This window comes from Streptomyces sp. NPDC021224, assembly GCF_044332905.1.
Classification (GTDB): Bacteria; Actinomycetota; Actinomycetes; order Streptomycetales; family Streptomycetaceae; genus Actinacidiphila.
Genome location: NZ_JBIRPW010000004.1, coordinates 472,046 through 528,869, shown reverse-complemented (window position 1 = coordinate 528,869; position 56,824 = coordinate 472,046). Strand labels below are relative to the sequence as shown.

Sequence of the window (56,824 nt, the reverse complement as noted above, 5' to 3'; positions counted from 1 at the left end):
GCCGCCGCGACCACCAGGCCGCTCGCGGTGCCCGCCGTCCACAGCGTCCAGTCCGCCGCGACCGCCGCCCGCTCGCCCACCACGCGCGGCCCCAGCGCCAGCGCGCCCGCCCCCACGGCGAGCAGCGCCATCGGCAGGCAGCCGTAGAAGGGCGCGATCGCGGGGTCCGCGAGGTGGCGCCGCGCCTCGTCGCGGTGCCGGACCCAGTGCGTGGCGCGTGCCGCTAGCAAGGTGACGAGGGCGGTGGCCGCGAGCAGCCACACCACGGTGCACGCGTCCCGCAGCGCCGCCGGGCTGCCCGGCAGGCCCGCGCCCGCGTTGCCGACGATGGCGGTGCCCATCACCCCGGCGTACCAGTTCGGCCCGACATGCCGGACTCCTCTCCGCGTGAGCGGAGGGGCTGAGGGACGGGGGAGGGTTGCGGTGACCATGTGTCTACGGTGCCCCGGGCTGGGGTGGGCGGGTAGCGCCCGCGGGGCTATCGGGGCATAAGCGGGGCTTATGGGGGCGGTCGTGTCTGGCTCGCGCGGTCGGCCCTCCGGGGTGGGGGGTGCGGTTGTCGCGGGACCGTCCCGCGGTGGATGGCTGGGCGCGCAGTTTCCGCCCGGGCTCCGCCTGGGAGGGGCCCCACGCGCCCCTTGTGGGTTGCCCTGCGTGGTGTGGGTGAGCTTGCTCGGTGGGCCCTCAGGGGTGGCGGCGCGGGGCGCGGGGGTGGGTGGGTGAGCGCATACGCTGGGGGGATGGGTGGCGGTGAGGGATCCGTGGAGCGCGGGGCGCTGGCGCGGCGGGTGCCGGATCTGGGGGCCATGGAGCTGCTGGTCGCCGTCGCGCGGCTGGGGAGTCTGGGGCGAGCGGCCCGTGAGCTGGGGATCACGCAGCCCGCCGCGAGTGCGCGGATGCGGGCGCTGGAGCGGCAGGTGGGGGTGGGACTGGTCCGGCGGTCGGCGGGCGGGTCGCGGCTCACCGAGCAGGGCGCCGTCGTCACCGAGTGGGCGCGGCGGGTGCTGGAGGCCGCCGAGGACTTCGACGCGGGAGCCCGGGCGCTGCGCGGGCGGCGCGACTCGCGGCTGCGGGTCGCCGCCAGCCTGACCGTCGCCGAGTACCTGCTGCCCGGGTGGCTGACCGCGCTGCACGTACGGCACCCGGGCACCGCCGTGTCGCTCGCCGCGGGGAACTCCGTGGCTGTCGCCCGGCAGGTGACCGCGGGCGAGGCGGACCTCGGGTTCGTCGAGGGACTGGACGTGCCCGCGGGGCTGGACGCCGCGGTCGTCGGGCACGACCGGCTGCTCGTCGTCGTCGCGCCCGGCCACCGCTGGGCCGCGCGCCGCCGCCCGCTGCCCGCCGCCGAACTGGCCGCGACGGCGCTGCTGCTGCGTGAGGAGGGCTCGGGCACCCGGCAGGTGCTGGACGCGGCCCTCGCCGGGCACGGCGGACCCGCCGCCGCCCTGCTCGAACTCGCCTCGACCACCGCCGTGAAGTCCGCTGCCGTGGGCGGCGCGGGCCCCGCCGTGCTGAGCGAGCTGGCCGTCGCCGACGAACTGGCCGCGCACCGGCTGGCGGCCGTACCCGTCGCCGGGCTCGATCTGCGCCGGGCGCTGCGCGCGGTGTGGCCCGCGGGTCACCGTCCCGCCGGGCCCGCCCGCGACCTGCTCTCCCTGACCCGTACGGCTGCCCCGCGGCGGTAGGACGCCCGTGCGCCGCGGGGACGCGCTCTGGCGTGCGGGGCGGGCGGCGCGGTATGCAAGGAGCGACCACTTACGGGATTCTCATGCTCGGGCCATAAGGTGACCGCCGTGACGACCTCGACCCCGCCCGGCTGGTATCCAGAACCCGGGCACACAGGCAACAGCCCGGCGATGGAACGCTGGTGGGACGGCTCGGTGTGGACCGAGTACACCAGGACCGCCCCGGTCCCGCCCACCGCGCCGCCGGTCTACCCCGGCTCCCCCCAGGCCGGCTACGGCTACGGCGCCCCCGCTCCCGACGCCGGCAAGCGCACCGGGACGGTGGTGATCGCCCTGGTCGCCGCCCTCGTCCTGATAGGCGCCGTCGTCGCCGGCATCCTGGTGCTCGGCAAGGGCGACAACGGCAAGGACGACGCCAAGAGCTCGCCGACGCCCCGCCACTCCACGGGCAAGCTGCCCTACCCGCTGCCGTCCGACCGCGGCAGCGACGGCGGCGGCAGTGACGGCGGCGGGACCGGCGGGAGCGACGGCGGCACCGGTAACAGCGACCCGACCAAGGCCATCGACGGCGCCGACGCGATCAGCCTGCCCGTCCTGGACGGCTGGCAGGGCCAGTCCGGCGCGGGCGGCGCCCAGGCGACCGTAGGCGAGTACACCTGCCCCGGCACCCAGGGCGGCTCCTGCTCGCTCGGCGGCGTCTCCGCGCAGCCCGCCCAGATCGCCGGGATCACCGCCACGACCCCGAAGGCCGCGGCCGAGCAGGACATCGCCGCGAACGCCGCCGCCTCCTACGGCCAGGACACCTACGGCGCGACCACCTCGCACCAGCAGCTCAAGGCCGGCGCGGTGACCGTCGCCGGGCAGCAGGGCTACCTGGTGCGGTGGAAGATCGTCACGCAGTCCGGCACCCAGGGCTACGTCGAGTCGGTGGTCTTTGCATCGCCGACCACCAAGCAGCTGGTCGTCGTCCGCTTCGGCTTCGACGTCACGGCCAAGGCGCCGACGCTCGCCGACATGGACAAGATCGTCCAGGGCATCAAGACCGACACCACCCGTGTCGGCGGCTCCTCCGGCGGTACGGGTACGGGCGTCTGACGCGCCCCTCGCCGTACGCCCACGGGCCCGCTCCCGCACCGGGGGCGGGCCCGTCGCACGCCCGGGGCGGGCCCGCCGCACGCGCTCAGAGGAACGTCTTGCCCTCACCGCGGTAGGTCGGCACCACCGTCGACACCTCGTCGCCCTCCAGCAGGTGCAGCTCCGCGAAACGCTCGCACAGCTCGCCCGCCTTCGCGTGCCGGAACCACACCTTGTCGCCGATCAGCAGATCGTCCGCGGGCGAGCCCAGCAGCGGCGTCTGCACCTCGCCCGCGCCCTCCTGGGGGTCGTAGCGCAGGCCCGCCGGGAGGTACGGCTCCGGGAGCCGGTCGCGCCCCGCCGCGCCCGACGCCGGGTAACCGCCGCCCAGGACCGTCACCACGCCCACGCCCGGACGGCGCACCACCGGCTGCGCGAAGAGCGCCGCCGGACGGCCCCGGAAAGACGTGTAGTTGTCGAACAGCCGCGGCACGTACAGGCCCGACCCCGCCGCGATCTCCGTCACCGCCGCCTCCGCCGCGGTGTGCTGCACACTGCCCGTGCCGCCACCGTTGACGAACTCCAGGCCCGGCTCGACCGCGCGCACCGCCCGTACCGCCTCCGCGCGCCGCGCCGCCAGCTCCTTGCGGGCGGTGGCCTGCATCAGCCGTATCGCCAGCGACCGGGCCGGCCGCCCGCGCAGCGTGTCGCCCACACCCGCGATGTGTCCCTCGTACGCCATCAGGCCCACCAGCCGGAAGCCCGGCCGGGCGGCGACCGCGCGGGCCAGCTCCGCGAGCGGTTCCGGGTCGTGCAGGGACGAGCGCAGCGCGCCTATCCGCAGCCGCCCGCCCAGCTTGCGCAGGCTGGTGTCCAGCTCCAGGCACACCCGGACGGTCTCGCTCCCGGCGCCCCGGGCGGCGTCGATCAGGTCGAGCTGCGCGACGTCGTCGACCATCACCGTCACCGCGGCGGCGAGCTTCGGATCGGCGGCCAGCTCCGCGTAACCGGCGCGGTCCGCCGACGGGTAGGCCAGCAGCACATCGGTGAAGCCCGCGCGGGCCAGCCACAGCGACTCCGCGAGCGTGAACGACATCAGGCCGCTGAAGCCGTCGTGCGCGAGCGCCCGCTCCAACAGGGCGCGGCAGCGCACCGACTTGGTGGCTATCCGGATCGGCTTGCCGCCCGCGCGACGCGCGAGGTCGGCCGCGTTGGCGTCGAAGGCCGCGAGATCGACCAGGGCGAGCGGGGCGTCGAGGTGGGCGGTGGCCCGGTCGTAACGGGCGCGGTCCGCGGCGGCGTGCTCTGACATGGCCGCAGCTTGCCAGAGCGGGGCTACCCAGCGGTAGGCCCCGGTCCGCGGACCGTGGGAGCCGAGGGCCCGCGCGACCCCGTAAAGTGACGCGCGCAAGCCGTGCACGCAGAGGTCACAAGGGGGCGCCGGGTGAGCACCGGAGTGGACAACGGAGAACCCCCGGCGTCTCCGTTCCCCACCCTCCACCCCCGCACCCCGCAACCGGCGACCCAGCGTCACCCCGCGGCGACGGACCGCCAGATCCCGGAAGCGGTTGCGGACACGACACCGGGAGATCGGGCCGACGGTCCTCGCCCGAACGCGGGCGAGGACCGTCCGAGTTCCCCTTCCGCGGGCCGCCCCGCGGCGGGCGCTCCGGAGCCGTCGCGCCCGGCGACCGGGCCACGACCCGTGCCGCCGCCGCCGGATTCCGCTACCCGCCTGCCGCGACCGCCCGACACGACGACGGCGGCCGCCGAGCCGGGACCACGCCCCGGGCGCCCCGTCCCACCCCCACCGAAGCCAGGCACCCGCCTCCCCGACGACCCCCAGGGCGCCCCCACGCCCCCACCCCGACCCCCAGTCCCGCCCCACGCCGCGGGCGGCGCGCGGCCGTCCGACCCGCAGGGTCCCGTGCCCGCTCCGGCCGTCCCGCCGCGGGGTCCGCAGAATTCTGCGGGCGTGCCGTCCGGTTCGGCGGTCCCGCCGCAGGGCGCGGATGGTGCGCCGCCGTCAGAGCCGCGTGTGCAGGCGCCGCCTGTGCAGGCGCCGCCTGTGCCGCCGCAAGGTCCGCCGGGTGCTCCGGCCGTCCCGCCGCGGGCTCCGCGGAGTCCTGCGGGCGTGCCGTCCGCGCCGCCGGTCCCGCCGCAGGGTGTGGGTGGTGCGCCGTCTTCCGGGACGCAAGGCGCGGGCATTGCGTCGCCGCGTCCGGCGCCGTCGTCGTCGGAGCCGCGTGTGCAGGCGCCGCCCGTGCCGCCGCAAGGTCCGCCGAGTGCTCCGGCCGTCCCGCCGCAGGGCCCGGGGGATGCGCGGCCGTCCGGGTCGCGTGTGCAGGCGCCGCAAGGTCCGCCGAGTGCTCCGGCCGTCCCGCCGCGGGGTCCGCAGAGTTCTGCGGGCGCGCCGTCCGGTTCGGCGGTCCCGCGGCAGGGTGCGGGTGGTGCGTCGTCGTCCGGGCCGCGGGTGCAGGTGCCGCCGCGGGCTCCGCAGCATCCCGCTCCCGCCGCACCGCCGCGGACCGTGCCGCCCGCTCCTGCCGTCCCGCCGCAGGCCCCGCAGGGGGCCGCGTCGTCGTGGGGGGCTCCGGGGCGCCCGGGTGGCGGTGTGCCGGAGCGGCCGGAGGTGCCGCCCGCACCCGTCGTGCCGCCGCAGGGCCCGCAGGGCGGGTTCGGGGCGGGTGGGCGGGTGCCCGTGCCGCCCGGGGGGACGTGGGGTGGGGGCGTGGCGCCCGTGCCGGCGTACGCGCCGCCGCCCGTGGGGGTGGGCGGTGCGGGGCGGTCCGCGGCGGGGGCGCGGCGGGCCGTGGGGATCGCCGTGTGCCTCGTGCTCGGGCTCGGGCTGATCGGCGGGGCCACCGCCGGGGCCGTGCTGGACCGGGGGCCCAAGGCGGCACCGCCCGCGGCGGCGGGCAGCGCCGCGCAGTTCGCGCAGGCGCGTCTGGTGTGGCGCGGCACGCCCGTCGACACGCTCTTCCCGCCCGTCGTGCACGGTACGGGCCCCGGCGGCGCCGACCGGACCTGGACGCGTATCGGCGTCGCCGCGCCCGGCGACTGCGCGGGCGCCTTCGACACGCTGCTGGACCGGGTGCTCGCGCCCACCGGCTGCGCGAAGCTGCTGCGCGCCACCTACGTGGACAGCACGTCCACGACCGTGACGACGGTCGGCATCCTGGTCACCGCCGGTGAGGCGCCCGGCATGAGCGCGCTCGCCAAGCGCTGGACCGGCGAGCACCTCGGTGCCCGCACCGACCTGCTGCCGCGTCCGGTGGCCTTCCCGGGTACGGCCGCCGCCCGCTTCGGCGCCGCCCAGCGCGGCAGCTGGGACGTGCGGGTGTCGGCGGCGCTGCCCTTCGTCGTCTACGCGGTCAGCGGTTTCGCGGACGGCCGCGCGGTCCCGCAGCCGCTGCCCGCGGACGAGGCCGTCGCGTCGGGCGCCACCAGCCCGCCCGCACAGGCGGGCCTCGGCTTCGACGCGTCGGGGCTGGCCAAATCCGTCGACGAGCAGCTCAAGGCCGCGGTGGACGCCGAACTGCACCCGAACGCCCACGCCACCACCACCCCGGCCACCCCCGCGGGAACGGAGCAGAGCCGATGAGCCGCCGCATTCCCCGCCGTCCGCGGCTCGCGGTGGCGACCGCCGCCGTCACGGCGGCCGCCGCGCTCGTCGCGCTCGGCACGACGCCCGCGGCGGCGGACGGCATCCGCGACCGGCAGTGGGCGCTGAGCGCCCTGCACGCCCAGCAGGCGTGGCGGACGACGAAGGGCGCGGGCGTGACCGTCGCCGTGCTCGACACCGGTGTCGACGCGACCCACCCCGACCTCACCGGCCAGGTGCTCACCGGCAAGGACCTCATCGGCTTCGGCGCCGCCCGCGGTGACAAGGCGTGGGCCAACCACGGCACCGGCATGGCCGCGATCATCGCCGGGCACGGCCACGGTCCGGGCAACGGCGCGGGTGTGCTCGGCATCGCCCCGGAGGCGAAGATCCTGCCCGTGCGGGTGATCCTGGAGGAGAAGGACCCGCAGCGCGACAAGGCGCGGTCCTCGCGCGGCAGCGCGCTTCCGGAGGGCATCCGGTGGGCCGTCGACCACGGCGCCGACGTCATCAACCTCTCGCTCGGCGACGACAGCGCCACCGCCTCGCCGGTCGCCGCCGAGGCGGACGCGATCCAGTACGCGCTCGCCAAGGGCGTCGTCGTGGTCTCCTCGGCGGGCAACAGCGGCGACAAGGCGGACCGCTCCTCGTACCCGGCGGCCTACCCCGGCGTCATCGCCGTGACCGCCGTCAACGACCTGGGCCGCCACCCGCAGTTCTCCACCCACCGCTGGTACTCGGCGGTGGCCGCGCCCGGCGACGACATCGTCATGGCGGACCCGGACCGCAAGTACTACGACGGCCTGGGGACGAGCGCCGCGTGCGCGTACGTCTCCGGTTCCGTCGCCCTGCTCAGGTCGGCCTACCCCAAGCTGAGCCCGCTGCAGATCAGGCAGGTCCTCCAGGACACGACCCGGCACAAGCCGGACACCGGGCGCAGCGACGAGCTGGGCACGGGCGAGATCGACCCGGCCGCCGCGCTCGCCGCCGCCGCGAAGCTCAAGCCCGCCCCGGTCGCCCTCGCCCCGGCGGCCTACCCGCAGCGCTACTTCGGCCCCGGTCCCACCCCGGCCCCGGCCCCGGCCGCCGGTTCGAGCGTGCTCGGCAACGGTGTGGCCGCCGCCTTCGCCGGGGCGGGCGCGGTGCTCGTCGCCGTCGCGGCCCTGCTCTGGTACCGCCCCCGCCGCCGCGCCGCGGCCAGTGCGGCAGCGGCCCAGGCGACGGCGACGACCACCTGGGCGGGGTAGCGGGGAACCGCTCCCCACGCCGCGGGCCCAGCCCCGCACGGCCCTCCCGGCGTCCGGACTGCCCGGCCCCCACAGGTCCTCCGGACCGCCTGCCGGACGGCACCGTGCCCTGCGTCCGGAGTGCCCCACCCCGCAGGTGCCCGGTCCGCCCCGCGGCCCCCGGCGGAAAGGCCGCCCCCGCACGGCCCTCCCGGCGTCCGGACTGCCCGGCCCGCGCAGGGCCGCCCGCACCCCGCCCCGTCCACCCCGCCGTCCCCGGCGGATAGGCTGCGCGGGTGGAGCTCAAGAACATCCCTGACCCCGGTTTTCCCGACGACGACGGCTCCGCCGCCCCCGTGCTGGCCGCGGCGCTCGCCGCGTGGGACGGCGAGCGTGGGCCGGACCGGGAGGACGCGGTGGTCGAGGCGCTCCAGGGCGCGCGGCTGCTCGTGCCGGTCGTGGCGGTGCTGGGCGAGGTGGAGACCGGCCCGGACGGGCTGCGCCGGGAGAAGACCAGCGACATGGCGGTGCCGACGATCGAGTCCGCCCGCACCGGGCGCCGCGCGATGCCCGCTTTCACCTCCACCGCCGCGCTCGCCGCGTGGCGCCCGGACGCCCGGCCCGTCGCCGTACGGCTGGGGCAGGCGCTCCAGGCGCTCGTGCAGGAGGGCGCGGACACGCTGCTGATCGACATCGCCGGGCCCGTCCCGTTCCCGCTGCACGGTGCCGCGCTGCGGGCCGCCGCCCGCGGGCCGGGCGGGACGGATCCGCTGGCGGACGCGGAGGTGCGCGAGGCGGTGCGGGCCGCGGTGGCCGCCGAGCCGGGCGTCGTCCGGGCGCATCTGACGCGGTCCGCCGACAGCGACGGCACCCTCGGCCTGGTGCTGGCCCCGGGCGCCGACGCCACCGCGACCGGGACCGCGCTCGCCGGTGCGCTCGCCGCCCACCCGGTGCTGCGCGCGGCGCTGCGGCGCGGCCTGGACATGGCGGTGCTGCCGCCGGACGCCACTCTTCCGGGGGAGCCGCTCTTCCTCCGCTGAGCGGCGTGGCGCCGCGCCCGCGGCCACGGCCGGTCGTCGTCCCGTTCCTCCGAGATGTGGCTTTCACCCGTAAAGCCGACAATACGAAGGCGGACATCGATCACCGTCGTCGTGGAGGCGCGGATGGACATCCGAACGATCACCGAGAACCGAACAGCCGACGACCAGCGGGCGTTCGCCTGCGAATTCCTCGGCACGCTGCTGCTGGTCTTCTTCGCGGTGGGCGCGGCGGTGCTCTCCGGCGAGTACATCGGCACCCTGGGCATCGCCCTGGCCTTCGGGCTGGTCCTGCTGGCCATCGCCTACGCGATCGGGCCGATCTCCGGCAGCCATGTCAACCCGGCGGTCACGCTGGGCATGCTCGTCGCCAAGCGCATCTCGCTGCGCACCGCCGTCGAGTACTGGGTCGCGCAGTTCCTGGGCGCGATCGTCGGCGCGGCGCTGCTGCTGCTCGTCGCCAAGCAGGTGCCGGGGCTCCAGACGCACGGTGCCTTCGGCACCAACGGCTACGGCTACCGGTCGGCGGTCGGCATCAACATCTTCGGTGCCTTCGTCGCCGAGCTGATCCTGACCTTCCTGCTGGTCTTCGTGGTGCTCGCGGTCACCCACCGGATCGCGGTGGTGGGCTTCGACGGGCTGCCCATCGGCATGGCGCTCGCCGTGATCCACCTGGTCGGCATCCCGCTGACCGGTACGAGCGTCAACCCCGCCCGGAGCCTGGGGCCCGCGCTGTTCGCGGGCAGCCCGGCGCTGAGCCAGGTGTGGCTGTTCATCGTCGCGCCGCCGATCGGCGCGGTCCTCGCGGCGCTGGTGCACGAGGTCACGCACCCGGCGTTCGCCGCGGTCAAGGCCGCGCGGGCGGCCGCCGCCGAGGAGGAGACGGCGGCTCGGGCCGAGGGGGAGGCGACCTGAGCGCCCGGCGGTGGTCAGCCGTAGACGGGCCCGGTGAACTTCTCGCCGGGCCCCTGGCCGGGCTCGTCCGGCACCACCGACGCCTCGCGGAAGGCGAGCTGGAGCGACTTCAGCCCGTCGCGCAGCGGGGCCGCGTGGAAGCTGCTGATCTCGCCCGCGCTCGCGGTGACCAGGCCGGCCAGCGCCTGGATGAGCTTGCGGGCCTCGTCCAGGTCCTTGTGCTGCGCGCCCTCCTCGGCCAGGCCCAGGTTCACGGCCGCGGCGCTCATCAGGTGCACGGCGACCGTGGTGATCACCTCGACGGCGGGCACGTCCGCGATGTCGCGCGCCAGCTGGTCGGCGGGATCGGACGGGCCGGACGGGCCGGGGACGGGGGCAGGTGCGTCGCTCATGCCGACACGATATGCCCCGTCCGGCCGATTACGGCCTTCGGTCCCGCGCTGGTATGCTGAGTGGACGACCGGTCGGGCGCACGCGTGCCCGACCACCAAGTGGAGGCTCCGATCTCCCACCTGGTCGGCCGCGAGGCCGACGGGTCCCGGTCAGACGGTGCGGTCCGGATCGTACGCGAGTTCGTCTCGTGCGTCCGGTGAGCACCGTCCGAATGCGCCCCGCGGAATAAACGCGGCGGTGCTCCCGGTTGTGAGGAGCCCCGCCTGTGTCCCGTACGGGGCGTTTTCCACGCCTGGGGTGCGGGTCGGTCCATACGAAGACAGACTCAAGCGCGGCTGTCGGCCAGTCAGCCGCGTGGTGCAACCGAGGAGGCCCCATCAGCGCCGAGCCCCGCATCAACGACCGGATTCGCGTTCCCGAGGTGCGACTTGTCGGTCCCAGCGGCGAGCAGGTCGGCATCGTGCCGCTTGCCAAGGCCCTGGAGCTTGCGCAGGAGTACGACCTCGACCTGGTCGAGGTGGCGGCGAACGCCCGTCCGCCCGTGTGCAAGCTCATGGACTACGGGAAGTTCAAGTACGAGTCGGCCATGAAGGCCCGTGAGGCGCGCAAGAACCAGGCGCACACGGTCATCAAGGAGATGAAGCTCCGGCCGAAGATCGACCCGCACGACTACGACACCAAGAAGGGTCATGTCGTCCGGTTCCTCAAGCAGGGCGACAAGGTCAAGATCACGATCATGTTCCGCGGGCGTGAGCAGTCCCGTCCGGAACTGGGCTACCGGCTGCTCCAGCGGCTCGCCGAGGACGTCCAGGACCTCGGGTTCGTCGAGTCGAACCCGAAGCAGGACGGCCGCAACATGATCATGGTCCTGGGTCCGCACAAGAAGAAGACCGAGGCCATGGCCGAGGCCCGCGAGGCGCAGGCCGCCCGCAAGGCCGGCCGCCAGGGTGACGCCGCGGCCGAGGCGGAGACGCCCGCCGAGGAGGAGTCCCCCGAGGTGGAGGCCGAGGCCCAGGCCCAGGACGCCGGCTGAGCGCCCTGGACGAAGAACATCCGGAGCATCGGCTCCGGGTCGGTTAATGCAGAACTGACGCTCTCCGTGTGCCCAGCGGGCGCACGGGAGGCCAGCGACGAGGAGACTACGGCGCCATGCCGAAGAACAAGACGCACAGCGGTGCGAGCAAGCGCTTCAAGATCAGCGGCTCCGGCAAGGTGCTGCGCGAGCGCGCCGGCAAGCGCCACCTGCTCGAGCACAAGCCGTCCAGCAAGACCCGCGCCCTGACCGGCACCGTCGAGGTCGCCGCCCCGGACGCCAAGAAGATCAAGAAGCTTCTCGGCAAGTGACGGCCGTGCCCCCGCCGGGGCGCAGCCGTCCCGGGTCGGGAGTCCATTCGCTTTCGGACCGCGTGAGGCATACCGCGGTCCCCTAGAAGGAGTTATCAAGTGGCACGCGTCAAGCGGGCAGTCAACGCCCAGAAGAAGCGCCGGGCGGTCCTCGAGCAGGCCAGCGGCTACCGCGGTCAGCGTTCGCGCCTGTACCGCAAGGCCAAGGAGCAGGTCACCCACTCCCTGGTCTACAACTACAACGACCGCAAGAAGCGCAAGGGCGACTTCCGCCAGCTGTGGATCCAGCGCATCAACGCCGCTGCCCGCGCGAACGGCATCACCTACAACCGCTTCATCCAGGGCCTGAAGGCCGCCAACGTCGAGGTCGACCGCAAGATCCTCGCCGAGCTGGCCGTCAACGACGCCAACGCCTTCGCGGCGCTGGTCGAGGTCGCCCAGAAGGCGCTTCCCGCGGACGTGAACGCCCCCAAGGCGGCGTGACCCGCGTCAGCGACATCGCGGCAGTACCCCGGGCCCGCGGGCGGCAACGCCCCCGCGGGCCCGTTGTGTGAACGGCACCACCCACCCCGTACCACCACTGGAGCAGCCACCCCGATGGGCACCACCCCCGAGCTGACCTCGCTGCGCTCCGCGCGGGTCACCGCCGCGCACCGGCTGGCCCGGCGCAGCTTCCGCGGCAAGGAGCGGCGGTTCCTGGCCGAGGGCCCGCAGGCCGTACGCGAGGCCATCGCCCACCCCGGGGGGCCCGCCGGGCGCACCCTGATCGAGCTGTACGCCACGCCCGAGGCCGCCGAGCGGCACACCGACCTCGTCGCCGCCGCCCGCGCGGCCGGTGCCCCGGTGCTCACCGCCACCCCCGAGGTGATGGCGGAGATCTCCGACACCGTCACCCCCCAGGGTGTCGTCGGAGTGTGCCGCTTCCTGGACACGCCCTTCACCGAGGTGCTGCGCGCCCGCCCGCGGCTGGTCGCCGTGCTCGCCCACGTGCGCGACCCCGGCAACGCCGGCACCGTGCTGCGCTGCGCCGACGCGGCCGGCGCCGACGCGGTCGTGCTCACCGACGCCTCCGTCGACCTGTACAACCCCAAGGCGGTACGCGCCTCCGCCGGAAGCCTCTTCCACCTGCCGGTCGCCGTCGGGGTGCCGGTCGCCGACGCCGTCGCCGGGCTGCGCGCCGCGGGCGTCCGGGTGCTGGCCGCGGACGGCGCGGGGGAGCGCGACCTGGACACGGAGCTGGACGAGGGCACGATGCGCGGGCCCAGTGCGTGGATCTTCGGCAACGAGGCGTGGGGCCTGCCGGAGGAGACCCGGGCGCTCGCCGACGAGGTCGTGCGCGTCCCCATCCACGGGCGCGCCGAGAGCCTCAACCTCGCCACCGCCGCCGCGGTGTGCCTCTACGCCTCCGCGAGGGAGCAGCGTGCGCCCGGAGGGTGCCGCAGCGTTACGTCCACCTAGTAGGGTGGCTCGCCCGGGGGACCCTGAAAGGGGGGTGGCGCGCATGGGTGTCACGGCGCGAGGCAACGGAACGCACACGCGCGAGGACGCTGCGCACAGCGCGGTGACGGTGCTGCCCGCCCAGGAACCGCCCGCGCCCGCCGGAGAACCGCGCCCGGAGGCCGTACCGGCGCCTGTACCGGCCGCCCCCGCGCCGCGTACCGGCGAGCCGCCCGCCGCCGCCCCCGCACCCGACCCGTGCCGCGTCGGCACCGACGGCTACGCCCCGCACCCCGACGACCTGCCCGACGGCCTGCTGGTCGCCGACGGCACCGGGCGGGTGGTGTGCTTCAACGCCGCCGCCGCCCGCATCACCGGACTGCGCCCGCAGGACGTCCTCGGCCGCCCGGTGGAGCAGGCGCTGCCGCTGGAGGACCTGGAGGGCCGCCGCTGGTGGTCGCTCACCGACCCGTACGGGGGCCTCGCGATCAGGACCGGGCAGCCCGAGCGCAACCTGCTGCTGCCCGGCGGCCGGGAGGTGCTGGTCGCCGCGCGGTACGTCCGCGAGCGGCCCCGCGGACCCGTGCTGCGGCTCGTGGTGGCGCTGCGCGGCACCGAGGCCCGGCGGCGTACCGAGCGCAGCCACGCCGAGCTGATCGCGACCGTCGCGCACGAACTGCGCTCGCCGCTCACCTCCGTCAAGGGCTTCACGGCGACGCTGCTGGCCAAGTGGGAGCGCTTCACCGACGACCAGAAGAAGCTCATGCTGGAGACCGTCGACGCCGACGCCAACCGGGTGACCCGGCTGATCGCCGAACTGCTGGATATCTCCCGGATCGACTCCGGCCGGCTGGAGGTGCGCCGCCAGCCGGTCGATCTCGCCGCCGCCGTGCAGCGGCACGTCGACGCGCACATCGCCGCAGGTCAGCCGCAGGACCGCTTCACCGTGCGGGTGGCCGGGCCGCTGCCCGACCTGTGGGCGGATCCGGACAAGGTCGACCAGGTGCTGGGCAACCTGCTGGAAAACGCGGTGCGCCACGGCGACGGAAGGGTCACCATCGACGTGGCGCCCGCGCATCCGGGCGACCTCACCGAGCGGCGGTGCGACGCCACCGCGGTGACGGTGAGCGACGAAGGCCCCGGCATCCCGGAGGAGTCCATGAGCCGCGTGTTCACCCGCTTCTGGCGGGGCAGCAAGCGCGGCGGCACGGGCCTGGGGCTCTACATCGTCAAGGGCATCGTCGAGGCCCACGGCGGCACCATCACCGTCGGCCGGGCCGCGGGCGGCGGCGCCGAGTTCCGATTTACCCTGCCCGTCGGGGCCCCCGCGTATCTGGCCTGAGCGGCCGGCGGGACGCCGCGACGGGCGCCACCACAGGCCGGGCCCGCACGGGCCCGGGCCGGCTCCGGCGGCCGAAAACAGCCGGTCCTCGCGGCGCAAGTAGACTCGTCCCCTGGCATGTGTCCGGTCGGGCAGAGCCTCCACCGCGACGCCACCGCAGCGCAGTGGCGCGCACGCCGCCCACCACCATCGTCCACTCCGGAACGGGAAGAGATGTCGGCACCGAACAAGTCGTACGACCCTGTCGAGGTCGAGGCGCTCCAGCCGGAAGCGATCGAGCGGATGCGCGACGACGCGCTCGCCGCCGTCGCCGCCGCGGGCGACCTCGAAGCCCTCACCCACGTCAAGACCGCGCATGCCGGCGGCGGCTCACCGCTCGCCCTCGCCAACCGGGAGATCGGCGCCCTCCCGCCGCAGGCCAAGGCCGAGGCGGGCAAGCGGGTGGGCCAGGCCCGCGGCGCGGTCAACAAGGCGCTCGCCGCGCGCCAGGCCGAGCTGGAGGCCGAGCGCGACGCCCGGGTGCTCGTCGAGGAGGCCGTCGACGTCACACTGCCGTACGACCGCCGACCGGCCGGTGCCCGGCACCCGCTCACGACGCTGTCGGAGCGCATCGAGGACATCTTCACGGCCATGGGCTACGAGGTGGCCGAGGGCCCCGAGGTCGAGTCCGACTGGTTCAACTTCGACGCGCTGAACTTCCCGCCCGACCACCCGGCCCGGGAGACGCAGGACACCTTCTTCGTCGCCGGTCCCGAGGGCAGCGGGGGCACCTCCGAGTCCGGAGGGTCTGGGGGAGCGTCCGGCGTCGTGCTGCGCACCCACACCTCGCCGGTGCAGATCCGCGCCCTGCTGGAGCGCGAGCTGCCGGTGTACGTGATCGCGCCCGGCCGCGTCTACCGCTCCGACGAGCTGGACGCGACCCACACCCCGGTCTTCTCGCAGGTCGAGCTGCTCGCCGTGGACGAGGGCCTGACGATGGCCGACCTCAAGGGCACCCTCGACCACATGGTCGTCTCGCTGTTCGGCGAGGGCATGACCACCCGGCTGCGCCCCAACCACTTCCCCTTCACCGAGCCGTCCGCCGAGATGGACATGCTCTGCTACGTCTGCCGCGGCGAGTCCGTCGGCAACCCCGACCGCCCCTGCCGCACCTGCTCCTCCGAGGGCTGGATCGAGCTGGGCGGCTGCGGCGTCGTCAACCCCAGGGTGCTGGTGGCGTGCGGTGTGGACCCGGAGAAGTACAGCGGCTTCGCCTTCGGCTTCGGCATCGAGCGGATGCTGATGTTCCGCCACAACGTCGAGGACATGCGAGACATCGTCGAGGGTGACGTGCGCTTCACCCTCCCGTTCGGGATGGAGATCTGATGCGGGTCCCGCTTTCTTGGCTGCGGGAGTACGTCGACCTGCCCGCCGGTGCCACCGGCCGCGACGTCCAGGCCAAGCTCATTTCCGCCGGCCTGGAGGTCGAGACCGTCGACCAGCTCGGCGCCGGCATCAAGGGCCCGCTGGTCGTCGGCCAGGTCCTGACGATCGAGGAGCTGGAGGGCTTCAAGAAGCCGATCCGCTTCTGCACCGTCGACGTCGGCGACGCCAACGGCACGGGTGAGCCGCAGGAGATCGTGTGCGGCGCCCGCAACTTCGCCGTCGGCGACCGCGTCGTCGTCATCCTGCCCGGCGGCGTGCTGCCCGGCGACTTCCAGATCGCCGCCCGCAAGACCTACGGCAAGGTCTCGCACGGCATGATCTGCTCCGCCCGCGAGCTGGGCATGGGCGACGACCACGACGGCATCATCGTGCTGCCGCCCGGCGCCCCCGCCCCCGGCACCGACGCGATCGAGCTGCTGGAGCTCGTCGACGAGGTGCTCGACATCGCCGTCACCCCCGACCGCGGCTACTGCCTGTCGATCCGCGGTGTCGCCCGTGAGGCCGCGATCGCCTACGGCGTGCCGCTGCGCGACCCCGCGCTCATCGACGTGCCCGCGCACAACGGCGACGGCTACCCCGTCGCGATCGCCGACCCCGAGGGCTGCGACCGCTTCACCGCCCGCACCGTCACCGGCATCGACCCCGAGGCGCTCTCGCCGATCTGGCTCCAGCGCCGGCTGCAGAAGGTCGGCATGCGCCCGATCTCGCTCACCGTGGACATCGCCAACTACGTGATGATCGAGCTGGGCCAGCCGCTGCACACCTACGACCGCGCGCGCGTGCGCGGCACGATCGGGGTCCGCCGCGCCGCCCCCGGCGAGAAGCTCACCACCCTCGACGGCGCCGAGCGCACGCTCGACGCCGAGGACCTCGTCATCACCGACGACTCCGGGCCCATCGGCCTGGCCGGTGTCATGGGCGGCGCCGACACCGAGATCGCCGACGGCGGCTCGGCCGACGTCGTCATCGAGGCAGCGCACTTCGCACCGATCCCGATCGCCCGCACCTCGCGCCGCCACAAGCTCGGCTCCGAGGCCTCCCGCCGCTTCGAGCGCGGCACCGACCCGCTCGCCACCTCGGCCGCCGCCCAGCGCACCGTGGATCTGCTGGTGCTGCTCGCGGGCGGCACCGCCGAGCCCGGCGTCACCGAGATCGCCGCGCCCGTGAGCCCGCGCACCATCACCATGCGCGCCGACCACCCCGACAAGGTCGCCGGCACCGACTACGGCCGCGAGACCGTCGTCCGGCGCCTCCAGGAGATCGGCTGCGACGTCACCGGCACCGACGACCTCGCGGTCACCGTGCCCTCCTGGCGGCCCGACCTCAACTACATCAACGACCTCGCCGAGGAGGTCATCCGCCTCGAAGGCTTCGAGAACCTCCCCGCCACCCTGCCGCAGCCGCCCGCCGGCCGCGGCCTCACGCCCGGCCAGCTGCTGCGCCGCCGCGTCGGCCGCGCACTCGCCGGCGCCGGGTACGTCGAGGCGCCCAGCTACCCGTTCCTCAGCTCCGACGTCCTCGACCAGCTCGGCCTCGACGCGGACGACGACCGGCGCCGTACGGTCCGGCTCGCCAACCCGCTCGACGACACCGAGCCGCTGCTGCGCACCACGCTGCTGCCCGGGCTGCTCGGCACCCTGCGCCGCAACCACGGGCGCGGCGCGCACGACCTCGCCCTCTTCGAGACCGGCCTGGTCTTCCTGCCCCGCCAGGAGCAGGTGCCGCCGCCGCGGCTGCCCGTCGACCGGCGGCCCACCGACGAGGAGATCGCCGCGCTCGTCGCCGCGCTGCCCGACCAGCCGCACCGCGTCGGCGTCGTCCTCGCGGGCGCCCGCGAGCAGGCCGGCTGGTGGGGCGAGGCCCAGCCCGCGACCTGGGCCGACGCGGTCGAGGCCGCCCGCACGGTCGCCCGCGAGGCGGGCGTGCGGCTCACCGCACGGGCCGGGCAGTACGCACCCTTCCACCCCGGGCGGTGCGCCGAACTGCTCGCCGGGGAACAGGTCGTCGGGCACGCGGGCGAACTCCACCCGCGCGTGACGAAGGCGTTCGGGGTACCCGAGCGGACCTGCGCGATGGAGATCGACCTCGACCTCGTCGTCGCGGCGGGCGGCGAGACCGCCACCGGGCCGCGCGTGTCGACCTTCCCGGTCGCCACGCAGGACGTCGCGCTCGTCGTCGACGCGGCTGTTCCGGCGGCGGAGGTGGAGGCGGCGCTGCGCGCCGGGGCGGGCGACCTGCTCGAATCGGTGCGGCTGTTCGACATCTTCACCGGGCCGCAGATCGGGGAGGGCCGCAAGTCCCTCGCGTACGCGCTGCGCTTCCGGGCGCCCGACCGCACCCTCACCGCGGAGGAGGCGTCCGCCGCGCGCGACGCCGCGGTCGCCTCGGCGGCGAGCCGTACGAACGCGACCCTGCGCGGGGCCTGACCCGCCCCGCCCCACGCAGGAGGGGGCTCGTCCTTCGGGGCGGGCCCCCTTTCCCCTGTGCGCTTGAGGGTGCCACTTGCGCCGGGTGCCGCGTCCGCCGGTGGTGGGTTGGTCGCGCGGTTCCTCGCGCCCCCAGGCAGGTGTCGCTTGCGGTGGGTGGTGCGGCTTTCGGCGGGTGGTGGGTTGGTCGCGCGGTTCCTCGCGCCCCCAGGCAGGTGCCGCTTGCGGTGGGTGGTGCGGCCTTCCGCCGGTGGTGGGTTGGTCGCGCGGTTTTCCGCGCCCCTGGGGTGCCGGCCTGCGTCGCAGACGCGAGCGCCTGCGGGGGAGGGTGAGCGTTTTTCAGGGGCGCGGGGAACTGCGCGACCAGCCACGGGAGAGGGACGGTCCCGCGAACACAGCAAGGGGCAGCCCGGAGGGCTGGAGGCCAACACCGCGGGGCTTCTCCCCGCGAGAGGTGAGCGCTATCATCGGACCTCTCGTGGGAGCGCTCCCACGCATCCGCGCTGCCCCGAGTCGTCCACCCCCCACACTCAAGGACGCCCCATGCTTCGCAGACCCCTCGCCGCGCTGGTCGCGGCTTTCTCCCTCATAGGCGGCGCCGTATCCGTCGCCGCGGCGACCGTCGCCGCCACCGGCTCACCGGCCGCGGCAGCGGCCCCCGCCGCGGTGTCGGACACGTACACCTGGAAGAACGCCCAGATCGAGGGCGGCGGCTTTGTCCCCGGCATCGTCTTCAACCAGTCCGAGAAGAATCTCGCCTACGCCCGTACCGACATCGGCGGCGCGTACCGGTGGAACGAGTCGACCAAGTCCTGGACCCCCCTGCTGGACTCGGTCGGCTGGACGGACTGGAACCGCAACGGCGTGGTCAGCCTCGCCACGGACGCGCTCGCACCGGACAAGGTGTACGCGGCGGTCGGGATGTACACCAACTCCTGGGACCCCAACAACGGCGCCATCATGCGCTCGTCGGACCGCGGGGCGACCTGGCAGTCGACGGCGCTGCCGTTCAAGCTCGGCGGCAACATGCCCGGCCGCGGCATGGGTGAGCGGCTGGCGATCGACCCCAACAAGGACAGCGTCCTGTACTTCGCCGCGCCCAGCGGCAACGGCCTGTGGCGCAGCACCGACTCGGGTGTGACGTGGGCGAAGGTCGCGTCCTTCCCCAACGCGGGCACCTACGTGGCCGACCCGTCGGACAGCACCGGCTACCAGAGCGACAACCAGGGCGACGTGTGGGTCACCTTCGATCCGCGTACCGGCACCAAGGGCAGCACCACGCAGACGATCTACGTGGGTGTGGCCGACAAGGACAACACGGTCTACCGCTCCACGGACGGCGGCGCCACCTGGTCCCGGCTCGCCGGGCAGCCCACCGGCTACATCGCGCACAAGGGCGTCCTGGACAGCGTCAACGGCTACCTCTACCTCGCCACCAGTGACACCGGCGGCCCGTACGACGGCGCCAAGGGCCAGGTGTGGCGGTACGCGACCGCGACCGGCACCTGGACGAACATCAGCCCGATGTCGGACGCGGACACGTACTTCGGCTACAGCGGCCTCAGCGTGGACCGGCAGCACCCGGGCACGCTCATGGTCACCGGCTACAGCTCCTGGTGGGCGGACACCCAGATCTTCCGCTCCACCGACAACGGCGCCACCTGGACCCGGGCCTGGGACACCCCCAGCTACCCGACCCGCGCCGACCGCTACACCATGGACATCTCGTCCTCCCCGTGGCTGAGCTGGGGCGGCAACCCCGCACCGCCCGAGGAGGCGCCCAAGCTCGGCTGGATGACGGAGTCGCTGGAGATCGACCCGTTCAACTCCAACCGCATGTGGTACGGCACCGGCGCCACGATCTACGGCACCGACAACCTCACCAACTGGGACACCGGCACCAAGTTCACCGTCAAGCCCAACGCCAAGGGCCTGGAGGAGACCTCGGTCCAGGACCTCATCAGCCCGCCCACCGGCGCCCCGCTCATCAGCGCGCTCGGTGACCTGGGCGGCTTCCGGCACACCAGTCTCGACACCGTGCCGGCGATGATGTTCACCCAGCCGAACTGGACCACGACGACGAGCCTGGACTACGCGGGCACCAACGCCAACATCGTCGCCAGGGTGGGCAACGCCGACACCGGCGCGCACGTCGCCTTCTCCACCGACAACGGCGCCAACTGGTTCGCCGGCACCGACCCCTCCGGTGCCGCGGGCGGCTCGATCGCGGCGGCCGCGGACGGCAGCGGCTTCGTCTGGAGCACCGCCGGTGTCGGCGTCCAGCACACCACCGGCTTCGGCAACTCCTGGCAGACCGTCAGCGGTCTGCCCACGGGCGCGGCGATCGGCTCCGACCGGGTCAACCCGAAGAAGTTCTACGGGATCTCGGGCGGCAAGTTCTACGTCAGCACCGACGGCGGCGCGACCTTCGCGGCGACCGCGGCCACCGGCCTGCCGACCGAGAGCGCCCACCTCAAGGCGCTGCCCGGCACCGAGGGCGACGTATGGGTGGTCGGGGGCGCCGGCAGCACGTACGGCCTGTGGCACTCGACGAACTCCGGGGCGTCGTTCACCAAGCTGGGAGGCGTCCAGGAGGCCGACACGATCGGCTTCGGCAAGGCCGCGCCCGGCGCCTCCTACCAGGCGCTCTACACCAGCGCGAAGATCGGCGGGGTGCGCGGCATCTTCCGCTCCACCGACGCCGGCGCGAGCTGGGTGCGCATCAACGACGACAAGCACCAGTGGGGTGTGACCAACACCGCGATCACCGGCGACCCGCGGGTCTACGGGCGCGTCTACATCGCGACCAACGGGCGCGGGATCATCTACGGCGACACGTCGGACACCTCGGGCGGCGGTACGACCCCGCCCACGACGCCTCCGACGACCGGGCAGACCACCCCGCCCACCACCCCGCCCACCACCCCGCCCACCACCCCGCCCACCACCCCGCCGACGACTCCGCCCACCACACCTCCCACCACACCTCCGACCACTGCGCCCGCGGGCTCGTGCACGGTGGCCTACACGGTCACCAACCAGTGGCCCGGCGGCTTCCAGGCCTCGGCCACGGTGACCAACACCGGCAGCACGGCCGTCGACCCGTGGAAGCTGAGCTGGTCCTTCACCGCGGGCGAGACGATCTCGTCGCTGTGGAGCGGTGACTACACGCAGAGCGGCGCGGCCGTGACGGTGACCGCGCCGAGCTGGGGCACGTCGATCCCGGCCGGTGGCAACACCGTGGTCGGCTTCACAGGCGTGGCGCCCGGCACCCCCGCGGTGCCGGCCTCGTTCACGCTCAACGGAAAGGCCTGCACCAAGGCCTGAACGAGCCCGCCGGGCCCGCGCGACTGCCGGCGCGCGGGCCCGGCGGCCGGGGGCCGCGGTGGGGACCGGGGCAGCACGCCGGTCCCAGCCGCGGCTTCGGGCACCGGCCCGGGTAACGTCTGTGCGGTAGGCGATGGAGCTGCACGGAGGGCTGGGTCGAGTGGGAGACATCGAGCGCGTCGGAGTGGTCGGCGCGGGCCAGATGGGGTCCGGTATCGCCGAGGTGTGCGCGAAGGCCGGGCTGGACGTCCGGATCGCGGAGACCACGGGCGAGGCCCTGGAGCTCGGCCGGGCACGGCTCACCGGCTCCCTCGGCAAGGCCGCGGAACGCGGCAAGATCACCGCGGAGCAGCGGGACGAGGCGCTCGGGCGGCTCACCTTCACCACCGACCTCGGCGAGTTCGCCGACCGCGACCTGGTGATCGAGGCCGTGGTGGAGGACGAGCGGGTCAAGACCGACATCTTCAAGGTGCTGGACCAGGTGGTGCAGCGCGAGGACGCGATCCTGGCGTCCAACACCTCGTCCATCCCGCTGGTCCGGCTCGCCGTGGCGACGTCCCGCCCGGACCGCGTCCTCGGCATCCACTTCTTCAACCCCGCGCCCGTCCAGGCCCTAGTCGAGCTGATCCCGGCGCTGACCACCGGCAGCGACACCCTCAAGCGCGCGGAGGACCTGGTCACCACCGTCCTCGGCAAGCACGCGATCCGCGCCCAGGACCGCTCCGGCTTCGTCGTCAACGCGCTGCTGGTCCCGTACCTGCTGTCGGCCATCCGGATGTACGAGTCGGGCATCGCGACCCGCGATGACATCGACAACGGCATGGAGATGGGCTGCGCCCACCCGATGGGCCCGCTGCGGCTGTCCGACCTCATCGGCCTCGACACGGTCGCCGCGATCGCCGACTCGATGTACGCCGAGTACAAGGAGCCGCTGTACGCGGCCCCGCCGCTGCTCCAGCGCATGGTCGACGCGGGACGGCTCGGCCGGAAGTCCGGCGCGGGCTTCTACCCGTACGGCTGAGCCGCGCCCGGCGGCAGGTTCCCCGGTCAGCCGGGGGGCTTGCCGTCGCTGTGCGCCTCGTAGGCGCTGACGACGGCCTCGGTGGGGCCGTCCATGAGCAGCTCGCCCCGCTCGATCCAGAGGGTGCGGGTGCAGGTGTCGCGGATGGCGGCGTTGCTGTGGCTCACCAGGAAGACGGTGCCGGCCTCCTTGCGCAGTTCGCGGATGCGCTGCTCGGAGCGCAGCTGGAACTGGCGGTCGCCGGTGGCCAGCGCCTCGTCGATCATCAGGACGTCGTGCCGCTTGGCCGCGGCGATGGAGAAGCGCAGCCGGGCGGACATGCCGGAGGAGTACGTGCGCATCGGCAGCGACACGAAGTCGTCCTTGTCGTTGATGCCCGAGAAGTCGACGATGCCCTGGTAGCGGGACCGGACCTCCTCCGGGCTCATGCCCATCGCGAGGCCGCCGAGGATGACGTTCTTCTCGCCGGTCAGGTCGTTCATGAGGGCCGCGTTGACACCGAGCAGCGAGGGCTGGCCGTCGGTGTAGACCCGGCCGCGCTCCGCCGGGAGGAGCCCCGCGATGGCCTTGAGCAGCGTGGACTTGCCCGAGCCGTTGGAGCCGATGATGCCGATGGCCTCACCGCGGTAGGCGGTGAAGGTCACGCCCCGGACGGCGTGCACGGTCTGCACGGCCGGTGAGCCGCGGCGCAGCACGATACGGCGCAGCGCCGCCGTCGCGCTGCCGCGTCCGGCATCGGCGCCGTAGATGCGGTAGACGACGTGCAGGCCGTCCACGATCACCGTCGGGGGTCCGGGAGGACCCGACGCCGGGCTCGGTGCGGGCGGGGGCTGCGACCGGGCCTGGAGCTGCGGCTCCGCCGGGGCCGCACCGCCGGTGCCGCTCGCGGGCTGTTCGGCCACGCCCGTACTCCTTCGCACGACGACACCCCCTCGCCCACGGTCCCGCGCCCGCACGGCCGCGGCAGCCCGGGACCGGCCGTGCGGGTGACGCGGCGCGGGCCGCCCCCGGGCGGGGGCTACGACGCCGAGAGCGCCGTACCGCGCGCCACGGCCGGACGAGGTGAGCCGTCGCGCAGCAGTACCAGGACGGCGACGTCGTCCGCGCAGCGGCCCCCGGCGTGCCGCACCACCGCGTCCCGCAGCAGCTCGGCGACCTCCGTGCCGCGCACCCGGCGGGCGGCCATCGCGTTGAGCGTGTCGGGCAGCGGGAAGTACCGACCGGCGGCGTCCCGGGTGTCCGTCACCCCGTCGGTGTGCAGCAGCAGGCCCTCACCCGGCGCCAGCCGCCCGGTACTGACCGGCACCTGCGTGCGCGGTGCGTCGAACAGCCCCAGCGGTGGCAGCGGATCGCCCATCGGCAGCGGCCCCGTGCGCGGGCCGAGGACGTACGGGGCGGGGTGGCCGCAGTTGACCACCAGCAGCGTGCCGTCGTCGTCGATCTGCACGAGCTGGAGCGTCGCGAACTCCTCGGCCGCGTCCGACACCTCACCGCGGGCCGCCTCCGTGGCGACGCGCTCCAGCAGATGGCGGCGCAGCGCGCCGTCCAGCCGCCGCACCACGCCCGCCGGATCCGGCTCCTGGTGCGCGGCCTCCCGGAAACAGCCCAGCAGGGCCGCGGCCAGCCCGATCGCGGGCAGGCCGTGCCCGCGGGCGTCACCGATCAGCGCGCGGACACCGAAGGGCGTGGCGACGGCCTCGTAGAAGTCGCCGCCGATCCGGGCGTCGAGGCTCGCCGACACGTACTCGCCGGTGACCGTCACATCGCCGAGACGGCGTGGCAGCGCCGGGAGCAGCACCTGCTGCGCGGCCGCGGCGATCTCCCGGGCGCGGTCCAGCTCGGCGCCGAGCGCGGAGCGGCGGCCCGCCGTCCACATCCCGGCGGCCAGCACGGTCAGCACCGCGCCCGCCGTCCCCACGGCCGGGCCCGGCCCGGTGACCTGGTCGGTCGCGATGTCGGCGCCCATCGCGGCGAGGGCGAGGCCGCCGCTGCCCAGCACCGCGAGGCGGCGGGCGCCCGCCGCGGCCGTCAGCGCGGGGGCGGCGGCCAGCGCCGGGAGCACGTCGGAGCCGTCCGGCACCTGCCAGGCGAGCAGGCCGAGCGCCGCGGTCCACCCTGCGGGGAGCAGGGCCCAGTGTGCGCGGCTCAGGCCGCGCGAGGTTCGCTTCTGGCTCATCCAGCCGGCTCCCCCTTGCGGCTCTGGGACGTCGCCCTGATTCTGGCCCCTCCGCGTGCCGCCACGCCCGCATCACGCGTGCCGTTCCCCCATTTGAGCGACCCTCCCCCTTCCGCCGGTTGGCGGTTCCCCCGGCGCCCGGGGTGCCTCCTGCGGTGGGCGCCGCGATCTTCCCGCCGTGGTGGGCGGTCGCGGTGCCCTCCCACCGCGGTCGCCGCCGCAAGGTCGCGGGATTTACCGCAAGGGGCAGGTGGGGGCGGGGGTTCGGGCGGGGGAGATGAGGGCAGAGATGGACGGGGCTCGGCCCCGATCATGACCCGGCGTCACGAGCAGGAGGCAGGAATGGGTTCGCTCTCACGGAGATCGCTCACCGCCGGAGCGGCAGGTGTCGCGGCGGCCGCGATCGTGCCCGGCGCGGCCGCGGCGGCGGCCCCCGCGTCCGTGCGCACCCCGCGCAGGGAGTTGCGCGGCATGTGGATCGCGACCGTCGCGAACACGGACTGGCCCTCCGCCCCGGGGCTGACGCCCGCCGCGCAGCGGCAGGAGCTGCTGGACCTGCTCGACCTCGCCGCCCAGCGGCGGCTGAACGCCGTGATGTTCCAGGTGCGCCCGACCGCCGACGCGTTCTGGCCCTCTCCGTACGAGCCCTGGTCGGAGTATCTGACGGGTACCCAGGGACGCGACCCCGGGTGGGATCCGCTGGGCACCGCCGTGCGCGAGGCACACCGCCGCGGGCTGGAGCTGCACGCGTGGTTCAACCCCTACCGGGTCGCGAACAGCGACGACCCGAGCCGGCTCGCCCCCACCCACCCCGCGCGGCTCAACCCGCAGTGGACGGTGCCGTACGGCGGCAAGCTCTACTACAACCCCGGCCTGCCGGAGGTCCGCCGCTTCGTGCAGGACGCGATGCTGGACGCGGTGCGCCGCTACCCGGTGGACGCGGTGCACTGGGACGACTACTTCTACCCGTACCCGGTCGCGGGCCAGGTCTTCGACGACGACGCCGCCTACGCCGCGTACGGCGCCGGTTTCCCCGACCGCGACGCGTGGCGCCGGCACAACACCGACCTGCTGGTCCTGGAGACGGCCGCCCGTATCAAGGCGATCCGCCCGGGTACGCAGTTCGGCATCAGCCCCTTCGGCGTCTGGCGCAACGCCGCGAACGACCCGCTCGGCTCGGCGACGACGGCAGGCGTCCAGACCTACGACGACCTGCACGCCGACACCCGTACCTGGGTGAAGCGCGGCTGGATCGACTACATCGTGCCGCAGGTCTACTGGAACATCGGCTTCACCGCCGCCGACTACGGCGTCCTCGTCCCGTGGTGGTCGGACGTCGTGCGGGGCACCCGGGTCCGGCTCTACGTCGGCGAGGCGCTCTACAAGGTCGGCGTGGCCGGGCAGCCCGACGCCTGGCAGGATCCGGCGGAGCTGTCCCGGCACCTCACCTTCGACGCGGGGTACCGCGAGGTGCGCGGCAACGTCTTCTTCTCCGCCACCCAGGTCGCCGCCGACCCGCTGGGCGCGATGAGCCGGGTGGTCGCCGACCACTACACCTGCCGGGTGCGCACGCCGTAGCCGGAAACCGGTCGAACGCGCGCACGGGTGGCTGTTACGGTCGGGGCGTGGCGAAACTGAACCAGATCATCGCGGTCGAGAAGGGCGTCAAGACCAAGGCGCAGCAGGAGTTGACGTCCGCTCAGCACGACCTGCAGAAGCCGGCGCTGCTGTCCGGCATATCCCGTACGTACCAGCCGAAGGACGAGGAGGGCGAGCAACTGCCGCCCGAGTCGACACGGGTGCAGGTGCAGGCGGAGGGTGTGCTGCGGTCCGCGGTGGCGGCGCTGACCCGGCTGTTCGACGTCACCGCGACAAAGGACTGGGCGAACTGCGAGGCACGGGCCGACGTCACCGTGGACGGCCGGGTCGTCGTGCCCGCCGTCCCGGTGTCCTATCTGCTCTTCCTGGAGAAGCAGCTGACCGAGCTGCACGGCTTCGTCCGCCGGCTGCCGGTGCTGGACGCGGCGGAGTCCTGGTCGCAGGACCCGTCCACGGACGCGTGGAAGACGGAGCCGGTGCGGACGATCCGCACCCGCAAGGTGCCGCGCAACCACGTCAAGGCCGAGGCGACCGAGAACCACCCGGCGCAGGTGGAGGTCTACTACGAGGACGTGCCGGTGGGTTACTGGACCACCGTCAAGTTCTCCGGCGCGCTGCCCGCCCGCCGGGTCAACGAACTGCTGGACCGGGTCGAGAAGCTCCAGACGGCGGTGAAGTTCGCCCGTGAGGAGGCGAACGGCGCCGAGGTCACCGATCAGCGTGTCGGCGAGGCCGTACTGGGGTACGTCTTCGCCCGCTGAGCCCCAAGGACCCCCTCCGCCCGAGTGCGGAGGGGTGCGCGAGGAGCGCAAAGCTGAAGCTGAAGCTCGTCGTGAGCGACGCGACACGTCGCCGTCAATCTCAGACTCTCGCTCCAGACTCAGCATTCGCCGCCGCTCGCCGCACCGACCGGTCGCGGTCCGGGTCGTCAGGTGCCGGTTCGACTCCGGTCCGCCGCTCTCTCCTGCGGCGGTAGTTCAATGGCAGAACGCGACGACATGACGAGTGAACCGCGGTCCGACGGGTGCGGACGGACCCATCGGCGGCATCACAGGGGCCCGGAGGATGGACAAAACCTCCGGGCCCCGCTCCTGCCCGGGCCCCGCTCCTGCCCGGGCCCCGCTCCCGTCCGGGCCCCGCTCGGCGTCCGGCCGCCTCGCGCGCAGGCCCTACGCTGGGGGGACCATGCACCGATTCACCACCCCGTGGGGCGACCTCGACCTGACCCGCCACCCCGCGGACCCCCGCGACCAGCTGCGGGCCTGGGACGCCGCCGACGACTACCTGCTGTCGCACCTCGCGGCCGAGCCGCCCGGCCGCGGACCCGGCACCACCACCGTGCTGCTCGGCGACCGCTGGGGAGCGCTGGCCACCGCCCTCGCGACCGCCCCCGGCGCGGACGAGCTGGTGCAGATCTCGGACTCCTTCCTCGGCCAGCAGGCCACCCGGGCGAACCTGCGGCGGGCCGGTGCCGGGGAGCGGGTGAGCCTGCGCACCACCCGGGAGGCGCCGCCCGCGCGGATCGACCTGCTGCTGGTGCGCGTACCGAAGAGCCTGGGCCTGCTGGAGGACCAGCTGCACGCCCTCGCGCCCGCCGTGCACGCCGGCACGGTCGTGGCCGGCGCGGGCATGGTGACCGAGATCCACACCTCCACCCTCGCCCTCTTCGAGCGGATCCTCGGCCCGACCCGTACCTCGCTCGCCGTCCGCAAGGCCCGGCTCGTGCACTGCACGCCCGATCCCGCCCTGCCGCGCACCCCCAGCCCGTGGCCGCTGCGCTACTCCCTGCCGGACGGCATCGGCCCGATGTCCGGCCGTACGGTCACCAACCACGCCGGGATCTTCTGCGCCGACCGCCTGGACGTCGGCACCCGGCTGCTGCTCGCCCACCTGCCGCACCGTGCGGGCCCGGACCGGGTCATCGACCTCGGGTGCGGCAACGGCGTGCTCGGCACCGCGGCGGCGGTCGCCAATCCGGAGTCCGAGGTGCTGTTCACCGACGAGTCCCACCAGGCCGTCGCCTCGGCCGAGGAGACCTTCCGGGCCAGCGCCGACCCGGCCACCCGCGCGGAGTTCGTCGTCGCCGACGTGGCCTCGGGCGTGCCCGCGGGAAGTGCCGACCTCGTCCTGAACAACCCGCCCTTCCACTCGCACCGGGCGACCACCGACGCCACCGCCCGCCGGATGTTCGGCACCGCCCGCGCGGCGCTGCGCCCCGGCGGTGAGCTGTGGGTCGTCGCCAACCGCCATCTCGGGCACCACACCCGGCTGCGCCGCCTGTTCGGCAACTGCGACGTGATGTCCTCCGACCCCAAGTTCGTCGTCCTGCGCGCGATCCGCCGCTGACCCCAGGCCCCGGGCCCCGGGCCCCGGCCGCGGGTCAGCGGGACATGATGAAGTCGAGCGCGTAGCCCTGGGCCGACGACCAGTACGTGACGCGGGCGCCCTCGTCGAAGGCGGCCACCGCGGGGAGGCTCACCGATATCGGGCGGCCGGTGGTGGTGCCGGGCCTGTCGCCCTGGAGGCGCAGGGTGATGCCCTTCGTCTCGTAGGTGTCCGTCCGGGCGCCGTTGACGAGGAGGGCGGCGTAGACGGCGTCGCCGGGGGAGAGGACGGCGGGGCCCGCCGGGTCGCTGTCCCCGATCACCTGGACCGGCGACTTGGAGTAGGCGCCCAGCCGCACCTGGGGGTAGCCGTGGACCGTGCACGGCCGGTCACCGGTGTTGGTCAGGGCCAGGAGCAGGTGCCGGGGCTCGTGCCCCTCGCCGTCCTCGCTCGTCGCGGAGGACGTGAGGTCGTCCTGGTCGCAGGAGGGCGCCTGCTCGCCGTCGTCCGTGCTGCTGCCGCGCGCGGGGGAGGCGGTCGTGTCCGGGCCGGACGGCCGCGCCGGCGTCTCCGTGCCCGGCCGGTGCGACGACGAGGTGGCGTCCTTGGCGTCCGCCCCGCTCGACCGGCACCCTGCGACGGCGAGCACCGCGGCCACCGCCGCACCCGCGAGGACGCGGGACATCGTGCGGTTGTTGCGGGCAGGTGCGTGCATGACTCTTCCCCCGGGTGGTGCGCGGTACGCGGTGCTCTCGCCGTTCGCCGTTCGGCTGCAAGCCGAGTATGCGATATGCCTCGGACACAACTCCCTCGCCCCCGTGATCTGTTACCGACCGCGTACAGGGAACGTGTGCCTCCGCCGCAGCCGGTCACGGGACGTGCCCGCCGGCCCGGCGGCACGGTCCGCCCGGCCCTCGCGCGCGCGGGGTCTCGCAAAGATCTTTGCATAAAAGTGCGGCTCGCCGTATAGTCATGCCATCGACGAGGAGGGTCCGATGGCATTGCGCGCGGCGGTGGCCGGAGCGAGCGGATATGCGGGTGGTGAGGTGCTGCGGCTGCTGGTCGCGCACCCGGAGGTCGAGATCGGGGCGCTGACCGGTAATTCCAACGCCGGGCAGCGACTGGGCGGGCTCCAGCCGCACCTGCTGCCGCTCGCGGACCGTGTGCTGGAGGCGACCTCCGCGGAGGTGCTCGCCGGGCACGACGTGGTCTTCCTCGCACTGCCGCACGGGCAGTCCGCGGCCGTGGCCGAGCAGCTGGGGGAGGACGTCCTCGTCGTCGACATGGGCGCCGACTTCCGGCTGGAGAACGCCGCCGACTGGGAGCGCTTCTACGGCTCGCCGCACGCCGGGACGTGGCCGTACGGTCTGCCCGAGCTGCCGGGCGCGCGGGCCGCGCTCGCCGGGAGCCGGCGGATCGCGGTGCCGGGCTGCTACCCGACCGCGGTGTCGCTCGCGCTCGTCCCCGCGTACACCGCGGCGCTCGCCGAGCCGGAGGCCGTGATCGTGGCCGCTTCCGGCACCTCGGGCGCGGGCAAGGCGGCCAAGCCGCATCTGCTGGGCTCCGAGGTGATGGGCTCGATGAGCCCGTACGGGGTCGGCGGCGGTCACCGGCACACCCCGGAGATGATCCAGAACCTCAGCGCGGCGGCCGGCACCCGGGTCGGGGTGTCCTTCACCCCGACGCTCGCGCCGATGCCCCGCGGCATCCTCGCCACCTGCACCGCCAAGGCCGCCCCCGGCGTCACGGCCGCGGACGTGCGTGCCGCGTACGAGAAGGCCTACGGCGACGAGCCGTTCGTGCGCCTGCTGCCCGAAGGCCAGTGGCCCGCGACGGCCTCCGTGTACGGCTCCAACGCCGTCCAGCTGCAGGTGGCCTTCGACGAGGCGGCGCACCGGATCATCGCGATCAGCGCCATCGACAACCTGACCAAGGGCACCGCGGGCGGCGCGGTGCAGAGCATGAACATCGCCCTCGGACTGCCCGAGACGACCGGGCTGACCACGGTGGGAGTTGCTCCGTGAGCGACGCACGCGAGGCCTCCGGCCCGCAGACAGCGACGAGACCCGCGGTTTTGTGCCGAGCGGGCGGAGAAGCGAACAGGGGAAAAGAATGAGCGTCACCGCTGCGAAGGGATTCCGGGCGGCGGGCATCGCCGCCGGGATCAAGGAGAACGGCAGCCCCGACCTCGCCCTGGTGGTGAACGACGGTCCGGGCCGCGCCGCGGCGGGTGTCTTCACCTCCAACCGGGTGAAGGCCGCGCCCGTGCTGTGGTCGGAGCAGGTGCTCAGGGGCGGCGCGGTCACCGCGGTCGTGCTCAACTCCGGCGGCGCCAATGCCTGCACGGGCCCCAAGGGCTTCCAGGACACGCACGCCACCGCCGAGAAGGCGGCCGAGGTGCTGGGGCACAGCGCGGGCGAGGTCGCGGTGGCCTCCACCGGGCTCATCGGCCTGCTGCTCCCGATGGACAAGCTGCTGCCCGGCGTGGAGCGGGCGGCCGCCGAGCTGTCGGAGCACGGCGGCGAGAAGGCGGCCATCGCCATCAAGACCACCGACACCGTGCACAAGACCGCGGTGGTGTCCAGCCCCGCCGGGTGGACGGTCGGCGGCATGGCCAAGGGCGCGGGCATGCTCGCCCCGGGCCTGGCGACCATGCTGGTGGTGCTCACGACCGACGCCGTCGTGGACGCGCCCGCGCTGGACAAGGCGCTGCGCGAGGCCACCCGGGTCACCTTCGACCGGGCCGACTCCGACGGCTGCATGTCCACCAACGACACCGTGCTGCTGCTGTCGTCCGCCGCCTCCGGCGTCACCCCGGACCTGCCGGAGTTCGCCGAGGCGGTACGGGCGGTGTGCGCGGACCTGGCCCGGCAGCTGATCGGCGACGCCGAGGGCGCGAGCAAGGACATCCGGATCGACGTGGTGAACGCGGCGACCGAGGACGAGGCGGTCGACGTCGGCCGCCAGATCGCCCGCAGCAACCTGCTCAAGTGCGCCATCCACGGCGAGGACCCCAACTGGGGCCGGGTGCTGTCCGCGATCGGCACCACGTCGGCGACCTTCGACCCGGACGAGCTGAACGTCGCCATCAACGGTGTGTGGGTGTGCCGCAAGGGCCAGGTCGGCGACGACCGCGAGCTGGTCGACATGCGTTTCCGGGAGGTCGTCATCACCGCCGACCTCGCCGCGGGCGACGCCTCCGCCGCGATCTGGACCAACGACCTGACCGCCGACTACGTCCACGAGAACAGCGCGTACAGCTCATGACGACGACACCCAGCACCCGCAAGCACGCGGCCCTGCCCAAGGCCCAGGTCCTGATCGAGGCACTGCCCTGGCTGACCCGGCACAACGGCCGGGTCGTGGTCATCAAGTTCGGCGGCAACGCCATGGTCGACGAGGAGCTGAAGGCTGCCTTCGCGCAGGACGTGGTCTTCCTGCGGCAGGCCGGTCTGAAGCCCGTCGTCGTGCACGGCGGCGGCCCGCAGATCAGCGCCGCGCTCGACCGGCACGGCCTGGTGAGCGAATTCCGCGCGGGGCTGCGGGTCACCACGCCCGAGGCCATGGACGTGGTCCGGATGGTGCTGGCCGGGCAGGTGCAGCGCGAGCTGGTCGGGCTGCTCAACCAGCACGGCCCGCTCGCGGTCGGCCTGACCGGCGAGGACGCCCACACCATCACCGCGGTCCGGCACCAGCCGGTGATCGACGGCGCCGCGGTCGACATCGGCCGGGTCGGCGAGATCACCGCGATCGACACCGGCGCGATCGACGCGCTGCTGGCCGACGGCCGGATCCCGGTCGTCTCCTCGATCGCCCGCTCCGCCGACGACGGCCACGTCTACAACGTCAACGCCGACACCGCGGCCGCCGCGCTCGCCGCCGCGCTGGGCGCCGAGACGCTCATGGTCCTCACCGACGTCGAGGGCCTGTACGAGGACTGGCCCAACAGCGACGAGGTGATCAGCCGGCTCACCGCGAGCGAGCTGGAGAAGCTGCTGCCGGACCTGTCCAGCGGCATGGTCCCGAAGATGCAGGGCTGCCTGCACGCCGTACGCAATGGCGTGCACACCGCCCGCGTCATCGACGGCCGGGTCCAGCACTCGATCCTGCTGGAGATCTTCACCGACGAGGGCATCGGCACGATGGTCGTCCCCGACGAGCCCCCGGCGCCCGCCCTGCGCGCCACCGAGTACGTACCCGAGCAGACGCCCGCAAGCACAGAAGGGGGAGCACGGTGACCGCCACCGAGACAGCCGCGACCACGGAGACGACCGGCAACGAGGCGCTCACCGCCCGCTGGCAGGGCGCGCTCATGGACAACTACGGCACCCCCCGGCTGCCGCTCGTCGGCGGACAGGGCGCCCGGCTGTGGGACGCCGACGGCAAGGTCTACCTGGACTTCCTCGGCGGCATCGCCGTCAACTCGCTCGGCACCGCGCACCCCGCGGTCGTCGAGGCGGTCACCCGGCAGATCGGCGCGCTCGGCCACGTCTCCAACCTGTTCGTCGCCGAGCCCCCGGTCGCCCTCGCCGAGCGGCTGCTGCGGATCTTCGGCCGGCCCGGCCGGGTGTACTTCGGCAACTCCGGCGCCGAGGCCAACGAGGCGGCCTTCAAGCTGGGCCGGCTCACCGGGCGGAAGAAGATGGTCGCCACCGAGGGCGCCTTCCACGGCCGCACCATCGGCTCGCTCGCGCTGACCGGCCAGCCGAAGAAGCGTGAGGCGTTCGAGCCGCTGCCCGGCGACGTCGTGCACGTCCCCTTCGGTGACGCCGACGCGCTGCGCGCCGTGGTCGACACCGACACCGCGCTGGTGATCGTCGAGCCGATCCAGGGCGAGAACGGCGTCGTGGTGCCGCCCGCCGGATATCTGCGGGAGGTGCGGGAGATCACCGCCGCGACCGGCACGCTGCTCGTGCTGGACGAGGTGCAGACCGGCGTCGGCCGGACCGGCCACTGGGCCCAGTGCCTGGCCCAGGGTGTGCAGCCGGACGTGGTGACGCTCGCCAAGGGCCTGGGCGGCGGGCTGCCGATCGGCGCCGCGCTCGCCTTCGGCCCGGCCGCCGACCTCTTCACGCCGGGCGCGCACGGCTCCACCTTCGGCGGCAACCCGGTCTCCTGCGCGGCCGCGCTCGCGGTGCTGGACACCATCGAGGCCGACGGGCTGCTGGACAGCGTCGAGCGGCAGGGCGAGAAGCTGCGCGACGGCATCGCGGCGCTCGGCCATCCGCTGGTCGATCATGTGCGCGGCGCGGGCCTGCTGATCGGTATCGTGCTCACCGAGCCCGTGTCCGCCCAGGTCCAGCAGGCGGCGCAGGACGCCGGATTCCTGGTCAACGCCGCCGTGCCCGGCACGGTGCGGCTCGCGCCGCCGCTGATCGTCGGCGACGCCGAGACGGACGCGCTGCTCCAGGCGCTGCCGGACATCCTGGACCGGGCGCACGCGGCGACCCGGCAGGGCAAGTAGCGGACGGACGGAGAATGACCCGACGATGAGCGAGGCGCAGCAGCACGGCGGCAGCCACTCGGTGCCGCAGACCCGCACGGCGCGGCACCGCAGGATCGTGGACATCCTGGGGCGGCAGCCGGTGCGGTCCCAGAGCCAGCTCGCCAAGCTGCTCGCCGACGACGGGCTGAGCGTCACCCAGGCGACGCTCAGCCGCGACCTGGACGAGCTGGGCGCGGTCAAGATCCGCACCAACGACGGGGAGCTGATCTACGCCGTCCCGTCCGAGGGCGGTTTCCGCACCCCGCAGGCGCCGCTCGGCGAGTCCGTCAAGGAGGAGCGGATGCGCCGGCTGGCCGGTGAGCTGCTCATCTCCGCGGAGGCGTCGGCCAACCTGGTGGTGGTGCGGACCCCGCCGGGCGCCGCGCAGTTCCTCGCGTCGGCCATCGACACCGCCGAGGTCTACGACATCCTCGGCACCATCGCGGGTGACGACACGGTCGTCCTCATCAGCCGGGACCCCGCCGGCGGCCAGAAGCTCGCCGACCACCTGCTGCGGCTGGCCCAGGGCGAGGTCTGAACCCGCCGTACGGGGCCCGGGCCCGCAGCTTTGACTATTCATACGGTGGAGTGCATACTTATGCCAATGAGCGTATGCACCGTCGAGAGGGAGCTGGCACTGTGAGCGCCGAACAGCAGGGCGGCAAGCTGTGGGGAGGGCGGTTCGCCGACGGGCCGTCCGCCGCGCTGGAGAGGCTGTCGGCCTCGATCCACTTCGACATGCGGCTCGCGCCGTACGACATCGCGGGCTCCCGCGCGCACGCCCGGGTCCTCTACCGCGCCGAGCTGCTCAGCGCCGAGGAGCTGGACCGCATGATCGCCGGGCTCGACCGGCTGGAGAGCGACGTCGCCGCGGGCGACTTCACCGCCACCGTCGCCGACGAGGACGTGCACACCGCGCTGGAACGCGGCCTGATGGAGCGCGTCGGCCCCGAACTGGGCGGCAAGCTGCGCGCCGGTCGGTCCCGCAACGACCAGATCGCCACCCTCTTCCGGATGTACCTGCGCGACCACGCCCGGACGATCGGCGGCCTGCTCGCCGAACTCCAGGACGCGCTGGTCGGCCTGGCCGAGGCGCACCCCGACGCCGTCATGCCCGGCCGCACCCACCTCCAGCACGCCCAGCCGGTGCTCTTCGCCCACCATGTGCTCGCGCACGCCCAGGCGCTGTCCCGGGACGCCGAGCGGCTGCGGCAGTGGGACACCCGCACCGCCGTCTCGCCGTACGGCGCGGGCGCGCTCGCCGGGTCCTCGCTGGGACTGGACCCCGAGGCGGTCGCCCGCGACCTGGGCTTCGAGGGCGGCTCGGCCGGCAACTCCATCGACGGCACCGCGGCGCGCGACTTCGCCGCGGAGTTCGCCTTCGTCACCGCCATGATCGGCGTGGACCTCTCCCGGATCGCCGAGGAGGTGATCTTGTGGAACACCAAGGAGTTCTCCTTCGTGACGCTGCACGACGCCTTCTCCACCGGCTCGTCGATCATGCCGCAGAAGAAGAACCCCGACATCGCCGAGCTGGCCCGCGGCAAGTCCGGCCGCCTGATCGGCAACCTGACCGGTCTGATGGCCACCCTCAAGGCGCTGCCGCTGGCCTACAACCGGGATCTCCAGGAGGACAAGGAGCCGGTCTTCGACTCCGTCGACCAGCTGGAGGTGCTGCTCCCGGCCTTCACCGGGATGATGGCCACGCTGACCGTGCACACCGACCGGATGGCCGAACTGGCCCCCGCGGGCTTCTCGCTCGCCACCGACATCGCCGAGTGGCTGGTCCGGCAGGGCGTGCCCTTCCGGGTCGCGCACGAGGTCGCGGGCGAGTGCGTCAAGGTGTGCGAGGCCGAGGGCATCGAGCTGCACGAGCTGACCGACGAGCAGTTCGCGAAGATCTCCCCGCACCTGGCGCCCGAGGTCCGCGAGGTGCTCGACGTCCGCGGCGCCCTCGCCGCCCGCAGCGCCCGCGGCGGCACCGCCCCCGCCGCGGTCGCGGTGCAGCTCGCCGAGGTCAAGGCCGACCTGGCCGCCCAGCACACCTGGGCGCAGGCCAAGCAGTAGCCGGAACACGACGAAGCCGGGCGGCCCCCGAGGGGCCGCCCGGCTTCGTCGTGCCGCCGTGCCGTCCGGCTCAGGCGGCCTTCGCCTTGGTCGCGTACATGTCCACGTACTCCTGGCCGCCGAGGCGCATGACCTCGCTCATCACCTCGTCGGTGACGGCCCGCAGCACATAGCGGTCGCGGTCCATACCGTCGTAGCGGGCGAATTCCAGCGGGCGGCCGAAGCGGATGCCGACCGGGGCGATGCGCAGCATGCCGGAGCCGCCGGGCTGCACCTTGTCGGTGCCGACCACCGCGAACGGCACGACCGGCGCGCCGGTCATGAGGGTGAGCCGGGCGACGCCGGTGCGGCCGCGGTAGAGGCGGCCGTCGGGGGAGCGGGTGCCCTCGGGGTAGATGCCGAAGATCCGGCCCTCCTCCAGCACCCGGCGGCCGGTCATCAGCGCCGCGACACCGCCGCGCCCGCCGTCCCGGTCCACCGGGATCATGCCGCAGGTGGTGAAGAACCACGCCATCAGCCGGCCCTTGACGCCCTTGCCGGTGACGTACTCGTCCTTGCCGATGAAGTACACCTGCCGCTTGACCGCCAGCGACAGGAAGATCGAGTCGATGAAGGTCACATGGTTGCCCGCCAGGATCACCGGCCCGTCGCCCGGGATGTGCTGCGCGCCCTCGACGACCGGGCGGTAGAGGACCCGCAAGAGCAGTCCGAGAATCATCTTGAGCACACTGCGGGACACCGTGTTCCTCCGCTTCGCACCGTCGGCCGGCCGGTCCCTACCGGTCCGTATGTACACCAGGACGATACTTGCGCCCCCAGGCCCGCCGCACGTCGGGTTCACGCGAAAGGCATCCACTGTTGACGCGCGTTACGGATGTGTTCCGCACGGCGTCGGCCGTACGCAAGCTGTTCGCGGCACGATGCGCGCATGACGGATGACCAGCACACAACGGGCCCCGGCAGGCGCGCCCTGCTGTCCGCGGCGGCGCTCGGCGCCGGCGGCGCAGTGATCGGCACGGCGACCTCGGCCGCGGCGCAGTCCGGGCCCGCGCAGAACGGCGGTCCGGGGCACGGCGCCCCGCGGCTGCCGGTGCCGACCATCGTGGGCCACCGCGGCAGCGCGGGCTACCGGCCCGAACACACCTTCGGATCGTACGAGTACGCGCTCGCGATCGGCGCGGACGTCGTCGAGCAGGACGTCGTCCCCACCCGCGACGGGCACCTGGTGTGCCGCCACGAACCCGAGATCGGCGGCACCACCGACGTCGCGGACCACAAGGAGTTCGCGAGCCGCAGGACCACCAAGACCATCGACGGGACCGCCACCACCGGCTGGTTCACCGAGGACTTCACGCTCGCCGAGCTCAAGCGGCTGCGCGCGGTCGAGCGGCTCCCCGCGGTGCGCCCGCACAACACCATCTACAACGGCCGCTGGGACGTCCCCACCTTCGCCGAGGTCCTGGAGTGGGCCGAGCAGGAGGGCCGCAAGCGCGGCAAGCCGGTGTGGCTGCACACCGAGACCAAGCACCCCACCTACTTCCGCGGCATCGGCCTGCCGCTGGAGGAGCGGCTGGTCGCGCAGCTCAAGCAGTACGGCAGGCACCGCGCGGGCGCCCCGCAGTTCCTCCAGTCCTTCGAGGCGCAGAGCCTCCAGCGGCTGGGCCGGCTCGGCGCCGAGGCGGCGAAGATCTTCCTGCTCAACGGGCTGACCTCGCAGCCCTGGGACTTCGTCGTCGCCGGTGACAAGCGGACCGTGGCCGACCTCGTCACCCCCGCGGGCCTGCGCTGGATCGCGGGCTTCGCCCAGGGCATCGGCCCGACCACCGACGTCGTCATCCCCCGCGACGCCGCGGGCAGGCTGCTCCAGCCCACCACGGTGGTGCGCGACGCGCACCGAGCCGGTCTGGTGCTGCACCCCTTCACCGCGCGCAACGAGAACCAGTTCCTGCCCGCGGACTTCCAGGTCGGCACCGACCCGAACGCCTACGGCGACCCGATCGCGGCCTTCAGGACCTGGTTCGCGACCGGCATCGACGGCCTGTTCACGGACAACGCCGACACCGCGGTGCTCGCCCGCGCGGACTACCTGTCCTCCTGACCGGGCCCGCGGGCCACTCCCTGAGGTGAAGCCGGCCGTGCCGGGCGCCCTGCCACGGGCGCCGGGCACGGCCGGACCGATGTACCGGGAGATCCCCCGGAGTTGGGAATCTCACAGGGGGGTAAGGGGCCGCCGCGCCCGCGCTGCGCGCGATGTCCGCGATCGATCCTGAATTCGAGGGTTGGATCCCCGGTGAGAAGGGGTAATGCACGGTAAACAGCCGGCGGCAGTGGGCACCCTTTGCACGCCCGGAGGAGCCTGGAGCGGGCAGTGCAAGTCACTGACCGGCAGGGATGTTTGTGCGATCATCGGCGCCACGGAGACGGTGCCGACCGCACCGACTCCGTTCAGGCACACGTCCCGGGCGCACACCTCACCCTCAGACTGCCCGGACGGATTTCGAAGGGGAGGCCTGCGCGCATGGGCATGAGCGTGACCATCTCTACGGCGGAAGCAAGCGACGCCGAAAAGATCCTGAAACTCCAGTACCTCTGCTACCAGAGCGAAGCCGAGATCTACGGCGACTACACCATCGAACCTCTCACCCAGACCCTGGACGAGCTGCGGGCCGAACTGGCCGAAGGCTGCGTCCTGGTGGCCCGTCTCGGCCAGGAGGTCGTCGGCTCCGTGCGGGGAACCGTCGACGGGGACGGGACGGCCCTGATCGGCAAGCTGATCGTGCACCCGCGACTTCAGCGGCACGGCCTCGGCGGGCGGCTGCTGTCCGCCCTGGAGGACCGTCTCGCGGCCGAACGGGAGGCCAAGGTCTACCAGCTCTCCACCGGCCACCGCAGCGAGGTCAACCTGCGGATGTACCGCAAGCTCGGGTACTCCCAGGTGGGTGCCGCCCGCCCGGTCACCCGGCGGCTGAGCATGGTGACCCTCGAAAAGCCCGCGGAGCAGGCGCCCTTCGCCGCCTCCGCCTGACCCGCCCGTCCCGGGCGCGGCGCCGACGACGCCGCCACGCCCGGGACGTGGAGCACGAACGGCCCGCGTGCGGCGGGTCTCAGGCCGCGGACGCCGCGCGCGCCTCGCGCGCCGAGCGGCGCAGCCACAGCAGGCCCATGACCGGCAGCAGCAGCGGCAGGAAGACATAGCCGACGCCGAAGTCCGACCACACGGTCTGGTCGGGGAAGGCCGAGGAGTCCGCCACGGTCAGGACGCCCACCGCGACGACGCCGAGCAGTTCGGCCGAGCACGACACCAGCGCGACCCTGCGGGCCTGCTCGCCGCCCCGCCACAGCGCGACGGTGATGACCGCGTAGACGATGCCCGCCGCGAGCGAGAGCACGTACGCCAGCGGCGCCTCGTGGAACTTCGTCGAGATCTGCGTGATCGAGCGGGAGAGCGCGGCCACCGTGAAGACCCCGTAGAACCACAGCAGCAGCCGCCCGGGTCCCTGCCCGAGCCGCCCGCCCGCGGGCTGCGCGCCCTCCGCCGCCGTTTCCGCCGCGGCCTGCGTGCCGTCGTCCGCGGTGGTGGTGTCCTCAGCCATGACCGGCTCCCCAGATGTCGTACAGCCGCAGCTCCAGCACGGCCAGGATCACTCCGCCGGCCGCGACGACCGCGGTGCCCCAGCGGCTGCGCTCGGTCAGCGACATGAACGCCGCGGCCGGGATGGTGCAGACCGTGCCGATCAGATAGCCGACGAAGACCGGCACCCCCTGCTCGGGGCGGTCGCCGTGGCCGAGCTGCACCAGCGAGACCACCAGCTGCACGAGCGTGGCGAGCGTCACCACGGCCATGCCGACGAAATGCCGGTCGTTGGTCGGCTCGTCGCGGTACGCGGACCAGGCGCACCACGCCGCGAGCAGCAGCGCCATGACCGAGACCGTGAGGGTGACCGCGTCGAGCATGCGCCGACTGTATTACGGCCGCGCGGCCGCCCGTTCTCCCACCCCCGTCCCGCCGCCCCGGGGCCGGGGGCCGCCCGTTCCACCGGGCGTCCGGATACTGGACAGGGTGCCCGGATTTCGGAACCGGTCGGGATGTCTGGTTTACTGGGGTCCATGACCACGACGAACCGCCGCAGCCGCGCGACCGAGGCGACCACGCCCGGTGTTCGTCGTATGTGTCGTATGTGTCGAATGTGTGCCTGACCTGAGGCCCTGAGCGGTCGCCGCCCCCGGCGCCCGCCGCCCGCGTCACACCCCCTCCCGGTGCAGCGCCGCGCCGCGCCCGGGACGCCGTGGCTGCGCCACGCCCCCGAAGCACACCCCCTGTGCGGTGGTACGTCCGCCGTGCGCCCGACCAGATGGACACCCCTGTGATCACCACCACCGACCTGCGCAAGGTCTACCGCTCGCGCGACCGCGAGATCACCGCACTCGACGGAGTCGACCTGGCGGTGCGCGAAGGCGAGGTCTACGGCGTCGTCGGCCGCAGCGGCGCGGGCAAGAGCACCCTGATCCGCTGCGTCAACCTGCTGGAGCGCCCCACCTCGGGCACCGTCGAGGTCGCCGGGCGCGACCTCACCGCGCTGGCCGGCCGCTCCGACCGGGCCCCGGCCGCGCTGCGTGCCGCGCGGGCCGGCATCGGCATGGTCTTCCAGCACTTCAACCTGCTCTCCTCGCGCACCGTCCAGGACAACGTCGAGCTGCCGCTGGAGATCCAGGGCGTCACCCGCCGCGAGCGCGCCGCCCGCGCCCGTGAGCTGCTCGACCTCGTCGGCCTCGGCGACAAGGCCCGCGCCTACCCCGCGCAGCTGTCCGGCGGCCAGAAGCAGCGCGTCGGCATCGCCCGGGCGCTCGCCGGCCGCCCCAAGGTGCTGCTCTCCGACGAGGCCACCTCGGCGCTCGACCCGGAGACCACCCGCTCCGTGCTGGAACTGCTGCGCGACCTCAACCGGCAGCTCGGCCTGACCGTGCTGCTCATCACGCACGAGATGGACGTCGTCAAGGCCGTGTGCGACTCGGCGGCCCTCATGAAAGGCGGACGAGTGGTGGAATCCGGCACCGTCGCGGAACTGCTGGCCACGCCCGGCTCCGAACTGGCCGGCGAGCTCTTCCCGCTCGGCGGCACGGCCTCCGGCCCGGACCGCACCGTGGTCGACCTCACCTTCCACGGCGACAGCGCGACCCGCCCGGTGATCTCCCAGCTGGCGCGTACCTACAACGTCGACGTGTCGATCCTCGGCGCCGCCATGGAGACCTACGACGGACGGCAGATCGGCCGGATGCGCATCGAGCTGCCCGGCCGCTTCGAGGACAACGTCGTGCCCATCGGTTTCCTGCGCGAACAGGGCCTCCAGGTCGACGTCGCCCCGTCCGGGCAGGGCACGTCCCCGGCAGAGGGCCCGGCAGCGGCCCCGGCGGTGGCCAAGTGACCTGGTCGCAGATGCACCCGCTGATCACCCAGGCGCTGGGGGACACCCTGCGGATGGTCGGCTGGTCCGCCGCCGTCACGATCGCCGCCGGGCTGCCCATCGGCGTGCTGCTGGTCCTCACCGACCGCGGCGGGCTGCTGCACGGAGCGGTCGGCGGCGTCGTCAACAAGGTGCTCGGCGCGGTCGTGAACCTCGGCCGCTCGCTGCCGTTCGTCATCCTGATGATCGCGCTGATGTCCTTCACCCGCACGATCGTCGGCACCACGATCGGCTGGCAGGCCGCGGTCGTCCCGCTGTCCGTCGGCGCCGTCCCGTTCTTCGCCCGGCTCGTGGAGACCTCGCTGCGCGAGGTCGACCGCGGGCTCGTGGAGGCCGTCCAGTCGATGGGCGGCAGCACCTGGACGGTGGTGCGCAAGGTGCTGCTGCCCGAGGCGCTGCCCTCGCTCGTCGCGGGCGCCACGACCACCGTGATCGCCCTCGTCGGCTACTCGGCCATGGCCGGTGTGGTCGGCGGCGGCGGACTCGGCGACCTCGCGCTGCGCTACGGCTACCAGCGCTTCGAGACCGGCTTCATGTGGGTCATCGTCGCCGTCCTCGTCGTCCTCGTGACCCTCGTGCAGCTGGCCGGCGACCTCGCCGCCCGCGCCGTCGCCCGCCGCGGACGCTCCTCGGCCGCGCCCCGGCTGCGGCTGCTGAAGGCGCGCCCGGCGGATCCGGCCCCCACCGCCCCCTGATGTCCGGCTGCCCCGCACCACCCGCGCGGGGCGGCCGGAGACCTGAAAAACAGGCACCACGAAACACAAGAAAGAGGCACTTTTCGTGCGTAGGACACTCAAGATCACCGCTGCCGCCGCTGCCGTGGGCGCTCTCGCGCTCGGCCTGTCCGCGTGCGGCTCCGACTCCGGCTCGAAGTCCGGCAGCTCCAGCTCCGCCGACGGCAAGGCCGCCAAGGACGCCTCCGCGCCGCTCGTCGTCGCCGCCAGCCCCACCCCGCACGCCCAGATCCTGGACTTCGTGCGCGACCACCTCGCCAAGAGCGCCGGACTCGACCTCCAGGTCAAGGAGTTCTCCGACTACGTCCTGCCCAACACCGCCACCGAGCAGGGCCAGGTCGACGCGAACTTCTTCCAGCACAAGCCCTACCTCGACGACTTCAACAAGAAGAACGGCACCCACCTGGTCGCCGTCGCCGACGTCGAGCTGGAGCCGCTGGGCCTGTACTCGCACAAGATCGGCTCGCTGTCCGAGCTCAAGGACGGCGCCACCGTCGAGGTGCCCAACGACACCACCAACGAGGCCCGCGCCCTCGGCCTGCTCGCCGCCAACGGCCTCATCACGCTGCGCGACGGCACCGGGCAGACCGCCACCCCCGCCGACGTCACCGGCAACCCCAGGCACCTGCACTTCAAGGAGCTGGAGGCCGCGCAGCTGCCGCGCTCGCTCGGCGACGTCGACGCGGGCGTCATCAACGGCAACTACGCCATCGAGGGCGGCCTGAACCCCGTCAAGGACGCCCTGGTCACCGAGAAGGCGACCGGCAACCCGTACGCCAACATCCTGGTCGTCAAGAAGGGCCAGGAGAACGACCCGCGGGTGGTCAAGCTCGTCAAGCTGCTCAACTCCCCGCAGGTCGAGCAGTACATCAAGGACACCTTCAAGGGCGCGGTCGTCCCCGCGTTCGGCACCCCGGCCGCCTGAGCCGGGCCGTCCCGAAGGTTCCGCGCCCCGCCCGGCCCGCGCCGGTCAGGCGGGGCGCACCCAGTACACGTCCGTCGTGTACGGCATCTCGATCGCGCCGCTGACCCGCGTCGCGTCGTGCGCCCCGAGCACCCCGGCGAGCTCGGTGCGCACCCTCGCCCGCGCGTCCTCGTCCAGTACCGCGATATGGCTCGACGACATCATGCGCTCCACGACGTCCGCGACCGTCGTCGAGTGCGGGTTGGGCCAGTGCCGCTCGTGGATCTCGCCCCAGCCCGACCCCGGTGCCTCGAACGCCCGCCGCCAGTCGTCCGCCTGCCGGTGCTCGTCGACCGGACCCGCGGCCAGCGGAGGGCTCGGCAGGTCGCGCGGCGCGAGCCGGAAGTAGATGTCCTGGAAGTCCCGCACCCACGGCACCGACGTGTCGTACGTGTTCCACACCAGCGCCAGCGCGCCGCCCGGCCGCAGCAGCCGCCGCACCTCGGCGAGCGCCGCGCCTTCCGCGAACCAGTGCCAGGACTGCGCGGCCACCACCGCGTCCGCGCAAGCCGCCGGCAGTCCGGTCGCCTCCGCCGTGCCCGCGCTCACCGCCACCCCCGGCAGCAGCCCGGCGAGCGTCTCGCGCATCTCCCGCACCGGCTCCACCGCGAGCACCTCGGCACCGGTCAGCGCCAGCAGCCGGGTGAACTTGCCCGTGCCCGCCCCCAGATCGACGACCGTGCGGCCCGCCTCCAGCGGCAGCGCGTCCGCCAGCGCCGCGAGCGCGGCGAGCGGATAGGACGGCCGGGAGCGCTCGTAGACCCCCGCGGCCCGCTGGTAACCGACTCCTGCTGCGTGGTGCACCGTCACGCGGGCTGACGGTAGCAGGATCGGATGACGCCCACGGATACTCGCGGCGACCGCCATCCGCCCTACTCTGGAAGGGCGTTCGCCGCCGAGCACCCCCGCGGCACCCCGGACCGACCCTGCCCGGCGGCCGCCGCGCGCGATGCTGCATGCTGTGCAGTCCACCCACGCCCTGGTTACGGAGCAGTGAATGACCGCCACCTTCCCGGACATCTCCCTCAGTACGGAGCGGCTGCTGCTGCGCCCGTACGACGAGGACGACATCCCCGAACTCGTGGAGATGATGAACGACGACCTGGTGACCGCGTGGACCGGCTCCCCGCGGCCGTACACCGAGGCCACCGCGCGGTCGTTCGTCACCACCGGGGCGCCGGCGGAGCGGACGGGCGGCCGCGGTCTGGTGCTGGCCGTCTCCGAACTGCTCACCCAGCGGCTCGTCGGCACCGTCCAGCTCCAGAACACCGACTGGCGCGTCCGCGGCACCGAGATCGGCTACCTCACCGCCTCCTGGGCGCGCGGCGAGGGATACGCCGGTGAATCGGTGCTCGCCGTCGTCCGCTGGCTCTTCCGCAACCAGGGCTTCGAACGGGTCGAGCTGCGCACCGCCGCGGACAACAGCGCCTCGCAGCAGGTCGCGCAGAAGATCGGGTGCATCAGCGAGGGCGTGCTGCGCGGCGCTGGCCTCATCCGCGGCCGGGCCGGCGACGACCCCGCCGGACGCTGGGTCGAGACCCGCACCGACCTGCTGGTGTGGAGCCTGCTGCCGGAGGACCTCGACGACCTGGACGACCCCGACGGCGCCCCTGGCACGGACGGGGCCGGGGAGGGCTACGACGCGTACGCCCCCTACCCCGACTACGCCGACTACTCCGCGGCCTCGCGCCGCCGCTGACCCCGGCCGTACCGCGTCCGCAGGCCCTCCGCGCGTACCGCGTCCGCCGGCCCTCCGGCCGGTCCGCGGCCGGTGAACCCCGCGCCGCCCGGATACCGGTGAACCCCGCGCCGCGACCCTCTCCGCCGCCGTCCGCCGCTCCGCGCCCGACAGATGCCGGAGCGCCCCCGCGCCCTGCCGCGCCGCCGCCCGCCGGGCCGCCCGTGCCGCGGCCACAACAGCCGCGTGTATCCGCGTACCCCTGGCGCCCGCCTCCGGGTTAGGGTTCTCACCCGGACCTCACCTCCGCCCCGCCGGGGAGGCTCCGCCGGCACCCCCGCGACCCACCCCCACGGCTTGGAGGCAGACGACGATGGCCGACCGGGTCACCGTGATCGGATGGGACGGCTCACCCCCGTCCGAGGCCGCCCGCGCCGCGCTGGACGCCGCCACGCTCGTCGCCGGCACCCGCCATCACCTGGCCCTGCCGTACGTCCCCCGGCAGGCCGAGCACATCGTCCTCGGCAGCATCGACATCGCCGCCCGCCGGATCGCCGGGCACCGCGGCACCGCCGTCGTCCTCGCCGACGGCGACCCGGGGTTCTTCGGTGTCGTCCGCGCCCTGCGCGACCCCGAACACGGCCTGGAGGTCGAGGTCATCCCCGGCGTCTCCGCCGTGGCGCGGGCCTTCGCGCGGGCCGGTATGCCCTGGGACGACGCCCGGGTCGTCGTCGCCACCAGCCGCACCCTGCGCCGCGCCGTCAACGTCTGCCGCTCCTACCCCAAGGTCGCCGTGCTCACCGCGCCCGGCGCCGGGCCCGCCGAACTCGCCCTGCTGCTCGCCGGGGTGCACCGCACCTTCGTCATCTGCGAGGCGCTCGGCTCGGACCGCGAGCAGATCACCGTGCTGACCTCCGACAAGGTCGCCGACCACATATGGCGCGACCCCAACATCGTGCTCGTCGTGGGCGGCAGCACCGGCGCCCCCGGCCTGGCCGTGCTCGGCTCCGCCGCCCTGCCGACCGCGCCCGGCGGCCGCCCCGCGACCTCCCGCGGCGGCGGCTGGATCGCCGGCCGCGACCCCGGCTTCCCCGGCCCGGTACGCGGCTGGGCCCTGCCCCCCGCGGAGTACGGGGGCGACGTGCCCGCGCCCGTCCGCGCCTACCAGCTCGCCCGGCTCGGCCCGCGCACCGGCGACCTGGTGTGGGACATCGGCGCCGCCGACGGCGCCCTCGCCCTGGAGGCCGCCCGGTTCGGCGCCGCCGTCATCGCCGTCGACCGCGACGCCCAGGCCTGCGACTGGGTCACCGCCGCCGCCCGCCGGGCCGGCGTCCAGATGCAGGTCGTGCACGGCACCGCGCCCCAGGTGCTGGAGGACCTGCCGGAACCCGACGTGGTACGGATCGGCTGCGCCGACCCCGACGTCGTTGCCGCGTGCGCCGCCCGCCGCCCCGAGCGCATCGTCGCCGCGGCCGCCACCCCCGAGTCCGCGACGGAGATCGACCGCGCGCTGTCCGAGGGCGGTTACACCGTCGAACGCATGTTGCTGCGCTCCGCCGCGGCCGACGCCGAGTGGCGGGAGCAGGACGGCCCGGCGGCCTACCTGCTGTGCGGCAGCAGGCCCTGAACCGGGCCCGGCGGCAAGGCCGGTGGGCGGGCCCGCGAGGCGGCGTTTGCGCATGTGGGAGCGCTGCCGCGGGGCCTTGTGTGAGATACGTCCCGCGGTGCGGACTTCGGGGCCGTGGGCGCGGCGGGTGAGGGTAGGCTGACGGATCGTTGTGCCGTCGTCGTGCGTTGACGGGGTGTCGATACGTCCGATGTCCGCGTGGTCGACGTGCCGCATCCCGGGCCCGCTCGTTGGAGTCGGTGAGGGGTGGGTGTGCGCGGCGCGGCGGCTGGAAGGAGCGAAACCGATGGGCGAGGGGCACGCATGACGGACACCGGTCAGATCCCCGGCGAGGGGCTGCCGGAGAACGCGGTCGGCGACGCGGCTCACCAGCCGCACACCGGCGCACTCGGCGCACCGCAGGCCACCGCCACCGGCTGGGGAGCCCAGCCGCCCGCCGGCCTCGACAACCCCCCCTACGGCTACCTCGACCAGCCCCCCGCCCCCGGCACCGGGCTCGACGACGAGGACGACGTCCTGCTCATGCCCGGCCCCCAGGGCACCTGGAGCGACCCGCAGCCCGTGCCGCTCCAGCCCGAGCCGCCGCAGGCACCGCTCCCCGCCGACCACTTCGCGCCGGGGTACGCGCCCGGCGCTTCTCCCGGCACCTCTGCCGGCACCGAATCCGCCCCCGGTTTCCCGCTGCCGGGCACGCCCCATGAGCAGGGCTTCCCCGCGCCGGGCCAGCTGCCGGGCGCCGAGACCGCCGGATTCGTCCCGCAGGAGCACAGCTTCGCGGGGCCGGGTACCGCCGAGGGCACCGGGGCCGTCGGGCCGGGCGCTCCGGCCGGGTTCGCGCCGCAGGACGGGGCCGCGGGCTTCGCCGCGCCGGGTGACGCGGCTGCCGGTGCGCACGGCGCGCACGGTGTGCACGGTGTGCACGGCGCGCCGGATGACATGGCGTCCGGTGCCGCCGCCGTGGGGGAGGGCGCGGCTCCCGGGCTCGCGCCGGGACAGGGCGCGGTACCGGGGCACCTCCCGGGTGCGGAGTTCGCGGCCGCAGCGCCGGGGCAGGCCGCCCCGGGCGCCGAGCAGTCCGCCGGGTTCGCGGCGCCGGGGCAGGGGCCGCAGGGCGAGCCGTCGCACGGCGCGGGCTTCACCGTGCCGGGAGCCGGGCAGGCGCCCGCCGCTCCGGCCGACCCCGCCACGGGCGGTGCGGCGCCGGGAGCCGAACAGGGCGCGCCGGTCGCCGAGGCCGCCGCGCAGCCGCAGGCCGCGGTGCCGGGCGATCCCGCCGAGGCGGGCACGCCGGACACGGGCGCCGTACAGGCGCAGGGAGCTGACACCCCGCCGGTCGCGGCCGCCCCGCCGCGCCGCCCGCTGCACATGGGCCCGCCGGTCCAGGACACCCCGAGCGGCGGCGTGTCCGTCCGCTCCCTCGCCGACCGCGGGCCCGCGCAGGGTGCCCCCGGCCCGGCCCCGGTCCGCGTGCAGGGCCCGCCGACCGCGGGCCCCGAATACCTCGACGTGCCGCCGCAGGGCCCGCACGCCATCCCTGCCCAGCAGAACGGCGAGCCCGGCGACCCCGCCGCGGCACCGCACGGCGGATGGCCCGCGGTCGACCGCACGCCCTCCCAGCAGTCGCTCATCCCGCACGCCGACAGCATCATCCCGTCCCAGACGCCCCCGGAGCCGGCCGCGGCACTTCCGCAGGCCGAGCCCGCCGCCGTACCCGTCCCGGCATCCGAAGCGGCCCCGGAGGCGCCCGCCGCCGAGCAGGCCGACACGGAGGAGGCGTCCGCGACCCCGCCGCAGGGCACCGCCGTACCCGCGCCCGCCCTCGCCGGGCCCGCCGTGCCGTCGCCCGCGCCCGGCCAGCCCGCCGCCGCGCCCATCGGCCTCGACCTCGCCGCCCCGCCGTCCGGCCCCGCCTTCGACGAGCAGGCGGCCGCGGCCGTGCCCGCAGCCCCCGCCGAGCAGGCCCCCGCGCCCGCCGGGCCCGCGCCCGAGCCCGCCCCCGCCGAGCAGCCCGCGGCCGAACTCCCGGCCCAGGAAGCCGAGGTGGCGGCCCCGGAGGCGCAGCCCGTGGCCGAGGAGCCCGCCGCCGAGCAGGCCGCAGAGCCGGAGCAGGCCACCGAAGGGGCCGAGGCCGTGGAGGCGGCGGATGCGGTGGAAGCCGTGGAAGCCGTGGAAGCGGCGGAAGCGGCGGAAGCGGTGGAAGCCGTGGAAGCGGTGGAGACGGCGGAGGTCGTGGAGGCCGCGCCCGTCGCCGGGGAGGAGCCCGCGGACGAGGCGCAGGACACCGCCGCCGCGTCGCCCGCCCCCGCCGGGGAGCCCGCCGAGGCGTACGAGCCCGCCGTGCGCGACGCCGTCCACCGCGTCATCCGCGAACGCCGCGACATCCGCAACGGCTTCCGCTCCGACCCGATCCCGCCCGAGGTGCTGCTGCGTGTCCTGGAGGCCGCGCACACCGCCCCCAGCGTCGGCCACTCCCAGCCGTGGGACTTCGTCGTCATCCGCTCCGAGAAGACCCGGGAGAAGATGCACGAGCTGGCCATGGCCCAGCGCGAGGCGTACGCCCAGTCGCTGCCGAAGGCCCGCGCCCGGCAGTTCCGCGAGCTGAAGATCGAGGCGATCCTCGACACGCCCGTCAACATCGTCGTCACCGCCGACCCCACGCGCGGCGGCCGGCACACCCTCGGCCGCCACACGCAGCCGCAGATGGCGCCCTATTCGTCCGCGCTCGCCGTCGAGAACCTCTGGCTCGCCGCCCGCGCGGAAGGCATCGGCGTCGGGTGGGTCTCCTTCTTCGACGAGCGCCAGGTCGTCGCCGAACTCGGCCTGCCCGAGCACCTGGAGGTCGTCGCCTACCTGTGCGTCGGGTACGTCGACGAATTCCCCGAGGAACCCGAGCTGATGCAGGCGGGCTGGTCGCAGCGCCGCCCGCTGTCCTGGGTCGTCCACGAGGAGGAGTACGGCAACCGGGCGCTGCCCGGCGAGGAGCCGCACGACCTCCTGGAGGAGACGCTGCGCGCCATCCGCCCGCTCGACGCGAAGGCCCTCGGCGAGGCGTGGGAGCGGCAGAAGCGGATGACCAAGCCCGCCGGGGCCCTCGGCATGCTGGAGATCATCTCCGCGCAGCTCGCCGGGCTCTCCCGGGTCTGCCCCGCGCCCGTCCCCGAGCCCGCCGCCGTGGCGATCTTCGCCGGTGACCACGGGGTGCACGCCCAGGGCGTCACCGCGTGGCCCCAGGAGGTCACCGGGCAGATGGTCGCCAACTTCCTCGGCGGCGGGGCGGTCTGCAACGCCTTCGCCAACCAGGTCGGCGCCGAGGTCTGCGTCATCGACGTCGGCGTCGCCGCGGAGCTGCCCGGTACGCCGGGCCTGCTGCCGCGCAAGGTGCGCGCCGGGACCGCCGACTTCACCGCGGGCCCCGCCATGACCCGCGAGGAGGCGCTGCGCGCCATCGAGGTCGGCATCGAGACGGCCCGCGACCTCGTCGCCGCGGGCAACAAGGCGCTGCTCACCGGTGAGATGGGCATCGCCAACACGACGACCTCCGCGGCGCTCGTCGCCGTCTTCACCGGCGCGGACCCGGCGGAGGTCACCGGGCGCGGCACCGGCATCAACGACGAGATGCACGCGCGCAAGGTCGATGTCGTACGGCGCGCGCTGGAGCTGCACCGGCCCGACCCGGCCGACCCGATCGCGGTCCTCACCGCGATCGGCGGGCTCGAACACGCCGCGCTCACCGGCCTGCTGCTCGGGGCCGCGGCCCTGCGCACGCCGGTCATCCTCGACGGGGTGTCCGCCGGGGCCGCCGCGCTCGTGGCCCGCGCCATCGCGCCCGAGGTGCTGGCCGCGTGCATCGCCGGCCACCGCAGCGCGGAGCCCGGCCACGTCGCCGCCCTCACCGCGCTGGGACTCCGCCCCCTGGTCGACCTCGACCTCCGCCTCGGCGAGGGCACGGGGGCACTGCTGGCCCTCCCCCTCGTCCAGAGCGCCGCCCGTGTCATGCACGAGGTCGCCACCTTCGACGCGGCAGGCGTCACCGAAAAGTCCTGACCTCCCCCCTTGCGGGCGGCTGCCGCGCCAGCGGCAGTTTCGAGGGGCGCGGGGACCTGCGCGACGAGCCCCCGCCGGCGGGAGGTCCTGCGAGGGACATGGTGTGGCAGCCCGGTGGGAGGGGGCGCGGGGACCTGCGCGTCCAGCCCTCACCGGCGGAAGGTCCTGCGACGGACATGGCGTGCCAGCCCGGTGGGAAAGGGGCGCGGGGAACCGCGCGCCCAGCCCCCCACCGGCGGAAAGCCGCGCGCGCAGCGCGGGACGCACCTCGGGGCGTATCCGGCGCGCACCGTAAGATCAAAGCTCGCCGTGAACTGCCGAAGGAGCGCGATGGATCGCAAGGACGACGTCCCCGCCTACCCCGTGGGGCTGCGGCTCGCGGGGCGCCGGGTCGTGGTGATCGGCGGCGGGCAGGTCGCCCAGCGGCGGCTGCCCGCGCTGTTGTCGGCCGGCGCCGACGTCGTCCTGATCGCGCCGGAGGCGACCCCCTCCGTGGAGGCGATGGCCACGGCCGGCGAGCTGCGCTGGGAGCGCCGCCCGTACCGTACGGGCGACCTCGCGGAGGCCTGGTACGCGCTGGTCGCCACGCGCGACCCCGCGGCGAACGCGGCGGCCTCCGCGGAGGCGGAGGAGCGCCGCGTGTGGTGCGTGCGCAGCGACGACGCGCGTGCGGCCTCCGCGTGGACGCCCGCTACGGGCCGTACGGACGGCCTGACCGTCGCCGTGCTGAGCGGCCGGGACCCGCGCCGCAGCGCGGGCGTGCGGGACGCCGTGATCGAGGGCCTGCGCGACGGCACCCTCGTGTCGCCCCGGCACCGGGACCGTACCGCGGGCGTCGCGCTGGTCGGCGGCGGTCCGGGCGACCCGGACCTGATCACCGTGCGCGGCCGCCGCCTGCTCGCCGCGGCGGACGTCGTGATCGCCGACCGGCTCGGCCCGCGCGACCTGCTGGACGAGCTGCCGCCGCACGTCGAGGTGATCGACGCGGCGAAGATCCCGTACGGCCGGGCGATGGCCCAGGAGGCGATCAACGCCGCGCTGATCGAGCACGCGAAGGCCGGGAAGGCCGTGGTGCGGCTCAAGGGCGGGGATCCGTTCGTCTTCGGCCGCGGTATGGAGGAGGCGCAGGCGCTCGCCGCCGCGGGTGTCCCGGTGACCGTCGTCCCGGGTATCTCCAGCTCGATCAGCGTGCCGGGCGCGGCGGGCATCCCGGTCACGCACCGGGGTGTGGCGCACGAGTTCACCGTGGTGAGCGGCCATGTCGCCCCGGACGACGCCCGTTCGCTCGTGGACTGGCCCGCGCTGGCGCGGATGCGCGGCACGCTCGTGCTGCTGATGGCCGTGGAGCGGATCGGCGCCATCGCGGACGCGCTGATCGCGGGCGGCCGTCCGGCGGGCACCCCGGTCGCGGTGGTGCAGGAGGGCACGACGGCGGCGCAGCGCCGGGTGGACGCCACGCTCGCGTCGGTCGCCCGGATCGTGGCCGAGGAGGGCGTACGGCCGCCCGCGGTCGTGGTCGTCGGCGACGTCGTGACGGTGGGCGGGCCGGGCGGCGCGTACACCGAGGGCAACGTCCATGGCTGAACCGGTCGCGGTCACCGATCCGGACGACCCGCGGCTGCACGACTACACCGGCCTCACCGACGTCGAGCTGCGGCGCCGCCGCGAGCCCGCCGAGGGCCTCTTCATCGCCGAGGGCCAGAAGGTGGTCCGGCGGGCGCTCGCGGCCGGTTACCCGATGCGTTCGATGCTGCTCACCGAGAAGTGGCTGGAGGCGCTGCGGGACGTCGTCGCCGAGGTGGCGGCGCCCGTCTACGTCGTCGACGACGCCCTCGCCGAGCGGGTCACGGGCTACCACGTGCACCGTGGCGCGCTCGCCTCGATGCAGCGCAAGGCCCTGCCGGACGCGGCGGGCGTGCTCGCCGCCGCGCGCCGGGTGGTGGTGATGGAGGCGGTCAACGACCACACCAACATCGGCGCGATCTTCCGCAGCGCCGCGGCGCTCGGCATGGACGCGGTGCTGCTGTCGCCGGACTGCGCCGACCCGCTCTACCGCCGCTCGGTGAAGGTCTCGATGGGTGCGGTCTTCTCCGTGCCGTACGCCCGGCTGGACGCCTGGCCGCGCGATCTGTACGGCACGGTGAAGGAGGCCGGCTTCCGGCTGCTGGCGCTCACCCCGGCGGCGCACGCCACCGCCCTGCCGGACCTGCCGCTCGCCGAACTGCCGCGGCTGGCCCTGCTGCTGGGAGCCGAGGGCCCCGGTCTCAGCCCGAAGGCGCTGGCCGCCGCGGACACCTTTGTCCGTATCCCGATGTCCCACGACGTCGACTCGCTCAACGTGGGCGCGGCCGCCGCGGTCGCCTTCTACGCCGTGGCCGCGGGCGGGTGACCGGCGCCCGGAATCGGGGGAATTCCGACCGGAATACGGTCCTCATAAAGAAATGCCGGTGCCGACCTATTGTCCGGCCCGCTCGCTCGATATCACCAGGACGTCATATTCCACGGCGCTGTGCGGAGGCTGTGGATTCGGGCCCCGGGGCGGCCCGGACGGTGGTGCTAGGGTTGCCGTAATTCTGGCACGGGGCAGCGGAGATGAGCGCAGATGAAAATTCTTGTCACCGGCGGCGCGGGATATATCGGCAGTACGGTCGCGAGCGCGCTGCTGGACGAGGGGCACACCCCGGTCGTCCTCGACAGCCTGGTCACCGGGCTCGAAGAGTTCACCGAGGGCCGGGTGTTCTACCAGGGGGACATCGCGGACGGCGCGCTGCTGGACCGGGTTTTCCATGAGCACCCCGACATCACGGCGGCGGTGCACTGCGCGGCGCTGATCGTCGTCCCCGATTCGGTGGCCGAGCCGCTGCGCTACTACCGGGAAAACGTGGCGAAGACCATCGCGCTGCTCGAACACCTGGAACGCAACGGCTGCCACCGCGTCCTGTTCAGCTCCTCGGCCTCGGTCTACCTGCCGGGCGCGGACTTCACGGTGGACGAGGATTCCCCGGTGGCCGCGGGCAGCCCTTACGCGCAGACCAAGGCCGTGATCGACCGCATCCTGGCCGACACCGCCGCCGGTACGCCGCTGCGCGCGGTGTCGCTGCGCTACTTCAACCCCATCGGCGCCGACCCGCGCATGCGCACCGGCCTCCAGGTCCGCGAGCCCTCGCACGCGCTCGGCAAGATGATCGCCGCGTGGGAGAACGGGGACGTCTTCCGGGTGACCGGCGGGGACTGGCCGACCAGCGACGGCAGCGGCATCCGCGACTACATCCACGTCTGGGACCTCGCGCGCGCGCACGTCGCCGCGCTCACCCGCTTCGACACCGTCGTCGGCGGCGACCACCCCCCGCACCTCGTCGTCAACCTCGGTACGGGCAAGGGCACCACGGTGCGCGAGCTGGCCGCGGCCTTCGGCGAGGTCACCGGCACCCCGCTGCGCACCGAGGACGCACCGAGCCGCCCCGGGGACGTGGTGGGCGCCTACACCCGCACCGAGCGCTCCGCCCGGCTGCTGGGCTGGAAGGCCGAGTTCGACGTGCGCGACGGCATCCGCGACTCCCTCACCTGGCGCGGGCGGCTGCTGGAGCTGCTGGGCCCGGTCGAGGACTGACGCCCCGGGCCCGGGGCGGGCCGGTCGGCGGCCCGCCCCCGTCCGGTCAGGGCGCGGGCGGCAGGTCCACCCGGGCCGCCAGCAGGCGGCGGTGGTGGCCGGGGGAGCCCAGCGCGATCTCGTCGGCCTTCGCGCGCTTGAGGTACAGATGCGCCGGATGCTCCCACGTCATGCCGATGCCGCCGTGCAGCTGCACCGCCTCCTCCGCCGCGCGCACCGCGACGGGCGCGGTGTACGCCTGCGCGACGGCCACCGCGATCTCCGTCTCGGCGCTCTGCGCGGGCGGCTCCCAGGAGGCCAGCGCGGCGGCCGCGCTGCGGGCCGCGGCACGGGCCGACACGACCTCCAGCCACAGGTCGGCCAGCCGGTGCTTGAGCGCCTGGAAGGAACCCACCACCCGGCCGAACTGGTGCCGCTGCTTCAGATGGCCGACCGTCTCGTCCAGGCACCACTGCGCCGCGCCCAGCTGCTCGGAGGCCAGCAGCCCCGCGCCCGTCAGCAGCGCCCGCTCCAGCGCCTCCCGCGCGGTGTCCCCGGCGGCCAGCAGCCGCCCCGGCACCCCCTCCAGCGTGACGTCGGCCAGCGGCCGGGTCAGGTCCAGGCTCACCGGCCGGTGCAGCAGCACCGACGCCGCGGCCACCTCGTACAGCCCGGGTCCGTCCGGCCCCTCGGCCGGCACCACCAGGACGTCCGCGGTCAGCGCGTCGGCGACGCTCGTGACCCGTCCCGACAGCCGGCCGGCGGAATCCGCCCGCACACCCGCCGGGAAGCCGCCGCCCGGGGCTGCGGACAGCGGCACCGCGAGGGCCGCGGTGACCTCGCCCGCCGCCAGCCGCCCGAGCGGCGCGGCAGCCGCGTCCCCGGCCCCCGCGCAGCCCAGCAGCGCCGTCGCCGCGAGCACCGCGCTGCCCAGGAAGGGCGTCGGCGCCACCGCGCCGCCCAGCTCCTCCAGCACCACCGCGGCCTCCCGCGCGGAGCCGCCCTGCCCGCCGTACTCCTCGGGCACCAGCAGCCCGGCCAGGCCCAGTTCGCCGCCCAGCACCCGCCACAGCGCGGGGTCGTACGGCTCGTCCGTCTCGATCCGGCCCAGCACCGCGGCCGGTCCGCAGCGGTCGGCGAGCACCGAGCGGACCGCGGCCCGCAGATCGTCCTCGACGTCGGAGTACAGCAGTCCGGGCGCCGCGGGGGAGGGGGTCGTGGCGGTCATCGGGGCAGGTCCTTCCACGGGACGTCCTTGTCGTTGCGGGGCTCGGAGGGCAGTCCGAGCACGCGCTCGGCCACGATGTTCCGCAGGATCTCCGACGTGCCGCCCTCGATCGAGTTGCCCTTGGCGCGCAGATAGCGGTAGCCCGCGTCGCGCCCGTAGAAGTCGACACTGCCGGGGCGCACCATCGTCCAGTCGCCGTAGCGCAGCCCCTGCTCGCCGAGCAGTTCCAGCTCCAGCCCGCTGAGCTGCTGGTTGAGCCGGGCCATCGACAGCTTCAGGCCCGAGCCCTCCGGGCCCGGGGCGCCCGCCGCCATCTGCTGCCGGACCCGCTCGGCGGTCAGCCGCGCCACCTCCGCCTCCACCCACAGCCGCAGCAGCCGGTCGTGCAGCTCGGGCGTGCGCAGCTCGGGGTGCTCGCGCCAGGTCGCCGCGACCGGCCCGGCCATGCCGCTCTCGCGCGGCACGGACGAGCCGCCGCCGATCGCGACCCGCTCGTTCATCAGCGTCGCCTGTGCCACCCGCCAGCCGTCGCCGACCGCGCCCAGCCGGTGCGCGTCCGGGATCCGCACCCCGGTCAGGAACACCTCGTTGAACTCCGCCTCACCGGTGATCTGCCGCAGCGGCCTGACCTCCACGCCCGGGTCGGTCATGTCGCACACGAAGTACGTGATGCCGCGGTGCTTGGGCACCTCCGGGTCGGTGCGGGCGATGAGGATCGCCCAGCGCGCGGTGTGGGCGCTGGACGTCCACACCTTCTGGCCGTCCACGACCCAGTCGTCGCCGTCGCGCACCGCGCGCGTCCGCAGCCCCGCCAGGTCCGACCCGGCGCCCGGCTCGCTGAAGAGCTGGCACCAGACCTCCTCGCCGGTCCACAGCGGCCGCAGGAAGCGGGCCTGCTGCTCGGGGGTGCCGTACGCGAGGATCGTCGGGGCCGCCATGCCCAGGCCGATGCCGATCCGCCGCGGGTCGTTGCCGGGCGCCCCGGCCGCGTCCAGCACCTCGTCCACCGCCCGCTGCAGTCCGCGCGGCGCCCCGAGCCCCCCGAGCCCCGCCGGGAAGTGCACCCAGGCCAGCCCGGCGTCGAACCGCGCCCGCAGGAACTCCGCCGCCGGTGTGCGCTCCGGCGGGTGCGCCGCGAGCAGGGCCCGGGCCCGCTCCCGTACCCCGTCGGCCTCGATGCTTCCCATACGCTGCCGTCCCTTCCGCTTCCGGGCTCTCCGGATGGCTAAGCAAGCGCTTGGTAAGTTACTCCCCCGGAAGCCGTACGGCCAGCGCGTACAGCCGGGTGATCTGGTTCGCGCTGTCGTTGTCGTCCGAGACCATCAGCAGCGGCCGCCACCCCTTGCGCGGGCCGTCCTCCCACCGCGGCCCCAGGGCCATGCCCTCGACGTTGTCCAGCAGCGGGTTGCGCTGGTCGGACTCCGACCGGGTGACCGCGGGCACCCCCTGGCGCAGGAGGACGGCGGGTCGTCCGCGCGATCAGCGCCAGTGGCACGGCGCCGCGCAGGGGCGCGGGGAACTGCGCGCTCGGCCACGACGGCGGGAGGTTCGCGCGTCCAGCGCAGGGGGCACCCCTTGGCGCAGGAGGAC

Annotated in this window: 48 protein-coding genes (1 of these 48 only partly in view); 35 read left to right on the top strand and 13 right to left on the bottom strand. The window is 74.5% G+C overall.

All coding sequences use genetic code 11. The annotated features are described in order from the left end of the window. A protein-coding gene (locus ACH4PY_RS13970) for a TDT family transporter (protein WP_398180593.1) crosses the window boundary here: on the bottom strand, positions 1–431 show its start. Its footprint begins 691 nt before the window's first position; only the first 431 of its 1,122 coding nucleotides appear in the window; it begins with the start codon at positions 429–431; its stop codon lies beyond the left edge, outside the window. A gap of 309 nt (positions 432–740) precedes the next feature. Between ACH4PY_RS13970 and ACH4PY_RS13965 the strand changes: the two genes are divergently transcribed. Together ACH4PY_RS13965 and ACH4PY_RS13960 are read left to right on the top strand one after the other, a co-directional pair. After that, a complete protein-coding gene (locus tag ACH4PY_RS13965) occupies positions 741–1,685 on the top strand; it encodes a LysR family transcriptional regulator (RefSeq protein WP_398180590.1) in 945 nt (314 codons plus the stop codon). A 108-nt stretch (positions 1,686–1,793) separates the two neighbouring features. Further along, positions 1,794–2,780 carry a DUF2510 domain-containing protein gene (locus ACH4PY_RS13960; protein ID WP_398180587.1) on the top strand — a complete coding sequence of 329 codons (987 nt, stop codon included), beginning with the start codon at positions 1,794–1,796 and terminating at the stop codon, positions 2,778–2,780. Positions 2,781–2,865: 85 nt separating this feature from the next. Here ACH4PY_RS13960 and ACH4PY_RS13955 read toward each other — a convergent pair whose 3' ends face one another. Beyond that, on the bottom strand, positions 2,866–4,071 hold the full coding sequence (locus tag ACH4PY_RS13955; RefSeq protein ID WP_398180584.1) for an amino acid deaminase/aldolase: 1,206 nt from the start codon (positions 4,069–4,071) through the stop codon (positions 2,866–2,868). Positions 4,072–5,490: 1,419 nt separating this feature from the next. On the opposite strand from ACH4PY_RS13955, the gene ACH4PY_RS13950 reads away from it, so the two are divergent. The 4 genes from ACH4PY_RS13950 (at position 5,491) to ACH4PY_RS13935 (ending at position 9,541) form a co-directional block, all read left to right on the top strand. After that, positions 5,491–6,363, top strand: coding sequence for a hypothetical protein (locus ACH4PY_RS13950; protein ID WP_398180581.1), 873 nt, complete (start codon positions 5,491–5,493; stop codon positions 6,361–6,363). Further along, positions 6,360–7,610, top strand: a complete 1,251-nt coding sequence (mycP, locus tag ACH4PY_RS13945) for a type VII secretion-associated serine protease mycosin (protein ID WP_398180578.1) — start codon at positions 6,360–6,362, stop codon at positions 7,608–7,610. The genes ACH4PY_RS13950 and mycP overlap by 4 nt, the downstream gene beginning before the upstream one ends. Positions 7,611–7,885: 275 nt before the next feature. Beyond that, positions 7,886–8,629 (top strand): SseB family protein, encoded by a 744-nt coding sequence (locus tag ACH4PY_RS13940; RefSeq protein WP_398180575.1) that lies wholly within the window; start codon positions 7,886–7,888, stop codon positions 8,627–8,629. Positions 8,630–8,752: 123 nt separating this feature from the next. Further along, positions 8,753–9,541, top strand: a complete 789-nt coding sequence (locus ACH4PY_RS13935) for an MIP family channel protein (RefSeq protein WP_398180572.1) — start codon at positions 8,753–8,755, stop codon at positions 9,539–9,541. Between the two features lie 14 nt (positions 9,542–9,555). Here the strand turns inward: ACH4PY_RS13935 and ACH4PY_RS13930 are convergent, their stop codons facing one another. Beyond that, positions 9,556–9,933: a DUF1844 domain-containing protein gene (locus tag ACH4PY_RS13930; protein WP_398180569.1), complete on the bottom strand. Its 378-nt coding sequence runs from the start codon at positions 9,931–9,933 to the stop codon at positions 9,556–9,558. Between the two features lie 377 nt (positions 9,934–10,310). Between ACH4PY_RS13930 and infC the strand changes: the two genes are divergently transcribed. The 9 genes from infC (at position 10,311) to ACH4PY_RS13885 (ending at position 22,256) form a co-directional block, all read left to right on the top strand. Further along, entirely contained in the window at positions 10,311–10,967 is a 657-nt protein-coding gene (infC, locus tag ACH4PY_RS13925; protein ID WP_398180881.1) for a translation initiation factor IF-3, read from the top strand. A gap of 116 nt (positions 10,968–11,083) precedes the next feature. Continuing rightward, on the top strand, positions 11,084–11,278 hold the full coding sequence (gene rpmI / locus ACH4PY_RS13920) for a 50S ribosomal protein L35 (protein WP_031515208.1): 195 nt from the start codon (positions 11,084–11,086) through the stop codon (positions 11,276–11,278). 99 nt (positions 11,279–11,377) lie between these two features. Beyond that, positions 11,378–11,761: a 50S ribosomal protein L20 gene (gene rplT, locus ACH4PY_RS13915; protein ID WP_031515209.1), complete on the top strand. Its 384-nt coding sequence runs from the start codon at positions 11,378–11,380 to the stop codon at positions 11,759–11,761. Between the two features lie 114 nt (positions 11,762–11,875). Next, complete coding sequence (locus ACH4PY_RS13910) at positions 11,876–12,736, top strand: TrmH family RNA methyltransferase (protein ID WP_398180565.1); 861 nt, start codon at positions 11,876–11,878, stop codon at positions 12,734–12,736. A gap of 43 nt (positions 12,737–12,779) precedes the next feature. Beyond that, positions 12,780–14,057, top strand: coding sequence for an ATP-binding protein (locus ACH4PY_RS13905; RefSeq protein ID WP_398180562.1), 1,278 nt, complete (start codon positions 12,780–12,782; stop codon positions 14,055–14,057). A gap of 213 nt (positions 14,058–14,270) precedes the next feature. Next, positions 14,271–15,422: a phenylalanine--tRNA ligase subunit alpha gene (pheS, locus tag ACH4PY_RS13900; RefSeq protein WP_398180559.1), complete on the top strand. Its 1,152-nt coding sequence runs from the start codon at positions 14,271–14,273 to the stop codon at positions 15,420–15,422. Beyond that, a complete protein-coding gene (gene pheT / locus ACH4PY_RS13895; protein WP_398180556.1) occupies positions 15,422–17,908 on the top strand; it encodes a phenylalanine--tRNA ligase subunit beta in 2,487 nt (828 codons plus the stop codon). Before pheS ends, pheT begins: the two co-directional genes overlap by 1 nt. Before the next feature lie 543 nt (positions 17,909–18,451). Beyond that, complete coding sequence (locus ACH4PY_RS13890) at positions 18,452–21,235, top strand: cellulose binding domain-containing protein (protein ID WP_398180553.1); 2,784 nt, start codon at positions 18,452–18,454, stop codon at positions 21,233–21,235. Positions 21,236–21,395: 160 nt separating this feature from the next. Next, positions 21,396–22,256: a 3-hydroxybutyryl-CoA dehydrogenase gene (locus ACH4PY_RS13885; protein ID WP_398180550.1), complete on the top strand. Its 861-nt coding sequence runs from the start codon at positions 21,396–21,398 to the stop codon at positions 22,254–22,256. Positions 22,257–22,282: 26 nt separating this feature from the next. On the opposite strand, the gene ACH4PY_RS13880 is transcribed toward ACH4PY_RS13885, so the two are convergent. After that, the gene (locus ACH4PY_RS13880) at positions 22,283–23,158 is read right to left on the bottom strand and encodes an ABC transporter ATP-binding protein (protein ID WP_398180547.1); all 876 of its coding nucleotides are present in this window, start codon (positions 23,156–23,158) and stop codon (positions 22,283–22,285) included. A 116-nt stretch (positions 23,159–23,274) separates the two neighbouring features. After that, positions 23,275–24,432, bottom strand: coding sequence for a PP2C family protein-serine/threonine phosphatase (locus tag ACH4PY_RS13875; protein ID WP_398180544.1), 1,158 nt, complete (start codon positions 24,430–24,432; stop codon positions 23,275–23,277). A 342-nt stretch (positions 24,433–24,774) separates the two neighbouring features. On the opposite strand from ACH4PY_RS13875, the gene ACH4PY_RS13870 reads away from it, so the two are divergent. The 3 genes from ACH4PY_RS13870 to ACH4PY_RS13860 all read left to right on the top strand — a co-directional run bounded on the left by ACH4PY_RS13870 (position 24,775) and on the right by ACH4PY_RS13860 (position 28,377). Next, positions 24,775–26,010, top strand: a complete 1,236-nt coding sequence (locus tag ACH4PY_RS13870; protein WP_398180541.1) for a glycoside hydrolase family 10 protein — start codon at positions 24,775–24,777, stop codon at positions 26,008–26,010. Between the two features lie 47 nt (positions 26,011–26,057). Continuing rightward, positions 26,058–26,792, top strand: coding sequence for a hypothetical protein (locus ACH4PY_RS13865; RefSeq protein WP_398180538.1), 735 nt, complete (start codon positions 26,058–26,060; stop codon positions 26,790–26,792). Positions 26,793–27,216: 424 nt separating this feature from the next. Further along, positions 27,217–28,377, top strand: coding sequence for a methyltransferase (locus ACH4PY_RS13860; RefSeq protein ID WP_398180535.1), 1,161 nt, complete (start codon positions 27,217–27,219; stop codon positions 28,375–28,377). A 34-nt stretch (positions 28,378–28,411) separates the two neighbouring features. Here ACH4PY_RS13860 and ACH4PY_RS13855 read toward each other — a convergent pair whose 3' ends face one another. Continuing rightward, on the bottom strand, positions 28,412–29,071 hold the full coding sequence (locus ACH4PY_RS13855; protein ID WP_398180532.1) for a DUF4232 domain-containing protein: 660 nt from the start codon (positions 29,069–29,071) through the stop codon (positions 28,412–28,414). Positions 29,072–29,351: 280 nt separating this feature from the next. Between ACH4PY_RS13855 and argC the strand changes: the two genes are divergently transcribed. From argC to argH, 6 genes are all read left to right on the top strand, one after another. After that, entirely contained in the window at positions 29,352–30,380 is a 1,029-nt protein-coding gene (gene argC / locus ACH4PY_RS13850) for an N-acetyl-gamma-glutamyl-phosphate reductase (RefSeq protein WP_398180528.1), read from the top strand. An 88-nt stretch (positions 30,381–30,468) separates the two neighbouring features. Beyond that, positions 30,469–31,623: a bifunctional glutamate N-acetyltransferase/amino-acid acetyltransferase ArgJ gene (argJ, locus tag ACH4PY_RS13845; RefSeq protein WP_398180525.1), complete on the top strand. Its 1,155-nt coding sequence runs from the start codon at positions 30,469–30,471 to the stop codon at positions 31,621–31,623. Further along, on the top strand, positions 31,620–32,594 hold the full coding sequence (gene argB / locus ACH4PY_RS13840; RefSeq protein ID WP_398180522.1) for an acetylglutamate kinase: 975 nt from the start codon (positions 31,620–31,622) through the stop codon (positions 32,592–32,594). The genes argJ and argB overlap by 4 nt, the downstream gene beginning before the upstream one ends. Continuing rightward, the gene (locus ACH4PY_RS13835; protein WP_398180519.1) at positions 32,591–33,820 is read left to right on the top strand and encodes an acetylornithine transaminase; all 1,230 of its coding nucleotides are present in this window, start codon (positions 32,591–32,593) and stop codon (positions 33,818–33,820) included. Before argB ends, ACH4PY_RS13835 begins: the two co-directional genes overlap by 4 nt. A 25-nt stretch (positions 33,821–33,845) precedes the next feature. Next, positions 33,846–34,379 carry an arginine repressor gene (locus ACH4PY_RS13830; protein ID WP_031515245.1) on the top strand — a complete coding sequence of 178 codons (534 nt, stop codon included), beginning with the start codon at positions 33,846–33,848 and terminating at the stop codon, positions 34,377–34,379. Between the two features lie 101 nt (positions 34,380–34,480). Next, positions 34,481–35,908: an argininosuccinate lyase gene (gene argH / locus ACH4PY_RS13825; protein WP_398180514.1), complete on the top strand. Its 1,428-nt coding sequence runs from the start codon at positions 34,481–34,483 to the stop codon at positions 35,906–35,908. A gap of 70 nt (positions 35,909–35,978) precedes the next feature. Here argH and ACH4PY_RS13820 read toward each other — a convergent pair whose 3' ends face one another. Continuing rightward, positions 35,979–36,647, bottom strand: a complete 669-nt coding sequence (locus tag ACH4PY_RS13820; RefSeq protein ID WP_398180511.1) for a lysophospholipid acyltransferase family protein — start codon at positions 36,645–36,647, stop codon at positions 35,979–35,981. A gap of 189 nt (positions 36,648–36,836) precedes the next feature. On the opposite strand from ACH4PY_RS13820, the gene ACH4PY_RS13815 reads away from it, so the two are divergent. Further along, positions 36,837–38,006 (top strand): glycerophosphodiester phosphodiesterase, encoded by a 1,170-nt coding sequence (locus tag ACH4PY_RS13815; protein WP_398180508.1) that lies wholly within the window; start codon positions 36,837–36,839, stop codon positions 38,004–38,006. A gap of 420 nt (positions 38,007–38,426) precedes the next feature. Further along, positions 38,427–38,933, top strand: a complete 507-nt coding sequence (locus ACH4PY_RS13810; RefSeq protein WP_398180505.1) for a GNAT family N-acetyltransferase — start codon at positions 38,427–38,429, stop codon at positions 38,931–38,933. Positions 38,934–39,012: 79 nt separating this feature from the next. Here ACH4PY_RS13810 and ACH4PY_RS13805 read toward each other — a convergent pair whose 3' ends face one another. After that, positions 39,013–39,501, bottom strand: a complete 489-nt coding sequence (locus ACH4PY_RS13805; RefSeq protein WP_398180502.1) for a hypothetical protein — start codon at positions 39,499–39,501, stop codon at positions 39,013–39,015. Next, entirely contained in the window at positions 39,494–39,862 is a 369-nt protein-coding gene (locus ACH4PY_RS13800; RefSeq protein WP_398180499.1) for a hypothetical protein, read from the bottom strand. The genes ACH4PY_RS13805 and ACH4PY_RS13800 overlap by 8 nt, the downstream gene beginning before the upstream one ends. Before the next feature lie 410 nt (positions 39,863–40,272). Here ACH4PY_RS13800 and ACH4PY_RS13795 point away from each other — a divergent pair, with 410 nt between their 5' ends. The 3 genes from ACH4PY_RS13795 to ACH4PY_RS13785 all read left to right on the top strand — a co-directional run bounded on the left by ACH4PY_RS13795 (position 40,273) and on the right by ACH4PY_RS13785 (position 43,029). Then, positions 40,273–41,331, top strand: coding sequence for a methionine ABC transporter ATP-binding protein (locus ACH4PY_RS13795; protein WP_398180877.1), 1,059 nt, complete (start codon positions 40,273–40,275; stop codon positions 41,329–41,331). Further along, positions 41,328–42,065: a methionine ABC transporter permease gene (locus tag ACH4PY_RS13790; RefSeq protein ID WP_398180495.1), complete on the top strand. Its 738-nt coding sequence runs from the start codon at positions 41,328–41,330 to the stop codon at positions 42,063–42,065. The genes ACH4PY_RS13795 and ACH4PY_RS13790 overlap by 4 nt, the downstream gene beginning before the upstream one ends. An 85-nt stretch (positions 42,066–42,150) precedes the next feature. Then, positions 42,151–43,029 carry a MetQ/NlpA family ABC transporter substrate-binding protein gene (locus ACH4PY_RS13785; RefSeq protein ID WP_398180492.1) on the top strand — a complete coding sequence of 293 codons (879 nt, stop codon included), beginning with the start codon at positions 42,151–42,153 and terminating at the stop codon, positions 43,027–43,029. 45 nt (positions 43,030–43,074) lie between these two features. Here ACH4PY_RS13785 and ACH4PY_RS13780 read toward each other — a convergent pair whose 3' ends face one another. Next, positions 43,075–43,878, bottom strand: a complete 804-nt coding sequence (locus ACH4PY_RS13780) for a class I SAM-dependent methyltransferase (protein WP_398180489.1) — start codon at positions 43,876–43,878, stop codon at positions 43,075–43,077. 187 nt (positions 43,879–44,065) lie between these two features. On the opposite strand from ACH4PY_RS13780, the gene ACH4PY_RS13775 reads away from it, so the two are divergent. From ACH4PY_RS13775 to galE, 6 genes are all read left to right on the top strand, one after another. Then, positions 44,066–44,767 (top strand): GNAT family N-acetyltransferase, encoded by a 702-nt coding sequence (locus ACH4PY_RS13775; protein WP_398180486.1) that lies wholly within the window; start codon positions 44,066–44,068, stop codon positions 44,765–44,767. A 352-nt stretch (positions 44,768–45,119) separates the two neighbouring features. Next, positions 45,120–46,373 carry a precorrin-6y C5,15-methyltransferase (decarboxylating) subunit CbiE gene (gene cbiE / locus ACH4PY_RS13770; RefSeq protein WP_398180483.1) on the top strand — a complete coding sequence of 418 codons (1,254 nt, stop codon included), beginning with the start codon at positions 45,120–45,122 and terminating at the stop codon, positions 46,371–46,373. 303 nt (positions 46,374–46,676) lie between these two features. Then, positions 46,677–50,417 carry a nicotinate-nucleotide--dimethylbenzimidazole phosphoribosyltransferase gene (cobT, locus tag ACH4PY_RS13765; RefSeq protein WP_398180480.1) on the top strand — a complete coding sequence of 1,247 codons (3,741 nt, stop codon included), beginning with the start codon at positions 46,677–46,679 and terminating at the stop codon, positions 50,415–50,417. Positions 50,418–50,747: 330 nt separating this feature from the next. Next, positions 50,748–52,001, top strand: a complete 1,254-nt coding sequence (cobA, locus tag ACH4PY_RS13760; RefSeq protein ID WP_398180477.1) for a uroporphyrinogen-III C-methyltransferase — start codon at positions 50,748–50,750, stop codon at positions 51,999–52,001. Beyond that, positions 51,994–52,806: a TrmH family RNA methyltransferase gene (locus tag ACH4PY_RS13755; protein WP_398180474.1), complete on the top strand. Its 813-nt coding sequence runs from the start codon at positions 51,994–51,996 to the stop codon at positions 52,804–52,806. Before cobA ends, ACH4PY_RS13755 begins: the two co-directional genes overlap by 8 nt. A gap of 213 nt (positions 52,807–53,019) precedes the next feature. Continuing rightward, the gene (gene galE, locus ACH4PY_RS13750; protein ID WP_398180471.1) at positions 53,020–54,027 is read left to right on the top strand and encodes a UDP-glucose 4-epimerase GalE; all 1,008 of its coding nucleotides are present in this window, start codon (positions 53,020–53,022) and stop codon (positions 54,025–54,027) included. A gap of 46 nt (positions 54,028–54,073) precedes the next feature. Here the strand turns inward: galE and ACH4PY_RS13745 are convergent, their stop codons facing one another. The 3 genes from ACH4PY_RS13745 to ACH4PY_RS13735 are packed head-to-tail and all read right to left on the bottom strand — an operon-like array spanning position 54,074 to position 56,677. Continuing rightward, the gene (locus ACH4PY_RS13745) at positions 54,074–55,234 is read right to left on the bottom strand and encodes an acyl-CoA dehydrogenase family protein (protein WP_398180468.1); all 1,161 of its coding nucleotides are present in this window, start codon (positions 55,232–55,234) and stop codon (positions 54,074–54,076) included. Further along, positions 55,231–56,421, bottom strand: coding sequence for an acyl-CoA dehydrogenase family protein (locus tag ACH4PY_RS13740; RefSeq protein ID WP_398180465.1), 1,191 nt, complete (start codon positions 56,419–56,421; stop codon positions 55,231–55,233). The genes ACH4PY_RS13745 and ACH4PY_RS13740 overlap by 4 nt, the downstream gene beginning before the upstream one ends. 58 nt (positions 56,422–56,479) lie before the next feature. Then, the gene (locus ACH4PY_RS13735; RefSeq protein WP_398180462.1) at positions 56,480–56,677 is read right to left on the bottom strand and encodes a hypothetical protein; all 198 of its coding nucleotides are present in this window, start codon (positions 56,675–56,677) and stop codon (positions 56,480–56,482) included. Between the last annotated feature and the right edge of the window lie 147 nt (positions 56,678–56,824).

Excerpts from the sequence above, each read along its gene's own strand:
- ACH4PY_RS13965 (WP_398180590.1), top strand. The coding sequence starts at position 741 with ATGGGTGGCGGTGAGGGATCCGTGGAGCGCGGGGCGCTGGCGCGGCGG.
- ACH4PY_RS13955 (WP_398180584.1), bottom strand. The coding sequence starts at position 4,071 with ATGTCAGAGCACGCCGCCGCGGACCGCGCCCGTTACGACCGGGCCACC.
- mycP (WP_398180578.1), top strand. The coding sequence starts at position 6,360 with ATGAGCCGCCGCATTCCCCGCCGTCCGCGGCTCGCGGTGGCGACCGCC.
- ACH4PY_RS13935 (WP_398180572.1), top strand. The coding sequence starts at position 8,753 with ATGGACATCCGAACGATCACCGAGAACCGAACAGCCGACGACCAGCGG.
- ACH4PY_RS13930 (WP_398180569.1), bottom strand. The coding sequence starts at position 9,933 with ATGAGCGACGCACCTGCCCCCGTCCCCGGCCCGTCCGGCCCGTCCGAT.
- rpmI (WP_031515208.1), top strand. The coding sequence starts at position 11,084 with ATGCCGAAGAACAAGACGCACAGCGGTGCGAGCAAGCGCTTCAAGATC.
- ACH4PY_RS13910 (WP_398180565.1), top strand. The coding sequence starts at position 11,876 with ATGGGCACCACCCCCGAGCTGACCTCGCTGCGCTCCGCGCGGGTCACC.
- ACH4PY_RS13905 (WP_398180562.1), top strand. The coding sequence starts at position 12,780 with ATGGGTGTCACGGCGCGAGGCAACGGAACGCACACGCGCGAGGACGCT.
- pheS (WP_398180559.1), top strand. The coding sequence starts at position 14,271 with ATGTCGGCACCGAACAAGTCGTACGACCCTGTCGAGGTCGAGGCGCTC.
- pheT (WP_398180556.1), top strand. The coding sequence starts at position 15,422 with ATGCGGGTCCCGCTTTCTTGGCTGCGGGAGTACGTCGACCTGCCCGCC.
- ACH4PY_RS13890 (WP_398180553.1), top strand. The coding sequence starts at position 18,452 with ATGCTTCGCAGACCCCTCGCCGCGCTGGTCGCGGCTTTCTCCCTCATA.
- ACH4PY_RS13875 (WP_398180544.1), bottom strand. The coding sequence starts at position 24,432 with ATGAGCCAGAAGCGAACCTCGCGCGGCCTGAGCCGCGCACACTGGGCC.
- ACH4PY_RS13870 (WP_398180541.1), top strand. The coding sequence starts at position 24,775 with ATGGGTTCGCTCTCACGGAGATCGCTCACCGCCGGAGCGGCAGGTGTC.
- ACH4PY_RS13860 (WP_398180535.1), top strand. The coding sequence starts at position 27,217 with ATGCACCGATTCACCACCCCGTGGGGCGACCTCGACCTGACCCGCCAC.
- ACH4PY_RS13855 (WP_398180532.1), bottom strand. The coding sequence starts at position 29,071 with ATGCACGCACCTGCCCGCAACAACCGCACGATGTCCCGCGTCCTCGCG.
- argC (WP_398180528.1), top strand. The coding sequence starts at position 29,352 with ATGGCATTGCGCGCGGCGGTGGCCGGAGCGAGCGGATATGCGGGTGGT.
- argJ (WP_398180525.1), top strand. The coding sequence starts at position 30,469 with ATGAGCGTCACCGCTGCGAAGGGATTCCGGGCGGCGGGCATCGCCGCC.
- argB (WP_398180522.1), top strand. The coding sequence starts at position 31,620 with ATGACGACGACACCCAGCACCCGCAAGCACGCGGCCCTGCCCAAGGCC.
- ACH4PY_RS13830 (WP_031515245.1), top strand. The coding sequence starts at position 33,846 with ATGAGCGAGGCGCAGCAGCACGGCGGCAGCCACTCGGTGCCGCAGACC.
- ACH4PY_RS13815 (WP_398180508.1), top strand. The coding sequence starts at position 36,837 with ATGACGGATGACCAGCACACAACGGGCCCCGGCAGGCGCGCCCTGCTG.
- ACH4PY_RS13810 (WP_398180505.1), top strand. The coding sequence starts at position 38,427 with ATGGGCATGAGCGTGACCATCTCTACGGCGGAAGCAAGCGACGCCGAA.
- ACH4PY_RS13805 (WP_398180502.1), bottom strand. The coding sequence starts at position 39,501 with ATGGCTGAGGACACCACCACCGCGGACGACGGCACGCAGGCCGCGGCG.
- ACH4PY_RS13800 (WP_398180499.1), bottom strand. The coding sequence starts at position 39,862 with ATGCTCGACGCGGTCACCCTCACGGTCTCGGTCATGGCGCTGCTGCTC.
- ACH4PY_RS13775 (WP_398180486.1), top strand. The coding sequence starts at position 44,066 with ATGACCGCCACCTTCCCGGACATCTCCCTCAGTACGGAGCGGCTGCTG.
- cbiE (WP_398180483.1), top strand. The coding sequence starts at position 45,120 with ATGGCCGACCGGGTCACCGTGATCGGATGGGACGGCTCACCCCCGTCC.
- cobT (WP_398180480.1), top strand. The coding sequence starts at position 46,677 with ATGACGGACACCGGTCAGATCCCCGGCGAGGGGCTGCCGGAGAACGCG.
- cobA (WP_398180477.1), top strand. The coding sequence starts at position 50,748 with ATGGATCGCAAGGACGACGTCCCCGCCTACCCCGTGGGGCTGCGGCTC.
- ACH4PY_RS13755 (WP_398180474.1), top strand. The coding sequence starts at position 51,994 with ATGGCTGAACCGGTCGCGGTCACCGATCCGGACGACCCGCGGCTGCAC.
- galE (WP_398180471.1), top strand. The coding sequence starts at position 53,020 with ATGAAAATTCTTGTCACCGGCGGCGCGGGATATATCGGCAGTACGGTC.
- ACH4PY_RS13745 (WP_398180468.1), bottom strand. The coding sequence starts at position 55,234 with ATGACCGCCACGACCCCCTCCCCCGCGGCGCCCGGACTGCTGTACTCC.
- ACH4PY_RS13740 (WP_398180465.1), bottom strand. The coding sequence starts at position 56,421 with ATGGGAAGCATCGAGGCCGACGGGGTACGGGAGCGGGCCCGGGCCCTG.